This is a genomic window from Shinella sp. M31 (assembly GCF_049199205.1).
In the GTDB taxonomy this organism is placed as follows: domain Bacteria; phylum Pseudomonadota; class Alphaproteobacteria; order Rhizobiales; family Rhizobiaceae; genus Shinella.
Genome location: NZ_JBLZPH010000012.1, coordinates 59,275 through 101,114 on the forward strand (window position 1 = coordinate 59,275; position 41,840 = coordinate 101,114).

At 64.6% G+C, this 41,840-nt stretch carries 42 protein-coding genes and 1 pseudogene; 28 read left to right on the forward strand and 15 right to left on the reverse strand.

What is annotated here, in order from left to right; genetic code table 11:
* The 3 genes from ACOZKU_RS02350 to ACOZKU_RS02360 all read left to right on the forward strand — a co-directional run.
* Positions 1 to 2,275 (forward strand): isoleucine--tRNA ligase (locus ACOZKU_RS02350; protein WP_421577498.1); only part of this gene is annotated, 2,275 nt, incomplete at its 5' end.
* A 174-nt stretch (positions 2,276 to 2,449) separates the two neighbouring features.
* Positions 2,450 to 3,067 carry a hypothetical protein gene (locus ACOZKU_RS02355; RefSeq protein WP_314093487.1) on the forward strand — a complete coding sequence of 206 codons (618 nt, stop codon included), beginning with the start codon at positions 2,450 to 2,452 and terminating at the stop codon, positions 3,065 to 3,067.
* A 4-nt stretch (positions 3,068 to 3,071) separates the two neighbouring features.
* Complete coding sequence (locus tag ACOZKU_RS02360) at positions 3,072 to 3,557, forward strand: GNAT family N-acetyltransferase (RefSeq protein ID WP_421577499.1); 486 nt, start codon at positions 3,072 to 3,074, stop codon at positions 3,555 to 3,557.
* Here the strand turns inward: ACOZKU_RS02360 and ACOZKU_RS02365 are convergent, their stop codons facing one another.
* Positions 3,558 to 4,001, reverse strand: a complete 444-nt coding sequence (locus tag ACOZKU_RS02365) for a nucleoside deaminase (protein ID WP_421577500.1) — start codon at positions 3,999 to 4,001, stop codon at positions 3,558 to 3,560.
* A 70-nt stretch (positions 4,002 to 4,071) separates the two neighbouring features.
* Between ACOZKU_RS02365 and ACOZKU_RS02370 the strand changes: the two genes are divergently transcribed.
* From ACOZKU_RS02370 to ACOZKU_RS02380, 3 genes are read left to right on the forward strand one after another with little or no spacing between them, the layout of a single operon-like run.
* Complete coding sequence (locus ACOZKU_RS02370) at positions 4,072 to 6,057, forward strand: pseudouridine synthase (protein WP_421577501.1); 1,986 nt, start codon at positions 4,072 to 4,074, stop codon at positions 6,055 to 6,057.
* A 6-nt stretch (positions 6,058 to 6,063) separates the two neighbouring features.
* Positions 6,064 to 6,624, forward strand: a complete 561-nt coding sequence (gene rsmD / locus ACOZKU_RS02375; protein ID WP_421577502.1) for a 16S rRNA (guanine(966)-N(2))-methyltransferase RsmD — start codon at positions 6,064 to 6,066, stop codon at positions 6,622 to 6,624.
* A gap of 24 nt (positions 6,625 to 6,648) precedes the next feature.
* Positions 6,649 to 7,518: a patatin-like phospholipase family protein gene (locus ACOZKU_RS02380; protein ID WP_421577503.1), complete on the forward strand. Its 870-nt coding sequence runs from the start codon at positions 6,649 to 6,651 to the stop codon at positions 7,516 to 7,518.
* Here ACOZKU_RS02380 and ACOZKU_RS02385 read toward each other — a convergent pair.
* A complete protein-coding gene (locus ACOZKU_RS02385) occupies positions 7,515 to 9,308 on the reverse strand; it encodes a monovalent cation:proton antiporter-2 (CPA2) family protein (protein WP_421577504.1) in 1,794 nt (597 codons plus the stop codon). The two genes, ACOZKU_RS02380 and ACOZKU_RS02385, sit on opposite strands and share 4 nt — an antisense overlap.
* A gap of 110 nt (positions 9,309 to 9,418) precedes the next feature.
* On the opposite strand from ACOZKU_RS02385, the gene ACOZKU_RS02390 reads away from it, so the two are divergent.
* The 6 genes from ACOZKU_RS02390 to lpxK all read left to right on the forward strand — a co-directional run bounded on the left by ACOZKU_RS02390 (position 9,419) and on the right by lpxK (position 15,267).
* Positions 9,419 to 10,765, forward strand: coding sequence for a TldD/PmbA family protein (locus ACOZKU_RS02390; RefSeq protein ID WP_421577505.1), 1,347 nt, complete (start codon positions 9,419 to 9,421; stop codon positions 10,763 to 10,765).
* A 3-nt stretch (positions 10,766 to 10,768) separates the two neighbouring features.
* The gene (locus ACOZKU_RS02395) at positions 10,769 to 11,572 is read left to right on the forward strand and encodes a 3'(2'),5'-bisphosphate nucleotidase CysQ (protein WP_421577506.1); all 804 of its coding nucleotides are present in this window, start codon (positions 10,769 to 10,771) and stop codon (positions 11,570 to 11,572) included.
* Positions 11,573 to 11,686: 114 nt separating this feature from the next.
* On the forward strand, positions 11,687 to 11,923 hold the full coding sequence (locus ACOZKU_RS02400) for a DUF4170 domain-containing protein (protein ID WP_314093494.1): 237 nt from the start codon (positions 11,687 to 11,689) through the stop codon (positions 11,921 to 11,923).
* A gap of 107 nt (positions 11,924 to 12,030) precedes the next feature.
* Positions 12,031 to 13,347: a lipid IV(A) 3-deoxy-D-manno-octulosonic acid transferase gene (gene waaA, locus ACOZKU_RS02405; protein WP_421577507.1), complete on the forward strand. Its 1,317-nt coding sequence runs from the start codon at positions 12,031 to 12,033 to the stop codon at positions 13,345 to 13,347.
* A gap of 14 nt (positions 13,348 to 13,361) precedes the next feature.
* The gene (locus ACOZKU_RS02410; protein WP_421577508.1) at positions 13,362 to 14,096 is read left to right on the forward strand and encodes an HAD family hydrolase; all 735 of its coding nucleotides are present in this window, start codon (positions 13,362 to 13,364) and stop codon (positions 14,094 to 14,096) included.
* Positions 14,097 to 14,211: 115 nt separating this feature from the next.
* Positions 14,212 to 15,267, forward strand: a complete 1,056-nt coding sequence (lpxK, locus tag ACOZKU_RS02415; protein WP_421577509.1) for a tetraacyldisaccharide 4'-kinase — start codon at positions 14,212 to 14,214, stop codon at positions 15,265 to 15,267.
* Here lpxK and ACOZKU_RS02420 read toward each other — a convergent pair.
* Together ACOZKU_RS02420 and mutL are read right to left on the reverse strand one after the other, a co-directional pair.
* The gene (locus tag ACOZKU_RS02420; RefSeq protein ID WP_314093529.1) at positions 15,264 to 15,497 is read right to left on the reverse strand and encodes a DUF2093 domain-containing protein; all 234 of its coding nucleotides are present in this window, start codon (positions 15,495 to 15,497) and stop codon (positions 15,264 to 15,266) included. The genes lpxK and ACOZKU_RS02420 overlap by 4 nt on opposite strands.
* A gap of 178 nt (positions 15,498 to 15,675) precedes the next feature.
* A complete protein-coding gene (gene mutL, locus ACOZKU_RS02425; protein WP_421577510.1) occupies positions 15,676 to 17,481 on the reverse strand; it encodes a DNA mismatch repair endonuclease MutL in 1,806 nt (601 codons plus the stop codon).
* Between the two features lie 265 nt (positions 17,482 to 17,746).
* On the opposite strand from mutL, the gene ACOZKU_RS02430 reads away from it, so the two are divergent.
* The 3 genes from ACOZKU_RS02430 to ACOZKU_RS02440 all read left to right on the forward strand — a co-directional run bounded on the left by ACOZKU_RS02430 (position 17,747) and on the right by ACOZKU_RS02440 (position 21,513).
* Positions 17,747 to 19,486, forward strand: coding sequence for a response regulator (locus ACOZKU_RS02430; RefSeq protein ID WP_421577511.1), 1,740 nt, complete (start codon positions 17,747 to 17,749; stop codon positions 19,484 to 19,486).
* Between the two features lie 224 nt (positions 19,487 to 19,710).
* On the forward strand, positions 19,711 to 21,069 hold the full coding sequence (locus ACOZKU_RS02435) for a putative bifunctional diguanylate cyclase/phosphodiesterase (RefSeq protein ID WP_314093505.1): 1,359 nt from the start codon (positions 19,711 to 19,713) through the stop codon (positions 21,067 to 21,069).
* A gap of 108 nt (positions 21,070 to 21,177) precedes the next feature.
* A complete protein-coding gene (locus ACOZKU_RS02440; protein WP_421577512.1) occupies positions 21,178 to 21,513 on the forward strand; it encodes a PilZ domain-containing protein in 336 nt (111 codons plus the stop codon).
* Positions 21,514 to 21,521: 8 nt separating this feature from the next.
* Here the strand turns inward: ACOZKU_RS02440 and ACOZKU_RS02445 are convergent, their stop codons facing one another.
* A complete protein-coding gene (locus ACOZKU_RS02445; RefSeq protein ID WP_421577513.1) occupies positions 21,522 to 21,827 on the reverse strand; it encodes a hypothetical protein in 306 nt (101 codons plus the stop codon).
* 66 nt (positions 21,828 to 21,893) lie between these two features.
* Positions 21,894 to 22,835, reverse strand: a complete 942-nt coding sequence (locus ACOZKU_RS02450) for a LysR substrate-binding domain-containing protein (RefSeq protein ID WP_421577514.1) — start codon at positions 22,833 to 22,835, stop codon at positions 21,894 to 21,896.
* Between the two features lie 88 nt (positions 22,836 to 22,923).
* Between ACOZKU_RS02450 and ACOZKU_RS02455 the strand changes: the two genes are divergently transcribed.
* Entirely contained in the window at positions 22,924 to 24,465 is a 1,542-nt protein-coding gene (locus ACOZKU_RS02455; protein WP_421577515.1) for a trimethylamine methyltransferase family protein, read from the forward strand.
* A 61-nt stretch (positions 24,466 to 24,526) separates the two neighbouring features.
* On the opposite strand, the gene ACOZKU_RS02460 is transcribed toward ACOZKU_RS02455, so the two are convergent.
* The 5 genes from ACOZKU_RS02460 to ACOZKU_RS02480 all read right to left on the reverse strand — a co-directional run bounded on the left by ACOZKU_RS02460 (position 24,527) and on the right by ACOZKU_RS02480 (position 28,688).
* On the reverse strand, positions 24,527 to 25,246 hold the full coding sequence (locus tag ACOZKU_RS02460; RefSeq protein WP_421577516.1) for a PRC-barrel domain-containing protein: 720 nt from the start codon (positions 25,244 to 25,246) through the stop codon (positions 24,527 to 24,529).
* 220 nt (positions 25,247 to 25,466) lie between these two features.
* On the reverse strand, positions 25,467 to 26,351 hold the full coding sequence (locus ACOZKU_RS02465) for an SMP-30/gluconolactonase/LRE family protein (protein WP_421577517.1): 885 nt from the start codon (positions 26,349 to 26,351) through the stop codon (positions 25,467 to 25,469).
* Entirely contained in the window at positions 26,348 to 26,986 is a 639-nt protein-coding gene (locus ACOZKU_RS02470; RefSeq protein ID WP_421577518.1) for a 2-dehydro-3-deoxy-6-phosphogalactonate aldolase, read from the reverse strand. The genes ACOZKU_RS02465 and ACOZKU_RS02470 overlap by 4 nt, the downstream gene beginning before the upstream one ends.
* Before the next feature lie 23 nt (positions 26,987 to 27,009).
* Entirely contained in the window at positions 27,010 to 27,927 is a 918-nt protein-coding gene (locus tag ACOZKU_RS02475) for a 2-dehydro-3-deoxygalactonokinase (RefSeq protein WP_421577519.1), read from the reverse strand.
* Positions 27,927 to 28,688: an SDR family NAD(P)-dependent oxidoreductase gene (locus ACOZKU_RS02480; RefSeq protein WP_421577520.1), complete on the reverse strand. Its 762-nt coding sequence runs from the start codon at positions 28,686 to 28,688 to the stop codon at positions 27,927 to 27,929. Before ACOZKU_RS02480 ends, ACOZKU_RS02475 begins: the two co-directional genes overlap by 1 nt.
* 104 nt (positions 28,689 to 28,792) lie before the next feature.
* Here ACOZKU_RS02480 and ACOZKU_RS02485 point away from each other — a divergent pair, with 104 nt between their 5' ends.
* From ACOZKU_RS02485 to ACOZKU_RS02540, 12 genes are all read left to right on the forward strand, one after another.
* The gene (locus ACOZKU_RS02485) at positions 28,793 to 29,575 is read left to right on the forward strand and encodes an IclR family transcriptional regulator (RefSeq protein WP_421577529.1); all 783 of its coding nucleotides are present in this window, start codon (positions 28,793 to 28,795) and stop codon (positions 29,573 to 29,575) included.
* A gap of 263 nt (positions 29,576 to 29,838) precedes the next feature.
* Positions 29,839 to 30,576 carry a helix-turn-helix transcriptional regulator gene (locus ACOZKU_RS02490; protein ID WP_421577521.1) on the forward strand — a complete coding sequence of 246 codons (738 nt, stop codon included), beginning with the start codon at positions 29,839 to 29,841 and terminating at the stop codon, positions 30,574 to 30,576.
* Between the two features lie 84 nt (positions 30,577 to 30,660).
* Positions 30,661 to 31,404, forward strand: coding sequence for a LuxR family transcriptional regulator (locus tag ACOZKU_RS02495; protein ID WP_314093520.1), 744 nt, complete (start codon positions 30,661 to 30,663; stop codon positions 31,402 to 31,404).
* Positions 31,405 to 31,525: 121 nt separating this feature from the next.
* A complete protein-coding gene (locus tag ACOZKU_RS02500; RefSeq protein ID WP_421577522.1) occupies positions 31,526 to 32,725 on the forward strand; it encodes an Mrp/NBP35 family ATP-binding protein in 1,200 nt (399 codons plus the stop codon).
* Between the two features lie 153 nt (positions 32,726 to 32,878).
* Entirely contained in the window at positions 32,879 to 33,862 is a 984-nt protein-coding gene (locus ACOZKU_RS02505) for a magnesium transporter CorA family protein (RefSeq protein ID WP_421577523.1), read from the forward strand.
* 14 nt (positions 33,863 to 33,876) lie between these two features.
* Positions 33,877 to 35,778, forward strand: a complete 1,902-nt coding sequence (locus tag ACOZKU_RS02510) for a potassium transporter Kup (RefSeq protein WP_314087159.1) — start codon at positions 33,877 to 33,879, stop codon at positions 35,776 to 35,778.
* Between the two features lie 231 nt (positions 35,779 to 36,009).
* Positions 36,010 to 37,185 carry a cell wall hydrolase gene (locus tag ACOZKU_RS02515; protein ID WP_421577530.1) on the forward strand — a complete coding sequence of 392 codons (1,176 nt, stop codon included), beginning with the start codon at positions 36,010 to 36,012 and terminating at the stop codon, positions 37,183 to 37,185.
* 268 nt (positions 37,186 to 37,453) lie between these two features.
* Positions 37,454 to 37,849 (forward strand): AtpZ/AtpI family protein, encoded by a 396-nt coding sequence (locus tag ACOZKU_RS02520; protein ID WP_314087160.1) that lies wholly within the window; start codon positions 37,454 to 37,456, stop codon positions 37,847 to 37,849.
* A gap of 60 nt (positions 37,850 to 37,909) precedes the next feature.
* Positions 37,910 to 38,662, forward strand: coding sequence for a F0F1 ATP synthase subunit A (locus tag ACOZKU_RS02525; protein WP_117368643.1), 753 nt, complete (start codon positions 37,910 to 37,912; stop codon positions 38,660 to 38,662).
* A 66-nt stretch (positions 38,663 to 38,728) separates the two neighbouring features.
* On the forward strand, positions 38,729 to 38,956 hold the full coding sequence (locus ACOZKU_RS02530; protein ID WP_117368645.1) for a F0F1 ATP synthase subunit C: 228 nt from the start codon (positions 38,729 to 38,731) through the stop codon (positions 38,954 to 38,956).
* Between the two features lie 88 nt (positions 38,957 to 39,044).
* Positions 39,045 to 39,698, forward strand: coding sequence for a F0F1 ATP synthase subunit B (locus tag ACOZKU_RS02535; protein WP_421577524.1), 654 nt, complete (start codon positions 39,045 to 39,047; stop codon positions 39,696 to 39,698).
* 11 nt (positions 39,699 to 39,709) lie between these two features.
* Positions 39,710 to 40,195, forward strand: coding sequence for a F0F1 ATP synthase subunit B (locus ACOZKU_RS02540; RefSeq protein WP_421577525.1), 486 nt, complete (start codon positions 39,710 to 39,712; stop codon positions 40,193 to 40,195).
* A gap of 74 nt (positions 40,196 to 40,269) precedes the next feature.
* Here ACOZKU_RS02540 and ACOZKU_RS02545 read toward each other — a convergent pair whose 3' ends face one another.
* From ACOZKU_RS02545 to ACOZKU_RS02560, 4 genes and pseudogenes are all read right to left on the reverse strand, one after another.
* A complete protein-coding gene (locus ACOZKU_RS02545) occupies positions 40,270 to 40,893 on the reverse strand; it encodes an ATP-dependent Clp protease proteolytic subunit (RefSeq protein WP_421577526.1) in 624 nt (207 codons plus the stop codon).
* A 41-nt stretch (positions 40,894 to 40,934) separates the two neighbouring features.
* On the reverse strand, positions 40,935 to 41,288 hold the full coding sequence (locus ACOZKU_RS02550) for an SRPBCC domain-containing protein (RefSeq protein WP_314087166.1): 354 nt from the start codon (positions 41,286 to 41,288) through the stop codon (positions 40,935 to 40,937).
* Positions 41,285 to 41,599, reverse strand: a complete 315-nt coding sequence (locus ACOZKU_RS02555; RefSeq protein WP_421577527.1) for an ArsR/SmtB family transcription factor — start codon at positions 41,597 to 41,599, stop codon at positions 41,285 to 41,287. Before ACOZKU_RS02555 ends, ACOZKU_RS02550 begins: the two co-directional genes overlap by 4 nt.
* A 74-nt stretch (positions 41,600 to 41,673) precedes the next feature.
* A pseudogene (locus ACOZKU_RS02560) lies at positions 41,674 to 41,840 on the reverse strand (ribonuclease HII); the annotation flags it as partial.

The window sequence follows — 41,840 nt, forward strand, 5'->3', positions numbered from 1 at the left end:
AGCCGAAGTCGAATATGCCGACGTCGAGAGCGACATGATCTGGGTGAAGTTCCCGATCGTCGAGGGTGCCGCCGACCTCAAGGACAACTATGTCGTCATCTGGACGACCACACCCTGGACGATCCCCGGCAACCGCGCCATCGCGTTTTCCTCGCGCTATCCCTACGGCCTGTTCGAGGTCGAAAGCGCCCAGAACGATTTCGGCCCGCAGCCCGGCGAAAAGCTGATCTTCGCGACGCGTCTTGCCGATGAGGCGGCCGCCAAGGCGAAGCTGACCTTCAAGTTCGTTCGTGACATCGCGCCGGAAGAGCTGGCTGCGCTCACCTGCGCCCATCCGCTGAAGGACCTCGGCTACACCTTCCCGGTGCCGCTGCTCGATGGCGACCACGTCACCGACGATGCCGGCACCGGCTTCGTGCACACCGCGCCCAGCCACGGCCGCGAGGACTTTGACGCCTGGACGTCGAAAGCCCGCGAACTGGAAGCGCGCGGCATCTCGTCGAAGATCCCGTTCCCGGTCGACGATGCCGGCTTCTACACCGCCGACGCGCCCGGCTTCGACGGCGCGCGCGTCATGGACGACAACGGCAAGAAGGGCGACGCCAACGAGCGCGTCATCAAGGCGCTGATCGCTTCCAACACGCTGTTTGCCCGCGGTCGCCTCAAGCACTCCTACCCGCATTCCTGGCGCTCCAAGAAGCCGGTCATCTTCCGCAACACGCCGCAGTGGTTTGTCTATATGGACAAGGAACTCGGCGACGGCACCACGCTGCGCTCGCGTTCGCTGTCGGCCATCGACGACACCCGCTTCGTGCCGGCCTCCGGCCAAAACCGCCTGCGCGCCATGATCGAAGGCCGTCCGGACTGGGTGCTCTCGCGTCAGCGCGCCTGGGGCGTGCCGATCGTCATCTTCGCCGACGAGAACGGCGAGGTGCTGGTCGATGACGCCGTCAACGCACGCATTCTCGAGGCCTTCGAGAAGGAAGGTGCCGATGCCTGGTTCGCCGAGGGCGCCAAGGAGCGCTTCCTCGGCAACGACCATGACGCGGCCAAGTGGACGCAGGTCATGGACATCCTCGACGTCTGGTTCGATTCGGGCTCGACGCACACCTTCACGCTGGAAGACCGCCCGGACCTGAAATGGCCGGCCGACGTCTATCTGGAAGGCTCCGACCAGCATCGCGGCTGGTTCCACTCCTCGCTGCTCGAAAGCTGCGCGACGCGCGGCCGTGCGCCCTACAACGCCGTCGTCACCCATGGTTTCACCATGGACGAGAAGGGCGAGAAGATGTCCAAGTCCAAGGGCAACGTCGTCTCGCCGCAGGATGTCATGAAGGAATCGGGCGCCGATATCCTGCGCCTCTGGGTCATGACGACGGACTACTGGGAAGACCAGCGCCTCGGCAAGACGATCATCCAGACCAATATCGACGCCTATCGCAAGCTGCGCAACACGGTGCGCTGGATGCTCGGCACGCTGGCGCACGACACGGGCGAGGAAATCGCCCATGCCGACATGCCGGAGCTGGAAAAGCTGATGCTGCACCGGCTGGCGGAACTGGATGCCATTGTGCGCGAAGGTTACGACGCCTTCGACTTCAAGAAGATCGCCCGCGCGCTCATCGACTTCTCCAATGTCGAGCTCTCGGCCTTCTACTTCGACGTCCGCAAGGATGCGCTCTACTGCGACGCCCCGTCCTCGCCGAAGCGCCGCGCCTCGCTCTTCGTCATCCGCAAGCTGTTCGAATGCCTCGTCACCTGGCTCGCCCCGATGCTGCCCTTCACCATGGAAGAGGCGTGGCTTTCGCGCAAACCCGATGCCGTCTCGGTCCATCTGGAGCAGTTCCCGGATGTGCCGGCCGAATGGCGCAACGCTGCGCTGGAAGCCAAATGGGAGAAGATCCGTCAGGTCCGTTCGGTCGTGACGGGTGCCCTGGAAATCGAGCGCCGCGAAAAGCGCATCGGCGCCTCGCTGGAAGCCGCCCCGGTCGTGTACATTGCCGATCCGGAGCTTCTGGCCGCCCTCGACGGCCAGGACTTTGCGGAAATCTGCATCACCTCGGCCATCACGCTCGTTGCCGGCGAAGGCCCGGCGGAGGCTTTCCGTCTTGGCGACGTCGCCAAGGTCTCGGTCGAGCCGAAGCTGGCGGAAGGCCAGAAATGCGCCCGGTCCTGGCGCATCACGACGGATGTCGGCTCGGATGCCGACTATCCCGACGTGTCGGCGCGTGATGCCGCAGCGCTGCGTGAAATCGGTTTCCGCCGCGCGGCGTAAGAATAGTCACTCTGTTGACGGCCGGTGATTCCGGCCGCCAACACCAGCGTGTGAATTGCGCTTGCGGTTTTCATCCGCTATTGCTGCCTGAAAATGGTCGGATTGTTCCGCCATGGCACGGCAGGCTATTGCCGCGCTTGGGTTTCGGCGTACCGGCTCTGCTGGAAGGGTTTGATGGGAATGATGCGACATATTCGGGTGCATGCCGGACTTCTCGGCCTCATTGGCGGAAGCCTTCTCCTCACCGGTTGCATGGGTCCGACCTACGGCACGAGCAAATCCTCCGGCGAGCAGCTTTTGGACGACCTCGGCAATGCCGTGATGATCCAGACGCCGGATGCCGACCAGGCCAAGAAGATCCGCTACCAGCCGCGCGGCGCGCTCGTCGTGCCGGGCAACAAGGAAGCGCTGGTCACGCCGCAGCAGTCCGTTGCCAGCAAGGACAATGCCGGCTGGATCGAAAGCCCGGAAGACATGCGCGACCGTCTGCGCGCCGAGGCCGACGAGAACAAGGACAACAGCCACTACCGTTCGCCGCTCGCCTCGCAGTCGACCACGAACCATAACCTGACGACCGCCCAGCAGACCGCCGCCTATCGTGAAGGCCGCCGCATCCAGCAGGGCGCCTATTCCGACAAGCGCCGCTACCTCAGCGATCCGCCGCTGGATTACCGCCGCATGCCCGAACAGGCACAGGCCGATCTCGGCGAGCCGGAAAAGGTCAAGGAACGCCGCCGCAAGAAGGAGGCGAAGGCCGCCAAGCAGACGGGTTCCAAGTGGTGGCCGTTCTAAGACCATGACCGCCTATCGTATCCGCCCTGCGGTCGCGGCCGATGCCGCGATCATTCTGCGTTTCATCCGCGAACTCGCCGACTACGAAAACGCGCTGCACGAAGTCGCCGCGACCGAAGAGAGCGTCGCGTCCTCGCTGTTCGGCGAAGGCTCGATCAGCCATGCGGCGATCTGCGAAACCGTCGATGGCGATCCGGCGGGCTCCGCCGTCTGGTTCAAGACCTATTCCACCTGGCAGTCGAAGAACGGACTTTATCTAGAAGACCTCTATGTCACGCCCGCCCATCGCGGCGGCGGCGTCGGCAAGATGCTGCTGCGCCATCTTGCGCGCACGGCGATCGAGGAAGGCTGCGGCCGTTTCGAGTGGAGCGTGCTCGACTGGAACGAGCCGGCGATCCGCGTCTATGACGCGATCGGCGCCGAGCCCCATCCGGAATGGCTGCGCTACCGCCTGTGGGGCGACAAGCTGAAGGCCTTTGCCGAAGGCTGATTAGCGCCGGCCGGCGAAGAAATCCCTGAGAATATCGGCCGCCTCGCTGCCGCTCAGGCCGGAATAGACATCCGGTGCGTGGTGGCAGGTCGGCTGCGCGAAGAAGCGTATGCCGCTTTCGACCGCCCCGCCCTTGGGATCGTCGGCGCCATAATAAAGCCGGCGGATGCGGGCGAAGGAAATCGCTGCGGCGCAGAGCGTGCAGGGCTCCAGCGTCACGTAGAGATCGGCCCCGGTCAGCCGCTCCTGGCCGAGTTTTTTCGCGGCCTCGCGGATGACGGCGACCTCGGCATGGGCGGTCACGTCGTTTTCCGCGCGGGTGCGGTTTCCGGCCTGTGCGACGATCTCGCCGTTCAGCACCAGCACCGCGCCGACGGGCACTTCACCGCGCTCGCCGGCGGCGCGCGCCTCGGCCAAAGCGGTCTCCATGAAGCGATTTGTCATTGACGACACGAATTCCTCTTAACCCCGGACGCCTGACCTGATAGGACACGGCAAAACGCAGGCAGCACAAATGACATTCAAAGACAAGCCGAAACGGCCGGGCGGCAAGCCCGCGGGCCGCGATTCCAAGCCGCGTGGCGCCGCATCGGCGGCCGCGGGCAAGAAACCTTTTGCAGCTGGCAAGAAGCCGGGCGGCAAACCTTTCGCCGAGAAATCCGCGCCGCGCGACGCAAAGCCGGCCCGTGCGGCCAAGCCTGCGCCGCAGATCTCGGCCAGCGCCGAGCTGGCGCCCGAGCGCATTTCCAAGCTGCTCGCCCGCGCAGGCGTTGCCTCGCGCCGCGATATCGAGCGCATGATCATGGAAGGCCGCGTCAGCGTGAACGGCACATTGCTGGACACGCCCGTCGTCAACGTGACCTTCGCGGACCGCATCGAAGTGGACGGCATGCCGATCCGTGGCATCGAGCGCACGCGCCTCTGGCTCTACCACAAGCCGGCCGGCCTGGTGACGACCAATGCCGACCCGGAGGGCCGCCCGACCGTCTTCGAAAACCTGCCGGAAGACCTGCCGCGCGTCATGTCCATCGGCCGCCTCGACATCAATACCGAAGGCCTGCTGCTGCTGACCAATGACGGCGGTCTCGCGCGTATGCTCGAGCTGCCGACGACCGGCTGGCTGCGCCGCTACCGCGTGCGCGCCCACGGCAAGATCGAGCAGGCCGATCTCGACAAGCTGAAGGAAGGCATCGCCGTCGACGGCGTGCTCTATGGCGCGATCGAAGCGACGCTCGACAAGGCGCAAGGCTCCAACGTCTGGATCACCATGGGTCTGCGCGAAGGCAAGAACCGCGAGATCAAGAACGTGCTCGGCGCGCTCGGCCTCGACGTGAACCGCCTGATCCGCATCTCCTACGGCCCGTTCCAGCTCGGCGAGCTGCCGGAGGGCCATGCCCAGGAAGTGCGCGGCCGCACGCTGCGCGACCAGCTCGGCCCGCGCCTGATCGAGGAAGCCAAGGCGAATTTCGACGCTCCGCTCTTCGACCACAAGGGTGGCGAAGCCGAGGAGGAAGCGCCGGCGAAGAAGACCCGCGAGACGGCCGCACGCCCGGCCCGCGACGAGAAGCCCGGCGACCGCCGCGAGCAGGCCCGCGCACGCCTCGATACCAAGCGCGACGACCGTTTCGGCGACAAGCCCCGTGGCGACAGGCCGCGTGGTGACAAGCCGCGCGATGGCGGACGTGACCGTGGTTTCGGCGACAAGCCGCGCGGTGACCGCGATTTCCGCGATCGCGACGACAATACCCGTTTCGATGCCAAGCCGAAGCACGAGCCGGCGGCGCGTGCCCGCAAGTCCAATGTCTGGATGGCGCCCGGCGCTCGTCCCGTATCCGAAAAGAAGGCGGAAACCGCCGACGGCGTGAAGCGTGAAACGCGCGAGCGTCCCGAAGGTGCGCCGAAGACCAAGCGCTACGGCCGCACGGCCGAAGGTGCGCCGACCCGCTCGGCCAAGAAATTCGATCCCGACCGCAAGGGCCCGGCCCGTGGCCGCCCCGGTGGCGACAAGGTCGAGAAGCCGCGCATCCTGAAGACGCGCGACGAGGACGGCGAGTGGATCCGCGCGAGCGAAGCGGAAGGCCGTGACGAAGGTCGCGGCGGCTTGGGCCGCCCGCGCTCCGGCGCCGGGGACGACCGTGCCCCGCGCGGTTTCGGTGACCGACCGCCGCGTGGCGACCGTCCTTTCGGCGATCGCAAACCGCGTGGCGATGGCGAGCGTTCCTTCGGAGACCGCAAGCCGCGCGCCGAGGGTGATCGTTCCTTTGGGGACCGCAAGCCGCGTGCGGAAGGCGAGCGCTCCTATGGCGACCGTCCGGCTCGCGGTGACCGCAAACCCCGCGCAGAGGGCGAACGCGCCCTCGGTGATCGTCCGCCCCGTCGCGATGGCGGCAAGTCGTTCGGTGCAAAGCCGGGCGGCGGAAAATCCTTTGGCGGCAAGCCGGGTGGTCGTCCCACCGGTGGCAAGCCGGCCGGCGGTCGTCCGCGCGGCAAGGGAAAGTAAGCGAGCGTGCGGATCGTCGGCGGAGAGTTTCGCGGCCGTTCGCTCGCGACGCCGAAGTCGGATGATATCCGGCCGACGACGGACCGCACGCGCGAAAGCCTGTTCAACATCCTGAACCATGCCTACCCGCAAGCGCTCGACGGCACGCGTGTGCTCGATCTCTTCGCGGGCACCGGCGCCGTGGGCCTCGAAGCGCTGTCGCGCGGTGCGCGCGCCGTGCTCTTCGTCGAGCAGGGCGTCGAGGGCAGGGGTCTCCTGCATTCCAACATCGAAAGCCTCGGCGTAATCGGCCGCGCCAAGATTTTCCGCCGCGATGCCACGGCACTCGGCACTGTCGGCACGATGGAGCCGTTCGATTTCCTCTTCGCCGATCCGCCTTACGCCAAGGGACTGGGCGAAAAGGCGCTGGATGCGGCGGCGCGCGGTGGCTGGCTCGTCGATGGCGCCCTTGCGATCCTCGAAGAGCGCGCCGATATTCAGCCCGTCGCCGTGGATGGTTTCGACCATATCGAGACGCGCACCTTCGGCGACACGCGCATGCATTTCTACCGCTACCGCTCCGGCTGATCTGCCTTTGAGGAGACTTGAGCGATGACCGATGCCCTCGTTTCCCATCCTGCCTCGCAAGACAACGGCCCGACTGTCGCCATCGCCCTTGGTGGCGGCGGTGCGCGGGGGCTTGCCCATATCCATGTCATCGATGTTCTGGACGAGCTCGGCATCCGCCCGGTTCTGATATCGGGCGCTTCCATCGGCGCCATCATGGGCGCGGCAATGGCGGCGGGCATGACGGGCCGCGAGATTCGCGAACACACATTGGCGACCATCGGCCGCCCCGGCCAGATCATGAACCGGCTGTGGAGCCTGCGCCCGGCAGGCCTGTCGGAAATGGTCGCCGGCGGTTTTCGCATGGGCCAGTTCAATCTGGAACGCGTGCTGAAGGCCTTCCTGCCCGATCGCCTGCCGCAGACCTTCGAGGAGCTGCCGATCCCGCTCAAGGTGATCGCTGCGGATTATTACGCCCAGTGCGAATGCGTGCTGGACAGCGGCCCGCTCCTGCCGGCCGTCGCCGCCTCCGCCGCCTTGCCTGCCATCTTCCGTCCCGTCGTCATCGGCGGGCGCGTGATGATCGACGGCGGCCTGTGGAACCCGGTGCCCTTCGATCATCTCGCCGGCAAGGCGGATATCACCATCGGCGTCGACGTGGTCGGCCAGCCGCCGGCCGGCACGGCGGAAGTGCCCGGCAGCATCGACAGCCTCTACGGCGCCACCCAGCTCACCATGCGCTCCATCGTGACGCTGAAGCTGGAGAAGGCCGCCCCCGACATCTTCCTCCGCCCCGATGTCGGCCGCTTCCGCGTGATGGATTTCGCCAAGGCCGAAGAGGTTTTGGCGGCGTCGGCGGGCATTCGCGATGAGCTGAAGCGGGCGCTCAGCGAAAGGCTTTTCGGGCGCGATTAAGCGCTTTCTTCCTCATCCGCCTCGGCTTGCGTCTTTTTCTTGGGTTTCACTAGCGGCTCGGGTTTCACCGGCTTCGAATGCAGCATGTGCCGCCCCGCCGAAATCCCTTCGGCGGCCTGCAATTCCAGCCGGGCGACGTCGCGACGGCGGATGTCGTCGCTGATGGCGAGGGCGTCGTCCGGCTCCACGCCGAGTTCCTCCAGCGTTTCCCGGCCGAAGACGAGGGCGGATTCGAAGGTTTCGCGCACGTCGTGCTGCACGCCGCGGGCGCGCAGCGAGAGCGTGTGGATACGGTCGTAGGAGCGGGCGAAGACGGTGGCGTTGGGATATTCCGACTGCACAAGATCGACGATGCGGTCGCTCGTCGCCTTGCCCTGCGTGCAGATCGCGACGATCTTGGCGCGTTCGATGCCGGCGGCGCGCAGCACGTCCTTGCGGGTGCCATCGCCGAAATAGATGCGGAAACCGAAATTCGCCGCTTGCCGCACGCGGTCCGTGGAATGGTCGATGACCGTCACCTCGCGCCCGCCGGCCAGCAGGATCTGTGCCGCGATCTGGCCGAAGCGCGAGAAGCCGATCATCAGCACATCCGCGCCCGCGCCCTCGAAATCCTCCTCGATCTCTTCTTCCGGATCCTCGACCAGCAGGAAGCGGGAGAGGGCTGCGGCGATCGGCGTCAGCGCCATGGAGATGGTGACGACGGCGATCAGCAGCGAGGCGAGGCCGCCGGAGAAGATGCCGGCGGCCGACGCCGCGCTGAACAGCACGAAGCCGAATTCACCGCCCTGCGGCAGGACGAGCGCGATGCGCACCGCATCATTGTGCGGCGAGCCGGTGAAGCGGCAGAGACCGTAAATGACGAGGCTCTTCACCAGCATCAAGGCCGGCGTGGCGACGACGATGAGCAGCCAGCGGTCGAAGATCACGTCGAGATGCAGCGAGAGGCCGACTGCCATGAAGAACAGGCCGAGCAGGATACCGCGGAAGGGCTCTACGTCAGCCTGAAGCTCATGGCGATACGAAGAGTCGGCCAGCAGCACGCCGGCGAGGAAGGCGCCCATGGCCATGGAGAGACCGGCCATCTGCAGCAGCATGGCGGCGGCGAGCACGACGAAGAGGGCAGCGGCGATCATCGCCTCGCGCGCGCCGGTGCGGGCGATGACTTGGAACAGCGGGTTGAGCAGATAACGGCCGGCGGCGAGAAGTGCCGCGATGGCCGCAAGCGCGATCATGAAATCCTCGAAGGCGCTGGTCGTATCCTCCGGTGCCTGCTCGGCAAGAAGCGGGATTAGCGCCAGCAATGGCACGATGGCGAGGTCCTGCAGCAGCAGCATGGAAAAGGCGCGCTGGCCGTAGCGCGTGTTGGTGTCGCCGCGCTCGTCGAGGATCTGCATGGCGAAGGCGGTGGAGGAGAGCGCGAGGCCGAAGCCGATGATCAACGCGCCGTCCCACTGTTCGATGCCGGTTGCCAGCGTCAGCCCTGCGAGGATGAGGCCGGTGACGATGACCTGCGCCGCGCCCAGCCCGAAAATGTCATGCCGCATCGCCCAGAGGCGCGACGGCTTCAATTCAAGGCCGATGAGGAAGAGCAGGAAGACCACGCCGAGTTCGGCGACCCCCAGAAGCTCCTCGCCGTCGCGTATCTGGTGCAGGATCGGGCCGATCACCACGCCGGCCGCGAGATAGCCGAGAATCGTGCCGAGCCCCAGCCGCTTGAAGATGGGAGCGGCAAGCAGGGCACCCCCGAGCATCAGGAGGACCTCGTTATAGGGGCTGTGGGTATAGGCCATGCGGCAGGCTTTCTCAGGAAGGGGCACAGGGTGGAAAGGCAAAAAACAATGCTCGCCCTTGATGCCTGTGCCGGCGCACAATAAATGGGGCATCAAAGAAAGGCCAAGTCATGTCACAGACGATCGATTCCGCAAGCCTTCTCGCGCGCGCCGGTGAACTTATCGACCGCGCCATCCAGGCGGGGGCGGATGCGGCCGATGCCGTCGTGGTCCGCGGGCGCTCCTCCTCGGTCAGCGTGCGGCTCGGCAAGGTCGAAGGCACGGAGGCCTCCGAGAGCGACGATTTCTCGCTGCGCGTCTTCGTCGGCAAGCGCGTCGCCAGCGTCTCGGCCAATCCCGGTTTCGACCTTAAGGTGCTCGCCGAGCGCGCCGTCGCCATGGCCAAGGCCTCGCCGGAAGACCCCTATGCGACGCTCGCCGCCGAAAGCGATCTGGCGAAGGACTGGCCGGACCTCGACCTCTACGACCCGACCGAAGTCTCCGCCGATGAGCTGAGTGAAGCCGCTTTGGCCGCCGAGACCGCAGCCCTTGCCGTCTCCGGCGTCACCAATTCCGGCGGCGCCGGGGCGTCGGCCGGCATGGGCGGGCTGGTGCTCGCCACCTCGCACGGCTTTTCCGGCGCCTACAGCGCCAGCCGCTTCGGCCGCTCCGTCAGCGTCATCGCCGGCGAGGGAACGAAGATGGAGCGCGACTACGACTTCGATTCGACCCTCTATTTTGCCGACCTGCGCAATGCCGAAGAAATCGGCCGCGAGGCGGCGGCGCGCGCCGTGCGCCGCATCAATCCGCGCCAGGTGCCGACGGCGAAGAACGTCACCGTCGTCTTCGATCCGCGCGTGGCGCGCGGCATTGCAGGCCATATCGCCGGCGCCATCAACGGCGCCTCCGTCGCCCGCAAGACGAGCTTCCTGCGCGACCGCATGGGCCAGCAGGTGCTGAAATCCGGTCTCTCCGTCACCGACGACCCGCTGATCGTGCGCGGTTCCTCCTCGCGTCCCTTCGACGGTGAGGGCATCACCGGCAAGCGCCTCGCGATGATCGAGGACGGCGTGCTGCAACACTGGTTCCTCTCCACCTCCACCGCCAACGAACTCGACCTCAAGACCAATGGCCGTGGCGTGCGCGGCGGCACCTCGGTCAATCCGGCCTCGACCAATCTCGCGCTGGAGCCGGGCGATGTTTCGCCGGAGGACCTGATCCGCTCGGTCGGCAACGGCTTCTACGTCACCGAGCTGATCGGCCAGGGCGTCAACATGGTGACGGGCGAGTACAGCCGCGGCGCCTCGGGTTACTGGATCGAGAACGGCGAGCTGACCTTCGCCGTCTCGGAAGTGACGATCGCCTCAAACCTCACCGACATGTTCCTGCGCATCACGCCGGCCAACGATATCGACCGCTCGTTCGGCGTTGCGGCCCCGACGCTTGCGATCGAGGGCATGACGCTGGCCGGGACGTGAGACATGGCCGACGCCGCCACCTGGACAGCCGATCTTGATCTTCTCGTCGGCGCCGCGCGCCTTGCCGGCGCGCGTGCGCTCGATTTCTTCCGCAAGGGGCCGGAGGTCTGGTGGAAGAACGAGGGCCGCTCGCCGGTGAGTGCCGCCGATTTCGCGGCCAATGATATCCTCAAGAAGGAATTGCTCTCCGCCCGGCCGAACTACGGCTGGCTTTCGGAGGAAACCGACGACGATGCCGGTCGGCTCGATTGCGAGACGGTCTTCGTCATCGACCCGATCGACGGCACCCGCGCCTTCATTGCCGGCAAGGATATCTGGTGCGTCAGCGCCGCCGTCGTCCACAAGGGGCGCCCTGTCGCGGGCGTGCTCTTCGCACCGTCGCTCGACGAGGTCTTCACCGCCGCCGAGCATGGCCCGGCGCTGAAGAACGGCAAGCCGATTGCCGCCACCGAGCCCGATGCCGCACGCCCGACGCGCGTCGCGGCCTCCGAGGACATGGCGCACGACCTGCAAGGCCACATGGACGGCGGCGTGCACCGCATCTCGCATGTGCCCTCGCTCGCCTACCGGCTTGCCATGGTGGCGGACGGGCGGATCGATGCGACGCTGGTGAAGCGCAATGCGCATGACTGGGATCTCGCGGCGGCCGATCTCATCCTGGCGCGGGCCGGCGGCGGGCTTGTGACGCTCGATGGCGCCCCGCTTTCCTACAACCGGCAGACCGTCAGCCACGAGACGCTGGCGGCCTCCGGTTTGTCCCGGCTTTCCGGGCTTGTCGCGGCCTCCCGGCATCTTGCCGGCCATTGACCTTTGGCCCGGAATACCGCAAACCGTCTGCCGAAATCGGCACAATGAGCACGTTCAGGAAAAGTGGAAACCGGTTTTCCGTCCGGATGTGCGCAAGAATAAAATGAGAGAAACATGACCGACTCGAAAGAACCCAAACAGCTTCTTCATCTCGTTTTTGGCGGCGAGCTGACGACCCTGACCGACATGCAGTTCCGCGATCTCGACAAGCTCGATATCGTCGGCATCTTCCCCGACTATGCCAGCGCGCTAGCCGCCTGGAAGTCCAAGGCGCAGCAGACCGTCGACAATGCGCATATGCGCTATTTCATCGTGCATATGCACCGCCTGCTGGACCCGCAGCAGGGCTGAGACGCGTTTTCGCCATTGTTCCGCGCGACATGCGGTCGCGCTGAACCGAGGAGCCTGACCTCCATGAACCCGAACACCCCGAGAGCCGCAGCCAAGGTGCCGAGCCGATGAACAGACGGCTCGCCCGTATCGCACTTTCGCTGTATCGCTGGGGCGGCGTTGCGCTCTATCCGATCGTCGGCCCCTACCTTGCCTATCGCATCGCGAAGGGCAAGGAGGAGCGGTCGCGTCGCCGCGAGCGTTACGGGTTCGGCAGCGTTCCGCGCCCCTCCGGCCCGCTCGTCTGGTTCCATGCGGCAAGTGTGGGCGAAACGCTCGCCATCGTGCCGCTGGTCAAGGAGGTGCGCCGCCGCGGCATCGCGGTGCTGCTTACCACGGGCACGATCACCTCGGCCAAGGTCGTCAGGGAACGGCTCGGCGCCGACGTCATCCACCAATATGTGCCGCTCGACATGAAGCCGGCGATCAGCCGCTTCCTGGAATACTGGCACCCCGACCTCGCCATCATGGCGGAATCGGAAATCTGGCCGACGACCATTCTCGAACTCGGCAGGCGCCACATTCCGCAGGTGCTGGTCAACGGCCGCATTTCGGATCGCTCCTTCCCGCGCTGGAAGCGGCGCATGTCGTTCGCCGATGCGATCTTCGAGAATTTCGCGCTTGTTATCGCCCAGTCGGAGACCGATGCGGAGCGGTTTCGCACGCTTGGCGCCTTGCCGGTCCTGGTGTCGGGCAATCTGAAGGTCGATACGGATGCGCCGCCGGCCGATCCCGCCGTGCTGAAATCCTATCGCGACCAGATCAAGGGCCGGCCCACCTGGGCGGCGATCTCGACCTTCGAGGGCGAGGAGGCGGCGGCCGGCAATGTGCACCGCGCGCTCAAGGAGCGTTCGCCGGGCCTGCTCACCATCATCGTGCCGCGCCATCCCGAGCGCTGTGATGCCATCCACGACATGCTGACGGCGCGCGGGCTGAAGGTCGCACGGCGGACACGCGGTGACGCGCTGGCAGCGGACACGGACGTCTTTCTCGGTGATACGATCGGCGAAATGGGGCTTTACCTGCGCATGACCGAAATCGCCTTCGTTGGCCGCTCGCTGACCGCCGAGGGCGGCCAGAATCCGCTGGAGCCGGCGATGCTCGGCTGCGCGGTGCTGTCGGGCGGCAATGTGCAGAATTTCCGCGAGGCCTACCAGCAGCTTGCCCGCAACGGCAGCGCCAAGATGGTGCGCGACGTGGAAATGCTGGCCAAGGGCGTACACTATCTCCTGACCAACGAGGCGATGCGCAGGCAGATGATCGATGCGGGGCAGGAGACCGTGCAGGAGATGCGCGGCGCGCTGAAGGCCACGGTCAAGGGCCTCGAGCCCTATATCAATCCCCTCACCGTGAAGGCGCGGCTGCACCCGCGCCAGACGTCCTGAAAGGACCGGGCAGCATGACGAAGGCAGCGACGATCTCAGGCATTCTCTTCGACAAGGATGGCACGCTGCTGGACTATGCCAAGAGCTGGATCCCGGTGAATTACGAACTCGCCCGCATCGCCGCCGCCGGTGACGACGACCTGTCGCGCAAGCTCTTGATCGCGGGCGGCATGGATCCGGATACCGGCTACGTCACGCCGGACAGCCTGCTTGCCGCCGGCAACACAGTGGAGATCGCCGAAGGCTTCGTCGGAGCCGGCGCGCCCTTCACCGTCGAGGCCCTGACCGAACTCTTCGACGGCCTCTTCGCCAAGTCCTCGGAACTTGCCGTCGCCGTGACAGACCTCGCCGATTTCTTCGCCACCCTGCATGCCCGCGGCTACTGGCTCGGTGTCGCCTCTTCCGACAACGAAGCCTCGATTCGCGCGACGGCCAAGCGCTTCGGTTTCGACGGCTACCTGCATTATGTCGCCGGCTATGACAGCGGCTATGGCGTCAAGCCCGAACCCGGCATGGTGCTCGGCTTCTGCGCCGCGACCGGGCTCGAGCCGCATCAGATCGCCATGGTCGGCGACAACAACCACGACCTCCACATGGGCCGCAGCGCCGGCACGGGCCTCACCATCGCAGTGCTGACCGGCACGGGCTCGCGCGAATCGCTGTCAGCCGCCTCCGACTATTGCCTCAACGACATCACCGAACTCGTGCCGCTCTTCCCGGAAGCCGCGGTCGCGCGCCCGGCGGCGTGAGCGCGCCGCTGCACCACCCGCCATCGCTCCCCGGGTGGTTTCCCCCAGTTGATTTTCGCCGCCGTCTCGCGTTTTCTGCGCGTGAACCGGGCCGGGATGCCCGCGGGGAGCTGCAATGGTAAGTGAAGCGCCGCCGTTCTGGTGGACGAAGGCGGATTGGCGCGCCTATGCGCTCTGGCCGGTGTCGCGCCTCTACGGGCTGATCGCTGGACGGCGCATGCGCAACGGCCGCCGCGCCGAGGTGTCGGTGCCGGTCATCTGCGTCGGCAATTTCACCGTCGGCGGAGCCGGCAAGACGCCGACGGCGATTGCGCTTGCGCGTGCCGCCAAGGCGCGCGGCCTGAAACCCGGCTTCCTCTCGCGTGGCTATGGCGGCTCGCTCGATGTCACCACCGTCGTCGATCCGCACCACCACCGCGCCCGCGCCGTCGGCGACGAGCCGCTCCTGCTCGCCCGCGACGCGCTGACCGTCATTTCCCGCAAGCGGGTGAAAGGCGCGATGAAGCTGGTGGAAGAGGGCGCCGACCTGATCATCATGGATGACGGCTTCCAGAGCGCCCGGCTGACCTTCGACTATGCGCTCGTCGTCATCGACACGCGCCGCGGCATCGGCAACGGCTATCTCGTCCCGAGCGGGCCGGTGCGCGCACCGCTCGGCGAGCAGATGCGCCAGGCGAATGCGCTGCTGGCCATCGGCAATGGCGATGCCGCCGACCGGCTGATCCGCCAGGCGGCCCGCGCCGGCAAAGCGATCCATTCGGCGACGCTCGTCACCGTCGGCGCGGAGAATCTCCGGGAGCAGGTGGTGATGGCCTGGTCCGGCATCGCCGACAACGAGAAATTCTTCCGCACGGTCAATGAGACGGGTGCGCATCTCTATGTCTCGCGCAGCTTCCCCGATCACCATCATCTCAGTGACGACGAGGTCGCTGACCTGCTCGACCATGCGCAGGCGCATGACTACCAGCTCGTCACCACGGCCAAGGACAGCGTACGCCTCGCCGGCGGCCATGGCCGTTCGGAGGAGTTGAAGGAGAAGAGCCGGGTGATAGAGGTGGAAATCCGCTTCGACGACCCGAAGGGGCCGGATGCGATCATCGACGCGGCAATCGCCAGCGCGAGGAAGCGCAAGCTGCACCAGCTGGCGGAGAAGGATAAGGCGAAGGCTTAGCGCGTCTGGTTCGGCAGCGCGCCGGCGCGCTTTTCGGCGTCCAGCGAGGCGGCGCAGCTGGCATAGGCTTCCTGCCGCGCCACGCTCCAGTAGCGCAGCTCATCGACGGGGATCGTCTCGCCGGTCATGGCGCAGGTGACATGCGAGCCCGGCATCAGGATCTGGAAATCGCCGTCGAGATAGCGGATCTTCGCTTCCCGGCTGCCGCCGCGGCCTTCAAAACGGTTCATCATCGATTTCAGTATCCGTCTCATGTGATGCCTATGCCATATCGTGGCGAAGGCCAAAATTCCAGTGCTTTCCGGGCTAGAGCATTTCCAGCAAAAGTGCGAAGCGGTTTTGCGTCCGGAAATGCGGGAAAACAAGGAGCTAGAGCATTTCCGCGATTCGGAGAAAAGCGGAAATGCTCTAGCTCCGGCCGAACAGCCGCTCGATGTCGGAAAGCTTGAGCTCTATGTAGGTCGGCCGGCCGTGGTTGCACTGGCCGGAGCCGGGCGTCGCCTCCATCTGGCGCAGCAGCGCGTTCATCTCCTCCGGCCGCATGCGCCGCCCTGACCGTACCGAGCCGTGGCAGGCCATGGTGGCGGCGAGGTATTCGAGCTTGGCCTTCAGTCCGCTTGCCGTATCCCATTCGGCAAGTTCGTCGGCGAGCTGGCGGATGAGGCCGGACGCATCCATCTCACCAAGCATGGCCGGCGTCTCGCGCACCGCAATCGCCCCCGGCCCGAAGCGCTCGATGCCGAGGCCGAGCTTGGCGAATTCGTCGGCATGGGCGACCAGCCGGTCGCAATCGTCCTCCGGTAGATCGACGATCTCGGGGATCAGCAGGGCCTGCGCCGGCACGGCACGTGAGTGCAGCGCATTGCGCATCGCCTCGAAGACGAGGCGTTCATGCGCCGCATGCTGGTCGACGATGACGAGGCCGTTTTCCGTCTGCGCGATGATGTAGTTCTCGTGCAGCTGCGCGCGGGCCGCCCCGAGTGGATGGTTCTGCGGCGTTTCCTCTTCGCGGGCGGTGGAGGCTGGCGTGAAAACCGGTTCGCTGCGGGCGGAGGGGCTGGCAAATTCGGCGAAGCCCGCCTGCCGCTCGCGGAAGGGGGCGGTCGGTGTCACGGCAGAGTCGAAAGGCCTATAGGGCGAGGCGGACGGCGTCCAGGGCGTGGAAGGCCGCTGCGCTTCCGGCCGGAAGGCGCGCATCAGGCCGGCGGCGCCCGTCGTGGAGGCGCGGTCGCCCTCGCGTGCCAAGGCCTCGCGGATCGCACCGATGATCAGGCCGCGCACCAGGCCGGGATCGCGGAAGCGCACGTCGGATTTCGCCGGATGCACGTTGACGTCGACCAGCGCCGGATCGATGTCGATGGCAAGCACCGCGACCGGGTAGCGCCCGTGCGGGATGGTCTCGGCATAGGCGGCGCGCAGCGCCGACCAGATGAGCTTGTCCTGCACCGGCCGTCCGTTGACGAAGGCGAACTGGTTGAGGCTGTTGCCGCGGTTGAAGGTCGGCACGCCGGCAAAACCGGTCAGCCGCACACCCTCGCGTTCGGCGTCGATCTCGATGGCATTGTCGCGGAAATCGCGGCCGAGCACCTGCGCGATGCGGGCGAGCCGGTCCGTCCCGGTCGCCGGAAACTCCAGCGTCGTGCGGTCGGAGCCCGACAAAACGAAGCGCACATGCGGGAAGGCGATCGCCATGCGGCGCACGACGTCCGATATCGCCGAGGCCTCGGCCTTCTCGCTTTTCATGAACTTGAGGCGTGCCGGCGTGGCGAAGAACAGGTCGCGCACCTCCACCACAGTGCCGCGGTTGGCGGCGGCCGGGCGCACCGGCTCCACCTTGCCGCCGGTCACGCTGATCTCGGCGCCTTCACCGGCCTCGGCCGTGCGGCTCAGAAGCGAAAGCCGCGCCACCGAGCCGATCGACGGCAGGGCCTCGCCGCGGAAACCCAGCGTGCGAATATCGGTGAGATCCTTGTCGAGCTTGGACGTGCAGTGCCGGCGGATCGCCAGTTCGAGATCGGCCGGTGCCATGCCCCCGCCATTGTCGGTGACGCGCAAGAGCGTCTTGCCGCCGCCGGCCGTGGCGATCTCGATGCGCGTCGCCCCGGCATCCAGCGCGTTCTCGATCAGCTCCTTGGCGGCGCTCGCCGGGCGTTCGATCACTTCGCCGGCGGCGATCTGGTTGATGAGGGTTTCGGAAAGCTGCCTGATGGTCATGCCACCATTTTCGCGGATTCGCCGCCGTCCCGCCAGTGGCCGGCGCCGCTTATCCCGGCTCATCCCGCATAACCGGCTGAAATCGTTTAATCAGGCTTTAATAAAATGCTGCGAACGTGCACCTGCGCTTGTATGACCGCAAGCTTGCCGGGGTCTCCCGGTGGACGATTTCAGCGTCGCTGGCCGCTGTCATTCCCGATGTCCCAAGGTGTTTGCGCGCCGTTCAGCATGTTCATGGGAATGCCAGACAGGCGAGGACTGCCACATGAATGATGTAGCGTCGTCAGACGCGCACATCCGGCTGGGAATGTTCGAGGCTGCGTGCGATATCCTCGCCGCCGCCGTGATCGTCTATGACAAGAACGATTGCCTTGTCTTCGCCAGCCGCCAGGTCCTGCGCTATTTCCCCATTCATGCCGATACGTTGAAACCCGGCACGCGCCTGCGCGACGTGCTCGGCGCGATCTTCGATACCGGCGTCCGCTACGGCATTCCTCCGGAACAGCGCCACAAGGCGGTCAATCGCGAGGAATGGGTCTCCGCGCAGATTTCCGTGCACTGGCGCGAACAATATGATGCGGTCGAACGGCTGAGCCGTGACCGCTGGCTTCATTTCCGCAAGCGCCGCCTGCCGAACGGCTACAACGTCACCACCCTGGTCGACGTCTCCGAGCAGAAGAAGCAGGAAGAGCAATGGCGCTCCGATCTCGACCGGATCGCGCTGACGGAGGCGATCCTCGAGACGCTGCCGTCGCCCGTCATCGTCAAGGATCGCAACCTCGCCTATATTGCGGCCAACAAGGCTTTCTGCGCCATCTACAACGCCACGCCCGAGGGCATTCTCGGCCGCACGGTCTGGGATCTGGCGGATGCGGAAAACGCCGAGCGCATCGAGCGCAGCGACCGCCACGTGCTGGAGACCGGCGAACCCTTCGTGCTGCCCGAGCATGTTATCCGCGCCGACGGCTCCGATCTCTACGTCATGACCCGCAAGCACCGCATCGGCGCGCCGGGCCACCACGTCGTCGTGACGATCATGGACGACGTGACGGCACTGGTCGCCGGTGGCGGCGCTGTGTCCCACGGCGAGGATGCCTTCCTGCGCGTGACGGGCGGCTTCGTCGAAGGGCAGAACTGCTTCGATCCCGTGCGCGACGCCGAACGCCGTCTTCTGCTGGAACAGCTCGGCGCGGACGACCTGCGCGGCGTGCCCGGCAAGCGCGTGCTCGTCGCCACGCCCAATACCCGCATCGAGGACATCCTCGTCGGCGAGTTCAAGGCGCGCGGTGGCGATTGCTGCGCGGTGCGCAGCCGCTACGAGTTCGAAAGCTTCCTGGCGCTTGCCAAACAGCACGATCTTGCGATCGACCTCATCATCCTCGACGACAACATGCCGGATCATGAGGCGATGGCCCGCGGCAGCCATGGCATCGCCACGCGAACGATCACGCCCGACGGCATCGGACCGGATTTCATGCGCGCGTTGGTCGAGGAACACGAGCTGTTGTCGGAAAACGATTCACCGCTCGGCGACATCGTTACCCCGGTTTCTCTTTCCGACGACTGGTATATCGCGACCGACATCACCGCCATGCTGCCGGCTGCCGTGGGCGATATCGACGTGCTGGTCGCCGAAGACAACCAGATCAACCAGTTCGTCTTCTCGCAAATCCTCGAAGGCCTCGGTATCTCGCACCGTATCGCCGAGAATGGCGAGGAGGCGGTGATGCTCTGGCGCAAGCACCAGCCCCGTCTCGTCCTGATGGACATCTCCATGCCCGTGATGAACGGCATCGATGCGGCCAGGGAAATCCGGCAGGCGGAGGAGCTGAGCGGAACCCGGACGCCCATCGTGGCCGTCACGGCCCAGGCGCTCAATGTCGACATGCAGAACTGCATGGACGCCGGCATGGACGACTACATCATCAAGCCGGTCAGCCCGGATATGATCGAAGCGATTTATCGGCGCTATGCCGCCGGGACGCTGGAGAAGTCCGTCGCGTAAGCATGTCCGGCGAAGCAAGATCGCTTCAGCGTCGGACAATGCGGAAATGCTCGAGGCAAGTCCCGCGAAAGCGGGACGCGTTAGGTGGAGGATATCGGGTCAATCCCCCAGATTTGGGGAGGCCGGTGGGCAGGACTGACGATCGCTTGCTATGTTTTTGTTAACGGACATGGCGCATCGTGAAGCGGTCTTCGGAGGTAGAGTGCAAGTACGGGAAATCATTGATGAAGTCTGCTGATCATTCGGCGCTGGATGTTTCCCAGACTGACCTCCATGCCATGGCCTATACCGACCCGTTGACCGGGCTCGGCAATCTCTACCGCCTGCGTGACAAGGTTCGCCAGATCGCCAAGGAGCGTGAGGAGGACCCGGCACCCTTCGCCATCGGCATCGCCAATCTCGACGGTTTCAAGCCTATCAACGATCTGTTCGGCCCGCGCGCCGGCGACGAAATCCTCTGCCAAGTCGCCCATCGCCTCAAGGCCTGCATTCCCGACGGCGCCACCGTCACGCGCCATGGCGGCGACGAGTTCGCCTTCGTGCTGCCGCTGGTCTTCGAGCGCAAGGGCGCAGAAAAGATCGGCCAGATGCTGCGCGAGGTGCTGTCCGCCCCCTTCGATCTCGGCGACCGCAACGTGCGCCTCTCGGCGTCCTTCGGCTTTGCCATCTATCCCTTCGCGGGCGAGGATTTCACGGAGCTCCTGAAGAGCGCCGACACCGCGCTTTATCGTTCCAAGCGCCGCGGCCGCGGCCAGATCACCGTCTATTCGCAGGAAATCGCCCAGGAGATGAAGCGCGCGACGCAGCTCGAACAGGCGCTGCGCAATGCCATCATCGCCAATGAGGTGGACGTGCATTTCCAGCCGATCGTCAGCCTGCGCGACGACACCGTCGTGGGTTTCGAGGCGCTCGCCCGTTGGTGCGACGCCGATCTCGGCTATGTCTCGCCGGCACTGTTCGTGCCGCTCGCCGAAGAGCGCGGCTTCATCGATGCGCTGTCCGATACGTTGCTGCGCAAGGCGGCCGAAGCCGCACTTTCCTGGCCGAAGGAGCTGTTCCTCTCCTTCAACCTCTCCTCCGCCCAGTTGATGGATCCGAAGACGGCGTTCAACACGCTCGCCATCCTCAACCGCGTCGGGCTCGATCCGCGCCGGCTGGAGCTGGAAATCACCGAAACCGCCGTCATGACGGATGCGGATACGGCCCAGAAGATCGTCGGCGAGCTGCGTGCCGCGGGCGTCCGTATCTCGCTCGACGATTTCGGCACCGGCCAGTCGAGCCTCGGACGGCTTCGTGATTTCACCTTCGACAAGGTGAAGATCGACCGTGCCTTCGTCTCGCGCATCTCCAACGACAAGGCCTCCGAACATATCATCAAGGCGATCGTCGCCATGTGCGAAGGTCTCGATCTCGCCGTGGTCGCCGAAGGCATCGAGGATTTCTCCGAGGCGCTGAAGCTCAAGGCGCTCGGCTGCGGCATGGGGCAGGGCTATTTCTACGGCAAGCCGGCCGATGCCGTCGCCACCATGCGCTACCTCGCCGACCGCTACGTGGCGGTCGAAGGCCGCGCCGCCTCCGCCTGAGCCGTCCCTGAATATGTCACTTCCGTAAAATTGTCGGCTTCCACTTAGCGGGAACGAAAACACTCCCTGTCATGCTGCGGCTATAAAGAACAATTGGGGGTAACAGGGATGGCGACCGTTAAAGACATGCCCGTCAGGGGCAACGATCGTTCCAGGGTTCGTATTTTTGTCAATGTCCAGGTGATGCACCAGTCCTCGCGTGCCCGCGTCGTCGACCTCTCGCCGACCGGCATGGCCTTCGATCTCGAAAAGCCGATCCAGGCCATGCCCGGACAGATGGTGACGATCGAAAGCGAGGAGCTCGGCCGCCTCACCGGCACGGTGCGCTGGTATTCCAACGGCCGGCTCGGCATCCAGTACAAGCTCTCCACCAACGCACTGGCGCAGATCGCCTCCTATTTCCGCTTCTTCCATGAAGAGGTGAAGCCGGTGTTGAGACGGTAGGGAGGTCCTCAAGCCTTGCTTTCAAGAGTGCCGACCCTCTGACCCAGGACGTCGATGCTCTGCTCGATGCGCGAAAGCGAGCTTTCGATCGAGGTCTGGATGTTGGCCAGCGAACCGCCGAGTTCCATCTTGATCATCAGCTCGATATCGTCGCGAAGCTCCGTCTCGCGCCGTTCCACCCGTCGCGTCAAATCGTAGGTTCCTGTAACCAGCCGCATCATGTCTGCGACGTCCTTCCGCAGAGGGCGCAGTTCGTCCATCTGGATTTTTGCCTGCTTTGCAAGGAAATCGAGGCTGATTGCTTCGGTCTTCATTGGCGCATCCTTGAAACCTGTGTGCAATGTAAGCTTTCGCCGGGCAAAGTACAAATGTGCTGCGGCTCAGCTGCTGCCGGTAGGCCACTTCGCCTCGCGGCTCAGCCGCCCTTCCTCCACCAGCCAGTCGCGCACGCGGCGCGCCGGGCCGTTGAGCTCGCGTGAGCGCGGCCAGACGACGTAGAAGCCTTCGTCGAGTTCCAGCGAATGGCCGCCGACGGTGACGAGCGCGCCGGAGCGCACCTGTCCCTCGATGAGGTGACGCCAGCCCAGCGCCACGCCTTCGCCGGCCAGCACCGCCTGGATGACCAGTACATAATCGTTGATCGCAAGGCGTCGCGCCTGCGCGGGATACCGCACGCCGGCACTTGCGAACCATTCCGGCCAGTTGCAGGCCGCACGGACCGGCTCCTCCAGATGGATGAGGGGCAGCTTCAACAGCTCCTCCGGCGTCTTCGAATGCCCGCGGCTTTCCACGAAGGCGGGGCTCGCCACCGCCGTGATCACCTCCGGCGCCAAGAGGGCCGCATGGTAGCGCGGCCATTTTGCCGGATCGCCGCCGCGGATGCCCAGCGGGATCGTCTCTTCGTCGAGATCGAGGTCGCGCACGCTGGTCTGGATCCTAAGGTCGATATCCGGCAGGTCGGCGCGCAGCTTGGCTAGCCGCGGCAGCATCCACATCGAGGCGAAAGCGGTCGATGCCGACAGCGTCACATTGGCCTCGCGGCCTTTGGCGCGGATATCCTCGGCCGATTTCTGGATGCGCGACAGGCCGAGCGTCACATCAGCATGAAAGCGCTCGCCGGCATCCGTCAACTCCACGGCGCGGTGGATGCGGTGGAAGAGCGCGACGCCCAACTGTTCCTCCAGATTGCGCACCGCATACGAGACGGCTGCCTGCGTCATGCCGAGCTCATTGGCGGCGCGGGTGAAATTCTGGTGCCGCCCGGCGGCCTCGAAGATGATGAGGCTGGAGGCGGAGGGGAGAAGGCGGCGCAGGGTTTCCATAAATTGAGCTTATCGTGTCGAACAAATTTTTCCAGCGTTACAGCGCTGTTTTTCACGCTTAGCCTCACTTCCAATTATGGAGGTGATCATGGGTGTAGCAGCAACGATCGAAGCGCCGGCGCGGCGGGGCAGGGGCACGCGGCGCGACAATGCCGCAAAGCCGCTGGGCGTGCCCTATATCGTGCGCGGCATCCCGACCTACGACGTGCTGTCGGAGGAAAATCTCCAGAAGGTCGAGCGCGCGGCGGATCGCATCCTTGCCGAGGTCGGCATCGAGTTCCGCGACGATCCCGCCGTCATCGAGCACTGGAAGCGCGCCGGCGCCAAGGTGGACGGGCTCCTGGTGCGCTTCGAGCCCGGCATGTTGCGCGAGATCGTCTCCACGGCCCCCGCCGAATTCACCCAGCACGCCCGCAACCCCGCCAACAATGTGCAGATCGGCGGCAGGAACGTCGTGTTTTCGCCGGCCTATGGCTCGCCCTTCGTGATGGACCTCGACAAGGGGCGGCGCTACGGCACGCTGGAGGATTTCAGGAACTTCATCAAGCTCGCCCAGTCGAGCCCCTGGCTGCACCATTCCGGCGGCACGATCTGCGAGCCGGTCGATATCCCGGTCAACAAGCGCCATCTCGATATGGTCTATAGCCATATCAAATATTCCGACCGCGCCTTCATGGGCTCGATCACGGCGGAAGATCGCGCCGAGGATTCGATCGACATGGCGCGCATCCTGTTCGGTGCGGATTTCGTCGACAAGAACTGCGTCATCCTCGGCAATGTCAACGTCAACTCGCCGCTGGTCTGGGACGGCACCATGACCAAGTCGCTGCGCGCCTATGCCCGTGCCAACCAGGCGGCCGTCATCGTGCCCTTCATTCTCGGCGGCGCGATGGGGCCGGTGACGAATGCCGGGGCGATAGCCCAGTCCTTCGCCGAAACGCTGGCGGGCTGCGCGCTGACCCAGCTGGAGCGCAAGGGCGCGCCGGTCATTTTCGGCAACTTCCTCTCCTCCATGTCGCTGCGCTCGGGCTCGCCGACCTTCGGCACGCCGGAGCCGGCCATCGGCTCCATGGTGGTCGGGCAGCTCGCCCGCCGCCTGAACCTGCCGCTGCGCTGCGCCGGCAATTTCTCCAACTCGAAGCTGCCGGATGGGCAGGCCATGCAGGAAGGGCTGATGTCCATGCTGTCGGCCGTGCATTGCGGCGCGAACTTCATCCTGCACTCCGCCGGCTTCCTAGATGGGCTGCTCGCCATGTCCTACGAGAAGTTCGTGATGGATGCCGATCTCTGCGGCGCGCTGCATTCCTATCTGGCGGGTGTTGTCGTCGATGACAACACGCTCGCCATGGACGCTTTCCTCGAAGTCGGCCCCGGCAGCCATTTCCTCGGCTGCGACCACACGATGCGCAACTACCAGACGGCGTTTTGGGATTCGACGCTTTCCGACAACGAGCCCTTCGAGAAGTGGAGCGAGGAGGGCGGCTCGACCGACATCGCGACGCGCGCCAACCGGCAATGGAAAAAGACGCTCGCCGAATACGAGGCCCCGCCGCTTGACGTAGCGATCGACGAGGCGCTGCGGGATTACATGGAGCGCAAGAAGGCCGCGATGGCCGACGCCTGGTATTGAAGACATGAAAAACCCGGTGGCGCAGGGAGCGCCACCGGGCTGGAGGTCAGAAGGCTGGGGCTTATTCAGCCGGCTGGGTCGTGGCCGGAGCCGTGCCCTTGTCGGTCGTCGACGCGGTCGTCGAATTGTCGACCGAGGTGTTGGCCTGGCGTTCGGCGACCTGCTGCGACTTGGTCTTGAATTCCGGCGCAGCCTGCAGGCTTTCGGCGGTTTCCGTGGTCGTCAGCTTGACGTCGTCGGAATCCGGAACCTGCGTGATCGCGATCTTCTCGAACGGAACGGCGACCCACTTTTCACCGATACCCAGGAAGCCGCCGACACCGATGATGGCAGCGTCGATACCGCCGCTCTTTTCCATGATCAGGTCGGAAATCTTGCCGATGCTCTCATCGGCGCTGTTGTAGACAGCCTGGCCGATATAGGTGTTGGCGCTGATCTGCTCATCCGACTGGGCCGTCAGGTAGTCGCCACCGGCGGCCGGAGCCTGGGCGGTGTCTTCCGTGGCGGTACCCGTTGCCGGGGTCTGAGCCGTATCCTCGGTTGCCGTGCCGGTGGCCGGCGTCTGGGCCGTGTCTTCGGTCGGCGTCGTGGAAGGGTTGGCGGCGGTATCGCCCGGGGTCGTGCCCTTCGTGGCGTCACCGGTCATGCCCGGTTGCTGCTCCATCGTCTGGGTCTGGTCGGTCGCGGGCTTGGTGGTGTCCTGCGCATAGGCCGCGGGAGCAAGGGCCGCACCGAGGAAAATGGCACTGGCGGCAACGGAAGTAAGAAGCTTGTTGGTCATTTGGAACCTGCCTTTTCGTCTCTCGTTGGCATCAAGGCGCGGCGGTGTTTGAAAGGCCTCCGCACCCGTCGATGTCTGGAAAACGACGACCCCCGGGTTTGGTTCCGATAAAAATTGCCTTCTTTTTGATCTGGCGGATACTTAAGCTATGCATAAAAAACGGCTCCGGATCGGCAAATCCGGAGCCGCGGGATTGTTTTTCGCGTGATCGGGTGCTGTCTCAAATCAAGAATTTCGGCTCGAACCGGCCCTTGACGGCAATGCCGAGTTCGAAGGTCTTGCCGGCATGGGGATCGGCAAGCCGGGCGGCTTCATCCATGTCCGCCCAGGCCGATGTCACCAGCAGGCGGTCCGCCTTCGCGCCGATGAAGGCCGGGCAGCTGGACTGCGTGGCCGGCACGCTGTAGCGCGCAACCTTCGTACCATCGGGCTTGTAGACATCGACCGCACCCTGGCCCCAGCGGGCGTTCCAGATGAGACCATCGGCGTCGCAGACCGAACCGTCCACATCGCCCGGCTCGCCGCTTTGATCGGCCAGCACCTGGGGTTCGCCAGAGGGCAGGCCGGTTCTCGGATCCAGCGGCACGCGCATGATCCTGTTTACGGCGGAATCGACGAAATAGCCGGTGGCGCCGTCCGGCGAGAAGCAGATACTGTTGGCAATGGTGACATCGGCAAACAGCTTGGTGACCGTCGTGCCGGCCACGTGATAGATCGCGCCGGAATGCTTTTGCGCCGTGCGGCCCATCGTGCTCGCCCAGAGCGCGCCGGAGGGGTGCACGCGACCGTCGTTCGACCGGTTTTCGGCCTTGTCCTCCAGCTTCGCGAAGGGGGCGAGCGTGCCGTCGGCGACGCTGCGGATGAACAGGCCCTGGTCGGAAACGATGAGCTGGCGTTCCGCATCGATGACGGCAAGCACGCTGCCCAGGAAAGGCAGGTCGTGCACGGTCTTCTTCAGGGTCGCGAGCTGCAGTTCGTGCAGCTTCTTGCCCTTGATGTCGAACCAGAACGCCGTGTCGCTCGCCGGATCGTAGGTCGGGCCTTCGCCGAGCTGGCAGTCGACCGCATCGAGGATGCGGCCGGTGAAGGAATGGCTGTCGGTCATCGGCTGGCTCCATAAACGGCGTCATAGGCTTCGATCGTGATCCTGGCGCGCGCCCGCACCTCGTCGGCGCCCATGCCGACCTTGTAGAGGCTGGAGCCGAGGCCGAAGCTGCGGATGCCGATGGCCGCATAGTCGGCAAAATTCTTTTCCGACACGCCGCCGACGGCCGCGATCTCCAGTTCCGCCGGCAGAACGGCGCGGATGGCCTGGATGCCGGATGGGCTAAGCACGCTGGCGGGGAAGAATTTCAGGCCCGTCGCGCCGGCGCGGGCTGCAGCCAGCGCCTCGGTCGGCGTGAAGACGCCCGGCATCGTCACCATGCCCTTGGCGGCGGCCGTCGCGATGACGTCGGGCTCGACATTCGGGCTCACCATCAGCTTGCCGCCGACGGCATCGAGACGGTTCACGTCCTCCACCGTCAGCACGGTGCCGGCGCCGATCAGGTAGCCGTCCGGCGCCATCTTCGCGGCGATCTCGATGGACTTGAACGGCTCGGGCGAATTGAGCGGGATTTCGATGGCGGTAAAGCCGGTCTCGATCAGCGCGCCGACCACGGCTTGCGTCTCGCTCGGCTTCAGTCCGCGCAGGATGGCGATCAGCGGATATTTCATCGGGGGAAAGGGAATGCGGCTCATCTGTCTGCTTTCGTAGGGAGGAATTAGAGGGACCAGAGCGCTTTCGCACCCGCGGCAAGGCCGTTGCGGACGGCCGTATCGGCATCGATGACGACGGGCGTAAGGCCGGCGGCGGCAAGGGCTTCGCCATAGAGCGTGCCGAGCCCACCGGAAACGACGAGGGCGACCGGCGTGCCCGCGGCAACCAGCGACAGCGCGCCGGCAATCTCCAGCCCGATCAGCGTACCGGAGAGGCGGGCCTTGGCATCGTCAGGTTTGAGGCCTGCGATCAAGGCGCCGGCCCGCACGGAAAACAGCTGGCTCGTCGCCAGCGCCGGGGTCCTCACCATGCGGCTGACGGCGGCGCGGAAGGCATCGCTGCCGCCGGAGACCGGGCCGGCCTCGGCAATCGAATGGCTGAGGATGGTGTTTTTGGCGACGGCGTCAAACAGCTCGCCCGTCATGAAGGTCGAGAAGCCCTCGACCCGGCCGCCCGAGAGGCGCACCCATTTGCTGTGCGTGCCGGGCATGCAGACGAGGTGATCGCCATTGCCGAGTTCGCCGGCCGCGCCGAGCAATTGGGTTTCCTCGCCGCGGATGACATCGGGTGCGGCCGGATCGCGCTGGGCGAGGCCGGGCAGGATGCGGATATCGGCCTCGACGCCGGGAATGCACACGGCGGCGGCAGGAATGTCGAGAAGGGCGGCAGGTGTGTCGAGATAGCCGGCCTCGACCCAGCCCTGCTTTGCGCCGGCCATCCCGCAGATCAGGACGGGCAGGTTTTTCGGCGCGGCGGTGGCCGAGAGGTGGCTGTTCAGGACCTCTGCAAAACCCATGCGGGCGGCGGTCGTCATGCCTTCGCCGCTGCGGCGTTCGGCAAGCACCCCGCCATCTTTGCCGATGAGCCAGAGGCGGAAGCTGGAGGTTCCCCAGTCGACCGCGACGTAAGCGGGTTCAGTCATCAGAGCATGCCTCCATCGACAATCAATGTTTGCGCGGTGATGGCGGCGGATGCATCCGACGCCAGAAAAAGACAGGGGCCGACCAGATCATCGGCGATCAGCGAGCGCTTGAGGCACTGCCGCGCAATGCCGCCGGCGATGTCGGCCTCGTCGATCCACAGGCGCTTCTGGCGTTCCGTCAGCACCATGCCGGGCAGGATGGCGTTGACGCGAATGTTGTCCGGGCCGAGCCTGCCGGCGAGCGATTTCGTCAACCCGACGATGCCGGCCTTCGCCGCCGCATAGCCGGGAAGCTCGCCCATGTTGAGCAGATAGGCGATGGAGGAGAAATTAACGATCGCCCCGCCGCCGGCCTTCTGCATATAGGGCGCGACGGCCTGGGCGGCGAAGAAATGGTGGCGGAGGTTGACCGCCTGGTTCTCGTCCCAATCGTCGGGCTCGACGGTCTCCAGATCGTGCCGGTCGTCGCGTGCGGCGTTGTTGACGAGGACGCGCAGGCCGCCGAGCGCATCGGCCGCCTCGGCAATGGCCGTACGCAGCGCCGCAATATCGCGCAGGTCTACCTTTATATAATGAGGACGGTGCGCGACCTTACCGTCGAGGTTTGAGACGAGCGCCCGGCTGTCCGTTTCGGCGATGTCGAGGAAGGCGACGCGGGCACCCTGCGCGGCGAAGCCGGCCACCAGGGCAGCCCCGATGCCCGAGCCGCCGCCGGTGATAAGCACGCCCTGTCCGACGAGGTCGGGATAACGGCCGGCCATGGGTTTCTCCAAAATGTTCCACTATTTGGAACCGAGTTTGATTATTCGGAATTATTCCGCTAGCCTGGTCGCAAGTCAAGCATGCGAGGTGCGGCACGATGGAAATGGAGCGGGACGGCGAGGGCGGTACGGGCACGCTCGGAAAAGCGATGGCTGTTCTCGAAACGGTGGCGCTTTCGGACCGCCCGCTGCGTTTTACCGATGTGCTCGCCGTCAGCGGCCAGCCGCGCGGCACGCTGCATCGCCAGCTTTCCCATCTCGTGCAGGAAGGGCTTCTGGAGCTGCGGCCCGACCACGCCTATGTCCCGGGCCTTCGCCTGCTCAAGCTCGCCTCGGCAAGCTGGGCCCGCAACGAAATCCGGGCTGTCGCCGCGCCCTTTCTGGAGGCGCTGCATCGGCAGACCGGCGAGACTGTGCATTTCGGCGTGCTGCGCGGCCGGGAGATCATCTATCTCGACAAGGTCGAGAGCCGGCAGGCGGTGCGCATGAATTCGCAGATCGGCAATGCCTCGCCCGCCTTCTGCACCGGTGTCGGCAAGGCGGCGTTGTCCACGCTCGACACCGCTGCGCTGGAGGCGGTTCTGGCCGGCATGGAATTCCGCCGGTTTACCCCGCACACGATCACCGACCGGCTCTCCTTCATCGCAGAGCTCGACCGTATCAGAAAGAGCGGTATCGCCTTCGACCGGGAAGAGCACGAGCCGGGCATCCGCTGCGTCGCCGCGCCGGTTTTCGATGAAAGCCGCTCGCTGGTGGCGGGCGTTTCGGTGACGGGACCGGCCTACCGCGTCAGCGAGGCGCAGCTTTCGGAATGGGCGCCGCTGGTGGGCGAAGCGGCCCGTGCAATCATGGGAGACCTGTCCGCGCGCCTTGGTCCGCAACGGTAAGTCGTGGTGAGTGGTCCGTAAATGGTCACACGGTTGTCTTGTGCCCCCATTTTACGGTAAATTAGAAAATCGCGCTGGACGTGGATGGGGGCCGCCATTAGCTTCCGTGACGACCAGCGCCGCAGTTGCGTCGCTTGCCGCGAACTTGAGCGCGGGTCATCGAACATACTTGCATTGGGATACGGGGGTTCCTGAAGCAAGCAGTGCATTGTGTCGGCAGGGCCTGCCGCGCGGGTGCGTGCGTTGCTGAAGGAAGGTTGGACATGGCGGATCGATTCCATACGATATCTGCGCAATCCCAGACACGCTGGGGCCGTGCCCCGCTGGACATGGGCTCGCAGGACGATGTTGCTGAAAAGCTCGAGGGTCTCGCCCGGCGTTTTGGCCTGCGCGGCTACCTGCTGATCAATGTTCCCTCGGAAACCTCCACGGATTTCTCGTCGAACGTGCTGATGACGTCCTGGCCGGACGAGATGCTGAAGACCTATGACCATGCCGGCCTGATCTTCGGAAGCCCCGTTATCGAGCGTCTGCGCCAGAGCACCAACCCCTTTACCTACGATGCAGACGGCACCAATCGCCGCCGCACCGATGGCAAGGCGGCGATTGCGGCCTCCCTCTTCGAGAAACACGGTATGATGCGCGGCGCCTATTTTCCCGCGCACAATTCCGCCGGCCTGCGCGGGGCGCTGGCTTTCGGCGGCACGCGTGAAGCGCTCAATCCGCGGGAGATGGCCGAACTCAATGCCATGGCCAATCTCATCTTCACCGAAGTCGTCGAGTTGAAAGCTGCCGCGGGGCAGAACGTGACCCTGTCGCGACGCGAGGTCGAATGCCTGTCCTGGGCCTCGGCCGGCAAGACGAGCGTTGAAATGTCCGAAATCCTCGGCCTCTCGGAATATACGGTTAATCATTATCTGAACCGGGCGACCCGCAAGCTCGATGCGGTCAACCGGGTCCAGGCGGTCGCCAAGGCGATCCGCGCCGGCCTTTTGAACTAATGCATAAAAAACACCTTGAGATAATCTGGAATGCGCACGGTCCCGCTCCAAATGCCCAAGGCGACAAAAGAAATGCGGGGAACAATGACAACGGATGAAACGAGCGGCGGTGAAAACCAGCTCCAGGACGACGGCAGCGAGATCGCGGCCCTTGAGACCCAGTTCGACATCGTGCGCTACATGCGGCGCAAATGCGAACAATACGGTCTGAAATATTTTATTGTCTTCACGCTGCCCGGCTTCGAGGCAGAAAAACTCTCGGCCTATTCCATCGTCAGCAACTGGCCGCAGGAAATCATCGGCAAATACGACGCGCTGCGCATGGTGCGCCACAGCGCCGGCATCCGCAAACTGCGGCTGACGACGGTGCCGTTCACCTACGACATGCGCGAGTGGATCGGCGAATCCTCCGAACAGACGGATTTCACCGAGCTGCTCGATGTGATGAACGGTCACGGCATGCTCGTCGGGCACTTTTTTCCGGTGCACGACGCGCTCGGCAATCGCGGCGCGATCGTCTGGGGCGGCGACAATGCGTCGCTCAGCCGCGATGACCGGCTGATGCTGCAGATGATCTCCGTGCACCTCTTCAACCGGCTGGCCGAGATCGGCGCTGCCTGGAAGTCGGGGCAGGTGGTGCTCACCGAGCGCGAGATCCAGTGCCTCAGCTGGACGGCGGCGGGCAAGACTAGCCTGGAAATCGCCGAAATCCTCGGCCTCTCCGAGCACACGGTCAACCACTACCTCAACCAGGTCACCCGGAAGCTGGAGGCGGTCAACCGCACCCAGGCCGTGGTGAAGGCGATCCGCCGCGGGCTGATCGCCTAGGTTCTTGCCTTCAGGCAGGGATGCCGCTGTTTATCGCTGGTAAATTCGTTTGGCGGCTGCCTTTTCGTGCACTATCTACGAAGGCTGCGGGCCAATCCCGCGGCAGGTGGATGAGGATTTCATGACGGACGTAAGCAAGGAACAGGTGCTGGAACGGCTGCGCTCGGTGCGCGGTCCTGACATGGACGGCAACATCGTCGATCTCGGCATGGTTTCCGACGTCTTCATTTCCGACGGCAAGGCCTATTTCTCGATCACCGTGCCGGCAGAACGTGCCCGCGAGCTCGATCCCATGCGCGCCGCCGCAGAGCGCGTCGTCAAGGAAATCCCCGGCATCAAGGCGGCCATGGTGGCGCTGACGGCCGACAAACGCGCCGCGACCGGCCCCGCCGCCGCCCGCGCGCCCGCACCCCCGCCGCCGGGCCGGGGTGCTGCCGATCACAGCCATGCCGGCCACAATCATGCGGGCCACGCCCACGCCGCGCCCGGTCAGCCGCAGCAGCGCGCCAAATCGGGCATTCCCGGCGTCGGCGCCATCATCGCGGTCGCCTCGGGCAAGGGCGGTGTCGGCAAGTCGACGACCTCGGTCAACCTCGCGCTGGCGCTGAAGGCGAACGGCCTGCGCGTCGGCATTCTCGATGCCGATATTTACGGCCCTTCCATGCCGCGCCTCCTGAAGATTTCCGGCCGCCCGCAGCAGATCGAGGGCCGCATCATCAAGCCGATGGAAAATTACGGCATCAAGGTCATGTCGATGGGCTTCCTCGTCGACGAGGAGGTGGCGATGATCTGGCGCGGGCCGATGATCCAGTCGGCGCTGATGCAGATGCTGCGCGAAGTCGCCTGGGGCGATCTCGACGTGCTCGTCGTCGACATGCCGCCCGGCACGGGCGACGCCCAGCTCACCATGGCCCAGCAGGTGCCGCTTGCCGGCGCCGTCATCGTCTCCACCCCGCAGGACCTCGCGCTGATCGATGCCCGCAAGGGTCTCAACATGTTCTCGAAGGTCGAGGTGCCGGTGCTCGGCATCGTCGAGAACATGAGCTATTTCATCGCGCCGGATACCGGCAACCGCTACGACATCTTCGGCCATGGCGGCGCGCGCAAGGAGGCCGAGCGCATCGGCGTGCCCTTCCTGGGCGAGGTGCCGCTGACCATGGACATCCGCGAGACCTCGGATGCCGGCACGCCCGTCGTCGTTTCCAACCCGGAAGGGGCGGCAGCCAAGACCTATCGCGCGATCGCCACCCGCGTCTGGGAAGAGCTGGAGGCCATCAAGGGCAAGGGCGCGCGCGGTGCACCCGCCATCGTCTTCGAATAGCCGAACTTTTCCTGTGTCCGGGCGTTCCGGCTGGTAACTTGATTTTTATGTTGCGCCGCGCAATATGCGCGGCCGACCGCTGATGGTGGCGTCCAATCACGCGCGATTGCGCGAGGGAGTGTGAGCGATGGTCCGTTCCGGAGCCATTCGCCGGTGATCACGGTTTTCCGTCCCAATGGCAAGGCGCTTGCTTTGCCCACAGAGACCGATTCTGCCGCCGCCGACGCTCTTGCCGGCGCCGTCTGGGTCGATCTCGATACGCCGACGCGCGACGAGGAATTGCTGATCGAGCGGGTGCTGGGCCTTGAAATACCGACCCGTGACGAACTCAAGGACATCGAGCCGTCGAGCCGCCTCTATACCGACGGCGCCCACACTTACATGACCGCGTCGCTGATCGTGAAGGCCGAGGGCGATCTGCCCCACCTGACCGATGTCGGCTTCATTCTGACCGCCAGCAAGCTTCTGACGGTGCGCTATGCCGAGCCACGCTCCTTCGTCCTGTTCAAGAGCGCGATGCCCCGTATCGCGGGCGGCTGTTCCACGTCGACGGTCATGCTGACGCGGCTGCTCGAAACCATCGCCGACCGCACCGCCGAAATCCTCGAGATCGCGGTGTCGCGCGCCGACAAGCTGTCGCTGGAAGTGTTCGGCGAAAACCGGCACCTGTCGCGCCGCCCGCCGCGCTATCTCGAAGACCGCGTCGTGCAGGTCTCGGCCCTGCACCGGCTGCTCGCCAAGGCGCGCGACAGCCTGATGTCGCTGTCGCGCATGCTGACCTTCCTTCATGCGCTGCCGGCGCTGCAATCCGACCGCGCGAGCCTCGAGCTCTGCCGCACCGTTCAGCGCGACGTGCAGTCGCTGCTCGAGCACGCCAATTTCGTCGCCGGAAACATCACCTTCCTGCTCGATGCCTCGCTCGGCCTCATCAGCCTCGAGCAGAACGCCATCATCAAAATTTTCTCGATTGCTTCGGTCGTGCTGCTGCCGCCGACGCTGATCGCCTCCATCTACGGCATGAACTTCGAGTTCATGCCGGAATTGCACATTGCCTATGCCTATCCGCTGACGCTTGCGGGGATGGTTCTCTCGGCAATCCTTCCGTTCTATTTCTTTCGCTGGAAAGGCTGGCTCTAGAGCCTGATCGCCCCATGCAACCACATGCCGGTAGCGCACCGCACACCCAAAGCCGGGCGCGCACGCTGTTTCTGCTCTCTCTTGGTTCCGTCGGCGTCGTCTATGGCGATATCGGCACCAGCCCGCTTTATGCCTTCCGCGAGGCGTTGCGCCCGGTCGCCCATGACGGCATCCAGCGCGTGGAGGTCGTCGGCCTCATCTCGCTGATGATCTGGACGCTGACGATCATCGTCACGCTCAAATACGTGCTCTTCCTGCTGCGCGCCGACAACCACGGCGAGGGCGGAACGCTGTCGCTTCTGGCGCTGCTGTCGAAGACGGCGGGAAACCACGCCCATATCCTGTTCTTCCTGGGCGCCATCGGTGCCGCGCTCTTCATCGGCGATGCCATGATCACGCCGGCCCTCTCGGTTCTCTCCGCCGTCGAGGGCCTGGAATTGGTGACACCGACGCTCGGCGATTATGTCGTGCCCATCTCCGTGGTCATTCTCGTCGCGCTGTTTGCCGTGCAGTCCTGGGGAACGGCAGCGGTTTCCAAATTCTTCGGGCCGATCACCGCCGTCTGGTTCATCGTCATGGGCGTCGCCGGCCTCAATCACATCAGCGACGATCTGGGCATTCTTGCGGCCTTCAATCCCTATTACGCCGTCGTTTTCATGCTCAACGAGGGCTATGTCGGCCTCGTCGTGCTCGGCGCCGTCTTCCTGACGGTGACGGGGGCCGAAGCGCTTTATGCGGACCTTGGCCATTTCGGCCGTCGGCCGATCCAGTGGGCGTGGTTCTGTCTGGTGTTTCCGGCGCTGACGCTCAATTATCTCGGTCAGGGCGCGCTGGTGCTTGCCCATCCCGAGACGATCGCCAACCCGTTCTTCCTGATGTTCCCGAAATGGGCGCTGCTGCCGGTCGTCATCCTCGCGACCTTTGCAACCGTCATCGCCAGCCAGGCGGTCATCACCGGCGCCTTCTCGCTGACGCGCCAGGCCATCCACCTCGGCTTCCTGCCGCGCATGGAAATCTATCACACCTCGGAAACCCAGACCGGCCAGATCTATCTGCCGGGCGTCAACACCGTGCTGCTGTTCGGCGTGATGCTGCTCGTCTTCATCTTCGGCTCGTCCGAATCGCTGGCGACGGCCTATGGTATCTCCGTCACCGGCGCCATGGTGGTAACGACGGTGCTGGCCTTCGAATTCCTGCGCAAGCGCTGGCGCTGGAAGCCGCTCGCAGCCGCCGCGATCCTGACGCCGCTCTTTCTGCTCGAACTCACCTTTCTCGGTGCGAACCTGCTCAAGGTGCATGACGGCGGCTATGTGCCGGTCATGATCGCCGGTGCGGTCGTCATCCTGATGTGGACCTGGACGCGCGGCACGCGCATCCTGCGCGACAAGACCCGGCGCATCGAAGTGCCCCTGCCGGCCTTCATCAAGTCCGTGGAAAAGCAGAGTGCGCATGCCCCCGTGCAGGTCACCGGCACGGCGATCTTCCTGACGAGCGATCCGGATTTCGCGCCCGCAGCACTCCTGCACAACATCAAGCACAATCACGTGCTTCACGAGCAGAACTTCATTCTGACGGTCAAGACGGCCAACACGCCACGCGTCACGCGCGCCGAGCGCTTCAAGGTCGAGAAGATCTCCGAACGCTTCTCGCGCATCGAAATGCATTTCGGCTTCATGGAAACGCAGAACGTCTCCAACGCGCTCGGCCTGATGCGCAAGGCGGGCCACAAGTTCGACATCATGTCGACCTCGTTCTATCTCGGCCGGCGCAAGCTCGTGCCGGATGCCCAATCCGGCATGCCGATGTGGCAAGACAGGCTGTTCATCGCCCTCGCTAACCTCGCCACCGACCCCTCCGACTATTTCCGCCTGCCGACCAACCGCGTGGTCGAGCTCGGTTCGCATGTCGTGATCTGACGCAAATGTGAAGGGGAGGTGACCGCCTCCCTCAAAGCGGTTTATCAGCATTAACCAACCATCAAGGTTAATGCTTCATTTTACCCTGAGAACGAGCCGTCAAGAGGCCCGTGCTTCGGCGCGGATAGGCTCCCTACGAACATTCCGGGCAGGAAACACACGCCGATCAAAACCGGCGCGGGAGCCTGCACGCGCATCAGGGTGCGGAGTAGTCAGTTGCGTAAGCGTAGCATTCGTCATGCAGGTGCAGGCCGTTTCTTCGCGTATCTGAAGCGGGAATGGAAAATCCCCCTGGCACTGGGCCTCGGCATCGCCGCCGTCCTGCCCACGCAGGCCGCCCATACGGACCTTGCCACCTATCTCGCCGGCCTCAACCGCAAGGGCGGCAACCAGACCATGGTGCTGACCCGCTCGCCCGCCGGCTCCGTCCACGAAATCGAGATCGAATTCGCCGATGCGATGATCACCGGCGGCGTCGAGAATGGAGCAGGGGTGCAACTCCCCGACGGTATGCAGGCGGCGCTGCGCAGCGAACACAAGGGCCAGGGCGAAATTCCCGACGAGGACCGCGTCAATCGCCGCGACAAGAAGGGCCGAATCGTCGCCGTCATGCCCGTCCTGCCGCCGAAGGATTTCACCGCGGGCTCGATCCTCGAGCGCACCAGTTCGCTGCTCTCGCCGGTTTTCGACACCGGACAGCGCATGGCCTTCGCCAAGGCGGAGATCAAGGGCAAGGAAATTCAGATCGCCACGGCCTTCTACAAGAAGACACCCGTCCGCAAGGATATCGGCGTCTCCTCCGCCATCGCCGAACTCGTGACCAGCGACAAGGCCGATGTCCTCGCGACAGCTTATGCCCGCGTCGAGCCCGATTATGCGCGGGAATCTCCCTTCGATTCGATCCTGAAGCCGAAGGAGGACGTCGGCCGCTTCATTCCGGATATCGCGCCGGATGACCACGCCTGGGCGGCAAGCGTTCTGCCGGCGGAAGTGTTCTCCGCCAAGGAGCAGAAGTGCCTTGCGGAAGGCATCTATTTCGAGGCGCGCGGTGAGGAGCTGAAGGGCCAGGCCGCCGTCGCGCAGGTCATCCTCAACCGCGTGCGTAACCCATCCTATCCAAAAACCATCTGCGGCGTCGTCTACCAGAACGAAAACTGGCGGGGCCGCTGCCAGTTCTCCTTCGCCTGCGACCGCATTCCCGACCTGATCCTCTCGCCCTGGCACTGGAAGACCGCCAAGGAAATCGCCATGGCCGTCACGGCCGGCAAGATCTGGATCGACGAAGTCGGCTCCTCCACCCATTACCACGCGACCTATGTGAACCCGCACTGGGGCCGCACGATGAAGCGCGTCGCCAAGATCGGCAAGCATATCTTCTATCGCACCTATGGCGGGGGCTGGAGCTGAGGCTTCTGCTTTCGCGCTGGGGTGAGTCCGCACCCTTGCGCAGACGATTCCCGGGACGAGAAGTCGCGGGTCGCGCGCGATTCCTCGCAAATCATTGATTTATCTTAATATATTTGACGCTGCACAAAGCTTCGCCATGCCTTGACTATGCGGGCACCTAAAACTATGTTGCGGCCGACTTCGAAAGGGGTCGGTATGGCTTGAATCCTAGCCTTCAATATGTCCGCAATGGGGCGAAAGCGCCGCGGAGAGAGAAATGGGAAGCGCCATGGCCGACGATCAAAAGGGAAGTCTGGAAGACCGGCTGAAGCGCCTGGACGCGGAACTCGCGGACAAGCGCAAGACGGATGGGGCGGAGGAAGCCGCCGAGGCAAGGGCAGCCGCGAGCCGATCGGGTTACGCAGTCGCCATGAAGCTCTCGAGCGAGTTTGTCGCAGCCGTCATTGTCGGGGCGCTTCTAGGCTATCTTTTGGACCATTTTGCGGGTACAGGGCCGTGGGGGATGATCGTTCTTCTTCTCCTCGGCTTCAGTGCCGGCGTTCTGAACGTCATGCGCGCGGCAGGCATGGTGGCATCGCCCCATCCCGTCGACAGGCTGGCGGGGCGGGAGCTCCAAAAGCCGGCGAGCGGACGCGACGAGACCGAAACGAGGGATGACGCCTGACGGCGGAATTCCACATAGGGTGACTTCCGCCGCAAGGCGGGCAAGCGAAAGAGATAAACGGTGTCCAACGATCCGACCCACCAGTTCCTGGTCAACAAGATTGTTCCGATCGAAATCGGCGGTATCGATTTCTCGTTCACCAATGCCTCGCTCTTCATGGTCGCCACCGTCGCGGTCGCCACGGGCTTCCTCTATTTCACGACCGGCCAGCGCGGCCTGGTTCCGAGCCGCATGCAGTCGGTCTCGGAAATGTCCTATGAATTCATCGCCTCCATGCTCCGGGAAGGGGCGGGCAGCCACGGGATGAAGTTCTTCCCGTTCGTCTTCTCGCTCTTCATGTTCGTGCTCACCGCGAACCTGCTCGGCATGATGCCGTACTTCTTCACCGTCACCAGCCAGATCATCGTGACCTTCGCGCTTGCGCTGCTCGTCATCGGCACGGTCGTGGTCTATGGCTTCTACAAGCACGGTTTCGGCTTCCTCAAGCTCTTCGTGCCGTCGGGTGTTCCCGGCGCGCTGCTCCCGCTGGTCGTCTCGATCGAGGTCATCTCGTTCCTCTCGCGTCCGATCAGCCTCTCGATCCGTCTCTTCGCCAACATGCTGGCGGGTCACATCACGCTCAAGGTTTTCGCCGGCTTCGTTACCTCGCTCAGCGCCCTCGGCGCCGTCGGTGTCGCCGGTGCGATCCTGCCCCTTTTCATGACCGTCGCTCTGACCGGTCTCGAATTCCTCGTGTCGTTCCTGCAGGCTTACGTCTTCGCAGTTCTGACATGCATGTACCTGAACGATGCCGTGCATCCGGGTGGTCACTAAGGAAAAAGTCGCCGGCGCTCTCGGGCGTCGCTCATAAGCCGCAACAACCCATTCAAGGAGTTCAACATGGAAGCGGAAGCAGCAAAGTACATCGGCGCAGGTCTTGCCACGTTCGGTCTCGCCGGTACGGCTCTCGGCCTCGGCAACATCTTCGGCAACTACCTGGCCGGCGCTCTTCGCAATCCGTCTGCTGCTGACAGCCAGTTCGGCCGTCTCGTATTCGGCTTCGCCGTTACGGAAGCTCTGGGCATCTTCTCGCTGCTCATCGCTCTCCTCCTCCTCTTCGCCGTCTAAGATCGGCTGAGGACTGGACCATGGCCCTTGCGGGCCGTGGTCCATCGTACGTTTCGTACATATCTGAGAGTGCCCCCTGGAGGTCAGCATGTCTGTGACCTTGGCATCGGCCGAGTCCACCCCCTTCGAAATCGCCCAGGCGGAAACTCCTGCGGATACGCATGAGACCCCTGCGGATACGCATGCGGCTCAGCCGGCAGGCGAAGTGCACACCGAAACGGGTGTTGCCCATGGTGAGGAAGCCGGTTCCGGCGTATTCCCGCCTTTCGACCAGACCACGTTCGCATCGCAGCTCCTGTGGCTTGCGATCACCTTCGGTCTTTTCTACCTTCTCATGTCGAAGGTCGTTATTCCGCGCATCGGCGGCATCCTCGAGACGCGCCATGACCGCATCGCGCAGGACCTCGACGAAGCATCCCGCCTGAAGGCGGAAGCCGACGCCGCGATCGCCGCCTACGAGCAGGACCTCGCATCCGCCCGTGCCAAGGGCAATGGGATCGCTTCGGCCGCCCGCGACGAAGCCAAGGCCAAGGCCGACGCTGAACGCGCCAAGATCGAAGCCTCGCTGCAGGACAAGATCGCCGGTGCCGAAACCCGCATCGCCGAAATCAAGGCCAAGGCGCTTGCCGATGTCGGCACGATCGCCGAGGAAACGACGACCGCTCTCGTCGAGCAGCTCATCGGCTCCAAGGCCACCAAAGCCGAGATCGCTTCCGCCGTGAAGTCGGTCGCAGGCAAGTAAGGGAGGTTTCGATGCACTTCGACGCAACATTCTACGCCTTTGTCGGCCTCCTGCTGTTCCTTGCCCTCATTGCCTACCTCAAGGTTCCCGGCATGATGGCCAAGGGTCTCGACGCTCGCGCCGAGAAGATCCAGAACGAGCTGGCGGAAGCCAAGCGTCTGCGCGAGGAAGCCCAGCACCTGCTCGCCGAATACCAGCGCAAGCGCAAGGATGCCGAGGCGGAAGCTGCCAGCATCGTCGCTGCCGCCGAACGCGAAGCAAGCGCGCTGACCGCCGAAGCCAAGCAGAAGACCGAAGAATACGTCACTCGCCGCACGGCGCTGTCGGAACAGAAGATCAAGCAGGCGGAAGCCGATGCGATCAACGCGGTGCGCGCCGCCGCCGTCGACCTCGCCGTTGCCGCCGCCGAAAAGGTGATCGCTTCGAAGTCCGACGCCGCCACCGGCAAAGCCCTCTTCGACAACGCCATCAGCGAAGTGAAGACACGCCTCAACTAAGCGGTTTTCATGGAAAGATTTGAAAAGGCCGGGCGCCATGTGGCCCCGGCCTTTTTCGTTGTGTGCAAGGCGGATCAGGCCTCCGGCCGGGGCGTTTCGGCGATCTCGCGCTCGGTGAGGATACGGTCGATCAGGCCCCATTCCAGCGCCTCCTCGGCTGTCATGAAGCGGTCGCGATCCATCGCACGCTCGAATTCCTCGAAGCTGCGCCCGCAATGATCGGCGTAGAGCCGGGTCATGCGATGTTTCGTCCTGCGGATCTCCTCGGCATGAATAAGCATGTCTGAGGCCTGCCCCTGGAAGCCGCCAAGCGGCTGGTGAATGAGGATGCTGGCATTGGGCAAGGCGGCCCGTGTGCCCGGTTCGCCGGCCATCAGTAGGAACGAGCCCATCGAACGCGCTGTGCCCATGCAGAGCGTGTGAACGGGCGCGCGGATGTAGCGCATGGTATCGTACATCGCAAAACCGCTGGTGACGACGCCGCCCGGCGAGTTGACGTAAAGCTGGATGGGTTTCGTCGGGCTCTCGGCTTCGAGGAACAGCAATTGTGCGCAGACGAGCGCCGACATGCCGTCGTTCACCTCGCCATTGAGGAAGATGATCCTTTCCCGCAGAAGCCGGGAATAGATATCGAAGGAGCGTTCGCCCCTCGCTGATTGCTCGACCACCATAGGGACGAGTTGCATCGCTTCGCGCATCGGCGAACTCCTGTCATGTTGATTGGTGTGGGAAGGTTATGTCAGGCGGCGCGCATCAGCGTGAGCCTGTTGTCGTTCGTGGCTTGCGGCTGCGTGAGCCTTGCATCGCTGAGGCCGTGAACGATGAGGAGCGTGGTTCCACCCCGTTCGTTGGGGCTGAGGTGAAACGTCACGAGGCTTTCGAGATGGGGCGGTTCGTCATCCTGCAGCCTGTAGCGGACCACTTCTCCCGGTACGGTGGAGACCGGCGCGCTGTCGAGGAGTTGGCTGTCCGGCAGCCAGCGTTTGCGAAACTCGGCAATGCCGATGGCCCGCCAGACCTTTTCGGGCGGCGCATCGAGATCGTATTCCAGGACGAGGTCTGTCGCCGGCCGGTCCGATGTTTTGTCACTCACTGGTCCATCTCCTTCAGCAAAGTCTTCAGGGCATCGATGCGGGCAGGCCAATAGGCGCGATAGCGTGCGAGCCACCCGGCAATCCGTGCAAGGCCTTCCGGATCGACCTGGTAGTTCACGAAACGCCCTTGCCGTTTCTCGCACACCAGGCCCGCGCCGCGCAGCACCGCCAGATGCTGGGACATCGCCGGTTGGCTGATCTCCATGCCCTCGCGCAGTGCACTGGCATTCATGGCGCCGTCCGCCAGCTTCTCGAAAATCGCACGGCGGGTCGGGTCGGCCAGAGCCTTGAAAATCTCATTCTCGATCATGCAATCAGATAAGCACGGACTTATCTGATTTGCAATGGCAATAGAGAGGCGGCGAACGATAGCACCGCGCTCGGTCAGTCCTGCCGCAGGGGCCGAAAACTCATGCGGTGAAGGCGACAGGGGCCAAGCGTCTGGATGGCGGTGCGATGGATCTCGGTGGCATAGCCGGCATGGATAGCGAAGCTGTAGCCGGGGAAGGTGGCTTCAGCGCGCGCCATCATACGGTCGCGGGTGACCTTGG

Bases quoted from the DNA above. Each gene is read 5' to 3' on its own strand.
- ACOZKU_RS02545 (WP_421577526.1), bottom strand. From the start codon at position 40,893: ATGCGCGAAGCGATGCAACTCGTCCCTATGGTGGTCGAGCAATCAGCG.
- ACOZKU_RS02540 (WP_421577525.1), top strand. From the start codon at position 39,710: ATGCACTTCGACGCAACATTCTACGCCTTTGTCGGCCTCCTGCTGTTC.
- waaA (WP_421577507.1), top strand. From the start codon at position 12,031: ATGAACAGACGGCTCGCCCGTATCGCACTTTCGCTGTATCGCTGGGGC.
- ACOZKU_RS02460 (WP_421577516.1), bottom strand. From the start codon at position 25,246: ATGACCAACAAGCTTCTTACTTCCGTTGCCGCCAGTGCCATTTTCCTC.
- ACOZKU_RS02410 (WP_421577508.1), top strand. From the start codon at position 13,362: ATGACGAAGGCAGCGACGATCTCAGGCATTCTCTTCGACAAGGATGGC.
- ACOZKU_RS02385 (WP_421577504.1), bottom strand. From the start codon at position 9,308: ATGGCCTATACCCACAGCCCCTATAACGAGGTCCTCCTGATGCTCGGG.
- ACOZKU_RS02470 (WP_421577518.1), bottom strand. From the start codon at position 26,986: ATGAGCCGCATTCCCTTTCCCCCGATGAAATATCCGCTGATCGCCATC.
- ACOZKU_RS02480 (WP_421577520.1), bottom strand. From the start codon at position 28,688: ATGGCCGGCCGTTATCCCGACCTCGTCGGACAGGGCGTGCTTATCACC.
- ACOZKU_RS02365 (WP_421577500.1), bottom strand. From the start codon at position 4,001: ATGACAAATCGCTTCATGGAGACCGCTTTGGCCGAGGCGCGCGCCGCC.
- ACOZKU_RS02455 (WP_421577515.1), top strand. From the start codon at position 22,924: ATGGGTGTAGCAGCAACGATCGAAGCGCCGGCGCGGCGGGGCAGGGGC.
- ACOZKU_RS02395 (WP_421577506.1), top strand. From the start codon at position 10,769: ATGGCCGACGCCGCCACCTGGACAGCCGATCTTGATCTTCTCGTCGGC.
- ACOZKU_RS02495 (WP_314093520.1), top strand. From the start codon at position 30,661: ATGACAACGGATGAAACGAGCGGCGGTGAAAACCAGCTCCAGGACGAC.
- ACOZKU_RS02390 (WP_421577505.1), top strand. From the start codon at position 9,419: ATGTCACAGACGATCGATTCCGCAAGCCTTCTCGCGCGCGCCGGTGAA.
- ACOZKU_RS02400 (WP_314093494.1), top strand. From the start codon at position 11,687: ATGACCGACTCGAAAGAACCCAAACAGCTTCTTCATCTCGTTTTTGGC.
- ACOZKU_RS02420 (WP_314093529.1), bottom strand. From the start codon at position 15,497: ATGAACCGTTTTGAAGGCCGCGGCGGCAGCCGGGAAGCGAAGATCCGC.
- ACOZKU_RS02485 (WP_421577529.1), top strand. From the start codon at position 28,793: ATGGAGCGGGACGGCGAGGGCGGTACGGGCACGCTCGGAAAAGCGATG.
- ACOZKU_RS02500 (WP_421577522.1), top strand. From the start codon at position 31,526: ATGACGGACGTAAGCAAGGAACAGGTGCTGGAACGGCTGCGCTCGGTG.
- lpxK (WP_421577509.1), top strand. From the start codon at position 14,212: ATGGTAAGTGAAGCGCCGCCGTTCTGGTGGACGAAGGCGGATTGGCGC.
- ACOZKU_RS02555 (WP_421577527.1), bottom strand. From the start codon at position 41,599: ATGATCGAGAATGAGATTTTCAAGGCTCTGGCCGACCCGACCCGCCGT.
- ACOZKU_RS02440 (WP_421577512.1), top strand. From the start codon at position 21,178: ATGGCGACCGTTAAAGACATGCCCGTCAGGGGCAACGATCGTTCCAGG.
- ACOZKU_RS02360 (WP_421577499.1), top strand. From the start codon at position 3,072: ATGACCGCCTATCGTATCCGCCCTGCGGTCGCGGCCGATGCCGCGATC.
- ACOZKU_RS02370 (WP_421577501.1), top strand. From the start codon at position 4,072: ATGACATTCAAAGACAAGCCGAAACGGCCGGGCGGCAAGCCCGCGGGC.
- mutL (WP_421577510.1), bottom strand. From the start codon at position 17,481: ATGACCATCAGGCAGCTTTCCGAAACCCTCATCAACCAGATCGCCGCC.
- ACOZKU_RS02445 (WP_421577513.1), bottom strand. From the start codon at position 21,827: ATGAAGACCGAAGCAATCAGCCTCGATTTCCTTGCAAAGCAGGCAAAA.
- ACOZKU_RS02490 (WP_421577521.1), top strand. From the start codon at position 29,839: ATGGCGGATCGATTCCATACGATATCTGCGCAATCCCAGACACGCTGG.
- ACOZKU_RS02530 (WP_117368645.1), top strand. From the start codon at position 38,729: ATGGAAGCGGAAGCAGCAAAGTACATCGGCGCAGGTCTTGCCACGTTC.
- ACOZKU_RS02450 (WP_421577514.1), bottom strand. From the start codon at position 22,835: ATGGAAACCCTGCGCCGCCTTCTCCCCTCCGCCTCCAGCCTCATCATC.
- ACOZKU_RS02380 (WP_421577503.1), top strand. From the start codon at position 6,649: ATGACCGATGCCCTCGTTTCCCATCCTGCCTCGCAAGACAACGGCCCG.
- ACOZKU_RS02520 (WP_314087160.1), top strand. From the start codon at position 37,454: ATGGCCGACGATCAAAAGGGAAGTCTGGAAGACCGGCTGAAGCGCCTG.
- ACOZKU_RS02465 (WP_421577517.1), bottom strand. From the start codon at position 26,351: ATGACCGACAGCCATTCCTTCACCGGCCGCATCCTCGATGCGGTCGAC.
- ACOZKU_RS02435 (WP_314093505.1), top strand. From the start codon at position 19,711: ATGAAGTCTGCTGATCATTCGGCGCTGGATGTTTCCCAGACTGACCTC.
- ACOZKU_RS02510 (WP_314087159.1), top strand. From the start codon at position 33,877: ATGCAACCACATGCCGGTAGCGCACCGCACACCCAAAGCCGGGCGCGC.
- ACOZKU_RS02430 (WP_421577511.1), top strand. From the start codon at position 17,747: ATGAATGATGTAGCGTCGTCAGACGCGCACATCCGGCTGGGAATGTTC.
- ACOZKU_RS02355 (WP_314093487.1), top strand. From the start codon at position 2,450: ATGGGAATGATGCGACATATTCGGGTGCATGCCGGACTTCTCGGCCTC.
- ACOZKU_RS02475 (WP_421577519.1), bottom strand. From the start codon at position 27,927: ATGACTGAACCCGCTTACGTCGCGGTCGACTGGGGAACCTCCAGCTTC.
- ACOZKU_RS02535 (WP_421577524.1), top strand. From the start codon at position 39,045: ATGTCTGTGACCTTGGCATCGGCCGAGTCCACCCCCTTCGAAATCGCC.